Source organism: Alphaproteobacteria bacterium (assembly GCA_035625915.1).
Lineage (GTDB): Bacteria > Pseudomonadota > Alphaproteobacteria > JACZXZ01 > JACZXZ01 > DATDHA01.
Genome location: DASPOR010000081.1, coordinates 1 through 48,628, shown reverse-complemented (window position 1 = coordinate 48,628; position 48,628 = coordinate 1). Strand labels below are relative to the sequence as shown.

Below are 48,628 nucleotides of genomic sequence, written 5' to 3'. Positions count from 1 at the left end.
CCACTCGGCGGCGTGCGGGATTCGACACCGATGCGCTGCGGACTTAGCCTGAGACCCAACTGGCCGACGCGGGCAATGGCAGAAAGGACAGAGGCTAGCCATGGGTTTCGTGCTGATGAAGGAGCACCGGCTCGATTGCGCCACCGAGTCATTGCCGTTGGCACTGGGAATACTCCACACCGAGTGGCAACAAAAGCGTCGCGGTCGCGCCATGCCACCCCCGAGCGACATCGACCCCTCTGAACTGCATTACAACCTCGTGGGACGTGTGCACCTTCTCGAAGTTGAGGGACCCTCGCGTTTCCGGTATCGCCTCTATGGCAGAAAGATGGCCAACCCCGGCGCTAGCGATATGACCGGGCTTACGACGCTCGATTACACGGATATGGTATTCGGCACGCTCGTCACGCGGCATTTGAGCGAGTGCGTTCGGGGTCGGAGCCCGATTTGCTACGAAATTCGCGGGGTACTCGATGGCGAGCCTTACGAATACACCCGGCTCGCGCTGCCGCTGTCGTCCGATGGGGATCGTGTCGATATGATTCTCGTAGCCAGCATGCGCGGCACCGTTCCCGAAAAGGCAAAGCGCTAATTTTGACGTCTAATGTATCGTCCGGTCGCGCGCACAAGGAAAAGCCCCGTCGGCAAGCGGGGGAATTGAGCGCGAGGGTAGGATTGATGAGACGCGTGCACCCGTTTCGGGTGCTGCGAACGTGCACCGACTCCGGCTCGCCGGCATAACAAGTACGCGGCCGGCTCCGGGCATGACGACAACAAAAATCGAGCTATAATAGCCGGACTGGATACCCTTCGCGCGTGGAATAATGACGGAGCGAGCACGTGAGGGGCGGCAGGCAAAAATATGAAGTCGATAAAGACCTGGTGCAGGCGTTCGCCGGGCACGGGCCGTGCACTTATCTCCTGCTGGCTCTGATCGGTACCATCCTGGTCTATCCTTACGCGCACGGTAACGCCATTGGCCGAGTCATATTGGCGGCCTTTTATTCCCTGGTACTTGTCGGCGGAGCATTCGCCGTGGGCCAGAATAGGCGCATGCTGATTGCGGAACTCGGGCTGGCCGTCCTTGCGATTGCCCTGCTGTGGGCGTCGATTTTGACTGCTAACGAGGTGCTGGATCGGCTTGCAGTCGTTATCTTCATCTTCTTTCTCTTGCTTACAATTGGCGAAGTTCTCCGGTACATCCTAAAGAGAGGCCCTGTCACAGCCGACAAACTGCACGGCGCGCTTGCCAGCTACATCATGATTATCTTCCTTTTTGCCTTCATCTATTCCGTGGTGGAGAGCTTCACGCCGGGTTCGTTTAACTTTCCGCAGGCGGATGCGACCGATCCGCATGCGGTCTTTCGCCTCCTCTATTTCAGTTTCACGACTCTCACGACCGTGGGCTATGGCGATATCGTGCCGGTCACGGATCAGGCCCGCTCGTTCGTAATCATCGAGGAATTCACGGGCGTGTTTTTCGTCGCAATCCTTATTGCGCGCCTTGCGGGACTTTATCCCCAGGCGAGCAAGTGACATGACGTGGCTCGGAATCCGGAGCGCTCGCATAGCTGAGGAGCTGAAGCCCATGTCTCGTTGGCACACGGAACGTTGCTCAGTGATTTTGGGGATTTGCGCGCTGATCTGCCTTGTCGCAGGACCGCCTCTGAGTGCCGAAAATGCGTTCGACGGCGACTACATCGGAACGAGGACGCTGGTAAAAAGCGGGAGCGAAAATGCAAATTGTCCAGCGACGGACGATGTAACGGTTACCATCAAGGGTGAAACGCTGACATTTACCAACAGCGCACTAAAGAAATATACGATGGCTTTTGATCCTAACAAGGATGGATCATTTCAGGACGTTTCAATCGATGTGGACGGCGGCACAGTCGATATTCATGGTCGTGTCGTTGGAGATGTTATCGACGCCGATGTCAATAATCCTCCTTGCAAGCACCACTGGCATCTAAAGAAAAAATAATTGCGAGTGTCCCTGTATCGCGAGCGGCTTCATCCTTTTGCCGCAGCGGGCCGTCGTCGCCCCGCTGCTGCATTCCATGACACCTGCAAGCATAGAATCGCCCCGTCTCGGGCGGAGGTGGGGCTTGAGGTGCAAACGGTCTCGCCCCCTAATTTGGCGAATTTCGGATTCGCCACACTAGCCGGGTGCACAGCCGTCAGCGAATTTTGGATTCCAAGCCGCACGAGCCGTGCCGGCCGGCCCCGCCCGCCCCGACAACGTGCTTATGACGGCGGCTGTCCCGCTGGCGCCGGCAACGTGGTGCGCCCGGCCGTCGTCGCACTGCGCGGGGTGCTCTTCCATTCGACGCAGGTCGGCGGATTGGCGACTTCGGGGTCATCGACGCGCACCTGCGAATAGGTGACACGGTAGGTGCCGTGATCGTCGTAGAGAAAGACGTGGAGCACGCATCCGCTTCCCGCATATTGCCAAAGCTGGGCATTGCCTTCCTGGCGCAGGAGCGTCGGTTCGCCAAGTGCCGCTTTGAGCTGGCCTTCACTCAGGCCCTTGAGGCGCGCGGGCGTGGGCAGCGAGTCGGTCTTCGAGGATTTAGCGTCGGGCTCGAGGGACGACAGGTGCTCCGGATTGGCACTGTCCCCTGCCGAGCCGTCTATCGTGCTGGATGCCGGTCCATTGCACGCGACAAGGGCCAACATGGCTGCGTAGACGGCTACGCGCAGCCCCGGCCTCCGACTTCGCGGCGAATTCGCCCTGCCGTTGACCCAATCGCCCCTGCTTTCAGCCGCATGGTGGTCTTGGAAAATGCCCATGTCTTAGAAAGTGCCAGTGGCGATGCGCGCCGGCTTCGCGACCGGCAATTTCAGGCACGGCATATCAGTCTTCGCCCCCATTTTTGAGCGCGCGCAAACCGACTGCCCCCTCGGCAAAGAGCTGTGTGCCTTTTTCGGGCACCGCCGGTCTATCGGCCGCAAGGGATTTCACGTCTCCGCCGATCGTGCCGCCGGCCTCGATCTCGAGCCGGCCATAGCGCACGGTACCCTCGACATGGCCGGTGCGTTGGATCGCGAGCGTTCCGGCGACGGTAAGCGCACCCTCGAAGCGTCCGGCGATCGTGGCGGTTTCCACCGTGGCCTTGCCCTCGAAGCGCCCGCCCTCGATCACTTCGATAGTGTGGCCATCGGCAAGATCGCCTTCGACGCTTCCTTCGACGATGAGCCGCTCGCAGGCGCCGATCTGGCCGTTGAGGGTGATATCCCGCCCGATCGTCAATCTTCCGCTCTCGGGCAGGGACGAGGTGCTTGCTTGTGCCCGCGGGGGCGACGTGCTGGCGGCACGGCTGAGGGGCTCGGCCCGTAGCGCCGGTGGTGCTGATTTCGCCCCGGCGTCAAGCCGCCCTTCAAGCCCCGCCGAGGCTGCCGTCGATTGGACAAGCGGGCGCACCGGTCGCACGCTCGGACCAAGGGGCCGATCGAGTGCGTCCGTTCGGCGCCCGTCAGTGGGAGGTGCTGGCGATTTCTTCCGTCGAAAGATCATCGGTTTCCTATCGTTGTCTTTTCCCGCTCAACCAGTGATCGGGCATTCACAAAAAATCGTCAACTGGAAGATGCATCTCGGGACGTAAAACCATGAAACACGTGAACCATGAGCATCGTTGCGAGGATGGGGGCCAGAAGGTTGACGACCGGCACGGTGAGCAGAAAGGCGATGAGCACTCCCGTCAGAAGCATCGCGACCGGATGAGCCAACCGAAGCCGCCGCGCCTCAAGCGGCTCGACCCGGCGAAACGCGACCAGCTCGAAATATTCGCGGCTCAGAAGGTAGCCGTTCACACAATAGAAAACCAAGAGATTAATTGCGGGCACGAACAAATAGATCGGGAGTGCGAGAAGATTGACGAGAATCGCAACGCCTGCAAATTGGAGACCTCCGACGAGAAGCTCACGGATCGTTTGCCGGCGCGCGAGCCCCAGTCCCGGATAGTGCTTTTCCTCGACCGAACCGGCGACCGTATCGAGAAAAAAGCTGACGATCACGCTCGCCACGACCGCGAAGAGGATCCACGCGAGCAATATTTCTGCAAGCACGCCCAAAAGATCGATCAGCCATTGCAACCAGTGCTGCGAAACGTGGATCTGTTCGATCCCATACCAGAACCCGATCAACAGGACGGCCAGGATCGCGACGGTCAGGCCGATGCTCTTGAAGAGGACCGCGAGAATGCGCGGGTCGCCCAGCTGAGCGATCGTGCGTGAAATGTTGTCGAGCATGCCGTGAAGCCTGTCATTCGGTGGCGCGCGGTCCTGATTACTCCCTGCGATGCCGAACGGCAAGTGCCGGACCGTCGGCACTCGCGTGGCGCATCCGAAATTCGCCGAATCTTGCGGCGAGGCCGTGAGCGAATTTCGGATTCAAAGCCACACGAGCACTCTATCGAATCGCGTGTGGCCTTCGGAATTGAAGTTCCTAAACGTGGACACCTCCAAGATCATAGGAACTTCAAATCCATCATAGGATGCTTGCCGCGGTGAAATGGGCCGGGCTAAAAATCGCGCCGGCTTGAGAATGGCACCGGGCCTCTAATCGCGCGGGCGTTCGGCAGTCGAATATTCTTGCGGGAGTCGTGCATGACGAGCGAGGTTCGATTCGATTTGGCGGGTATGCGTGCGGGTGCCGTTGCCAGCCTGCCGATCGCACTTTCGGTCTTCGCCTATGGCTGCGTCTTCGGCCTCCTCGCGCGCCAGGCGGGAATGCGAATGACCGACGCAACGCTGATGAGTTCCCTCGTCTATGCGGGGTCCGCGCAATTCGTCGCTCTCGGCCTTTGGATATCGCCGCTCCCGATCGGGGCCCTCGTGCTGACCACGCTCGTGATCAATCTGCGGCACCTGCTGATGGGTGCCGCGATGCGGCCCTGGTTCGGCGCACTTCCCCCGCTCGTCGCCTACGGCTCCATGTTTTTCCTTGTCGATGAAGGATGGGCGCTCTCGATGCGCGAATTCGCGCGCGGCGAACGGAATGCAGGTTTCTTCGTCGGTGCCGGCTTGCCGATCTTCCTTGCGTGGGTGAGTGCCACCATCGTCGGGTTCACCGCGGGAAGCGCCATTCGGGACCCCGCGGAATTCGGCCTCGATTTCGCCTTCACCGCGGTATTCATCGCACTCCTTGTCGGGCTCTGGCGCGGGCGGCGCGACATCGTCCCCTGGGTCACGGCTGCACTCGTTGCCGTCGCCGCCGAGCACTATGTCCCGGGCAAGTGGTACATCCTCATCGGCGCGCTTTCGGGCACCCTTGTCGGCGCACTGATCACACCCCGCACGCCGAAAGGGCCTGGCGATGCCGAGTGAGTCGGAAACACTCCTCGCCATTTTCGGCATGGCGGCCGTGACCTATTTCACGCGCGCCGGCGGCCTGTGGCTTGCGCGCCGCATCGCGCCGTCGGAGCGGCTGAGCGCGGTGCTCGGCTATATCCCGGGTGCGGTGATCATCTCGATCGTGGCCCCCAATGTCCTCGGTCGCAGCCCGAGCGAGGCGATTGCCGCCGGGGTCACCGTGCTCGCGAGCATTCTGAGCGGGAGCCTGCCGCTCGCGATGGTCGCGGGTGTGGCGACCGTTTGGCTCGGCCGTCATCTCGGTGCCTTTTGAGCACTCGCCATCCCGTCGCTTGCGAGCGCTTGCTTGCCCGCTATACTGCGGCCGCTCGAATTGACGAGCCCGGCTGTGACGAGTCGAGTGCAACGGGAACAACGAAAAGGATTGGCAAATGAGCGTGGCGACGCGAAGTGACGTTCGTTTCGACGTGGCCGGGATCGGCAATGCGATCGTCGACGTACTCGCCCACGCCGACGATGCAACGCTGTCGCGGCTCGGCCTCAAGAAGGGTGCGATGACCCTCATCGACGAAGGCGAGGCGGAAGCGCTTTACCGAAAGATGGGGCCAGGGATCGAGTGCTCGGGCGGATCTGCGGCCAACACGATCGCTGGCGTCGCCTCGCTCGGCGGCCGCGCTGCTTTCATCGGCAAGGTCAAGGACGACCTGTTCGGGCAAGTCTTCCAGCATGACATCCGCGCGCTCGGCGTGAACTACGAGACGCCGGCCGCGGCCGCCGGCCCGGCGACGGCCCATTGCCTCATCTTCGTCACACCGGATGCGCAACGCACCATGCAGACCTATCTCGGCGCGTGCGTCGAGCTCGGCCATGAAGACATCGATCCGGCGACGGTCGCGAGTGCCAAAGTCACCTACCTCGAAGGCTATCTCTGGGACCCGCCGCGCGCCAAGGAGGCGATCGTCAAGGCCTGTGAAATCGCCCACCGGAACGGCCGGAAGATAGCCCTTTCGCTTTCCGATCCCTTTTGCGTCAACCGCCACCGCAAGGAGTTCCAAAAGCTCATCGCGGATCACGTCGACGTTTTGTTCGCGAACGAACAGGAAATAATGGCGCTCTATGAGGTGCGAAGCTTCGATGCCGCCCTTCAGGCCGTGCGCGGCAACGTCGAAGTTGCGGCATTGACGCGCAGCGAGAAGGGCTCCGTTGTCCTGCGCGACACCGAGGTCCACGTGATCGATGTCGCACCGGTCGCGAAGGTCGTGGATTCGACGGGTGCCGGGGATCTCTATGCGGCGGGATTTCTCCATAATTTCACCCGGGGGCGCGACATGGCGACGTGCGGCCGGCTCGCGAGCCTTTGTGCCGCGGAAGTGATCGGCCATGTGGGTGCGCGCCCGGAAACCTCGCTTGCCGAGCTTGCCAAGGCCGCGAACCTCGTTTGATCGCTTCCTTGTCATGGGCGGCGCAGATCCCCACCTCGTGAAGGCTCGCCGCAATATGCGGGGTTGTTAATAGGGTTCCGAATCACTATGTTACGGCCGTCCCCGGCGGCGGGGATTCGGCCGCGACCCCAATTCACAGTTCGGCTCCCATGGACCTTCGCAACCTTGCGATCATCGCGCACGTCGACCACGGCAAGACGACGCTCATCGACGTCCTGCTTCGCCAAAGCGGGGCGGTGCGCGCGAACCAGGCGATGGCCGAGCGCGCCATGGATTCGAACGATCTCGAACGCGAGCGCGGGATCACGATCCTCGCCAAGTGCACGTCGGTCGAGTGGAACGGTGTCCGGCTCAACATCGTCGACACGCCGGGACACGCGGATTTCGGCGGCGAGGTCGAGCGCATACTCGACATGGTGGATGGTGCGGTCGTGCTGGTCGATGCAGCCGAAGGACCATTGCCGCAAACGAAATTCGTCCTGACGAAGGCGCTTCGGCTCGGGCTTCGCCCGATCGTCCTCATCAACAAGTGCGACCGCCAGGACGCCCGTCCCCATCAGGTTCACGAGGAGATTTTCGATCTCTTCGCCGCCCTCGGGGCAAGCGACCAGCAGCTCGATTTCCCCGTCCTTTTCGCGGCCGCGCGCGAGGGCTGGGCGGCGGCGAGCCTCGATGCGCCGCGCGAGAACATGGCCCCGCTCTTCGATCTGATCGTCAAGCACGTTCCGACCCCCAAGGTGAGCCCGGACGGCCCCTTCGCCATGCTCGCGACGACGCTCGAATACGATTCCTATCTCGGGCGGGTGCTGACGGGGCGCATCGATTCGGGGGTCGCGCGCGTCAACATGCCGGTCAAGGCGCTTTCCCATGACGGCCAAGTCCTCGAAGAAGGCAGGCTCACCAAGCTGCTTGCCTTCCGCGGCCTCGATCGCGTGCCGATCGACCGCGCCGAGGCGGGCGACATCATCGCCATCGCCGGGATTACGGAGGCGACGGTCGCCGACACACTCTGCGCGCCCGAGGTGACCGAGCCTCTCCACGCCCAGCCGATCGATCCGCCCACGATCGCCATGACCTTCTCGGTCAACGACTCCCCGCTCGCCGGCAAAGCGGGCAACAAGCTGACCTCGCGCGAAATCGGCGCGCGCCTTCTGCGCGAGGCCGAGGGCAATGTCGCGATCAAGGTGCGGGAGAGCGACGGGAAAGACGCCTACGAGGTCGCAGGGAGGGGCGAGCTGCAGCTCGGCGTGCTCATCGAAACGATGCGCCGCGAGGGTTTCGAGCTTTCGATCAGCCGCCCCCGCGTCCTGTTCAAAAGCGACCCCGAGACCGGCCAACGCCTCGAGCCGATCGAGGAGGCGGTGATCGACGTCGACGACGGCTATACCGGCGTGGTGATCGACGGCATTTCCCAGCGCAAGGGCGAACTCATCGAGATGAAGCCCTCGGGCGGAGGAAAGACGCGGCTGAATTTCCTGGTGCCCTCACGGGGCCTCATCGGCTATCAGGGCCAGTTTCTCACGGATACGCGCGGCACCGGCGTCCTCTCGCGCCTCTTCCACGGGTACGCACCCTTCAAGGGGCCGATCCAGGGCCGGCGGAATGGCGTTCTCATCTCGACGGTCGACGGGCAGATGGTCGCTTACGCGCTCTGGAACCTCGAGGAGCGGGGCGTGATGTTCGTCAATCCCGGCGAGCGGACCTACCAGGGCATGATCATCGGGGAACATAGCCGCGGCAACGATCTCGAGGTCAATCCGCTCAAGGGCAAGCAGCTCACCAACATCCGCACCACGAGCAAGGACGAGGCGGTCCGGCTGACGCCGCCGCGACTCCTGAGCCTCGAACAGGCGATCGCCTATATCGACGATGACGAGCTTGTCGAAGTGACGCCTGATGCGATCCGCCTGCGCAAGGCTAGCCTCGATCCCCATCTGCGCAAGAAGGAGGCGCGCGCCAGGGAGGCGGGATAAGGGGAGCTGAAACTTCAAATCCACCACACCAGCTCATCGGCTGCCCATTCGTTGATCGCTGGTATGAGCCGTTTCGCCTCCCTATGATCGGCGGCGATGGAAATCGAGCGGGGATTGCCGTGATTCGCGGTTGGCTCGACGCGCTGCGCGTATATCGAGACAGGCGCATGCTCGCGATCCTCGCACTCGGCTTCTCGAGCGGTCTGCCGCTCCTGCTCACTTTTTCCACCCTCAGCACATGGCTCGCCCAGGAGGGCGTGAGCAAGACGTCGATCGGCCTCTTCGCCGCGGTCGGCCTGCCTTACTCCTTCAAATTTTTGTGGTCGCCCCTCGTCGACGGACTGCGTCTGCCGCTCTTCAGCCGCCTCGGCCAGCGGCGCGGCTGGATGATTGCGACCCAGCTCTTGCTGATGATCGCCGTCGTGATGCTGGGCAGCCTGACGCCCAAGGACCAGCCCGCACTCACAGCACTTTGCGCGGTCGTCGTCGCCTTTCTCTCCGCCAGCCAGGACATCGTGATCGATGCCTATCGCGTCGAGATCTTGAAGACGGACGAGCAGGGTGCGGGTGCGACCATGGTCCAGATCGGCTACCGCCTCGGGATGCTTACGGCGGGTGCTGGTGCCCTCTACGTCGCCGACGCATTCGGCTGGCAGGTCGCCTACCTCGTCATGGCGCTCCTGCTCAGCGTCGGCGTGGCGACCGTGCTTGCCAATCCGGAGCCAGGCACACTGCCGAGTGAGGCCGCTGCGGGGGACGAGGGCCGGCTCGCGGCCTGGTTCCGAGAGCACGTGATCGCACCCTTCGAGGATTTCATGCGACGGCCGGCCTGGATCGTCATCATCCTCTTTATTCTCCTCTACAAGCTCGCGGATGTGGTCGCCGGCGTGATGGCAAGTCCGCTCTATATCGATCTCGGTTTCTCGCTCTCCGAGATCGCAAGCGTTTCGAAGATCTTCGGATTTTTCGCAACCTTGCTCGGCGCCTTTATCGGCGGGCTCATGGTGACCCGACTCGGCATATTTCCAAGCCTGCTCATCTGCGGGATCGCACAATCGGCTGCGAACCTGATGTATGCGCTGCAGGCCATCGCGGGTCACGACATGGCGATGCTGGCAGTGACGATCGCGACGGAGAACGTGACGGCCGGCATGGGCTCTGCGGCACTCGTCGCCTATCTCTCCGGCCTCTGCTCGCTCGGCTATACGGCCACGCAATACGCATTGCTCTCCTCGCTCACGGCCGTGGGCCGCACGCTTCTGTCGACGCCGAGCGGCTGGCTCAAGGATCAGATGGATTGGGTAAGCTTCTTCGCGACCGCCACGCTCCTCGGCGTTCCCGGCCTATTGCTGCTCCTCTGGCTCATGCGCCATTCACGGGTCACAACGGCCAGGGCAGTCGCGGGTTAAGGTGCCGCGCCGAGGGTAGATTGCTACGCTCGAGACGTGCCCCCATCCGGCCCCCTCATGGTTCGAAACGGCTGCTTCGCAGCCTCCTCACCACGAGGATCATTTTTTATGCCCTCATCCTGAGGAGCGAGCGACGGCGAGCGTCTCGCAGGACAAGGCTCGCGCCGTCATGGTTCGAAACGGCTGCTTCGCAGCCCCCTCACCATGACGATTATTTTTTATGTCCTCATCCTGAGGAGCGAGCGACGACGAGCGTCTCTAAGGATGAGGCTCGCGTCGTCATGGTGCGAGACGCGCCATGAGGATGTCTATTGCAGGAGCGAGGCGCGTCGGAGGGTTAGGACCGTGTGGCAGCACGGTGTGCTGCGGCGAAGGCTTCCATGGTGGGGAACTCCGCATCGGGCTTCACGGGCTTGGGCGGCGGCTTCGTAGCACCCCATCCCTCTTTGCCGGCCCGGCGGTTTATCCACACGGTGGTCATGCCGAGGGCCTTGGCCGGCACGTGGTCGTGGAAGAGGCTCTGCGCCACATGGAGGATTTCGCCTCTCGCGACGCCCAAGCCGGCGAGCTGTTTGAACGCCTCGTGGAAGTGGGCCGGGTTCGGTTTATAGCTTCCCACGTCCTGTGCCGTCACAATGGAATCGAATTCCACGCCGAGCCTTTTGTTGCTGTCTGCAAATGACGCACGGTCGACATTCGAGACGATCGCGAGCTTGTAATGCCCCTTGAGATAGGCAAGTGCTGATGGGCTGTCGGGGAAGGCCGGCCAATCGGGAACGGAACCGCCAACCGCATCTTCGTCGGCGCGATTGGGTGTAATGCCGAATCGTGCGGCGAGGGCGCGCTGTGTGGCGCGCAGCACGTCGGGGTAGAGAAGCTTCGGCTCCGTGGCTTCGATCGCGGACTCGGCCTCGGCGAAGGCGGCGAGGAGCGCTTCGTCGCCGAGGGCGCTCGCATGCCGTCTCGCCCAAGGCCGTAGGGCGGCCAGAATGCCGCTTTCCCAGTCGATCAGGGTGCCGTAACAGTCGAAGGTGAGCGCTTTGAAGGAACCATAGTTGACCGCCATACCATCCTCCCGAAAATCGTCCATCCGCGCTTTACCGCCGGGCCCCTTGGCGCGATACTCCGACACTCCCTAGCCTCGTGCTCCGTATAACATGAAGGGTGCATCATGCGCGTCGGCGTTCCAAAGGAAATCAAGACACACGAATATCGGGTCGGGCTGGTTCCGGCCAGCGTGCGCGAGCTTATTCATCATGGCCACGAGGTCGTCGTGGAAACGAATGCCGGTGCCGGCATCGGGTTCGACGACACCGCCTACCGCGCGGTGGGTGCGAAGGTGCTTGGCTCGGCGGAAGAGGTCTTTCGGACGGCCGAGCTTGTCGTCAAGGTGAAGGAGCCGCAGATCGCCGAGTGCAGGCAACTTCGCGAAGGCCAGGTGCTTTTCACTTACCTGCATCTGGCGGCGGATCCTAAGCAAGCCAAGGCTCTCATCGATTCGGGCTGCACGGCGATTGCCTATGAGACGGTGAGCGACGAAGCGGGCGGTTTGCCGCTTCTGGCGCCGATGAGCGAGGTCGCCGGCCGCATGTCGATCCAGGTCGGCGCCCATTGCCTTGAAAAGGAGCAAGGCGGGTCCGGCGTGCTTCTCGGCGGCGTTCCCGGCGTGCCGGCCGCGAAAGTCGTCATCATCGGGGGTGGGGTCTCGGGGACCAACGCGGCGCGCATGGCGATGGGGCTCGAGGCGCACGTCATCGTCATCGACAAGTCCTTGAGGCGTCTCTACGAGCTCGATCTCCAGTTCGGCGCAAAGCTCCACACGATGTTCGCGACCATGGACGCGATCGAACACCACGTTCTGTCGGCCGACCTCGTGATCGGTGCCGTGCTCGTGCCGGGTGCGGCGGCACCCAAGCTCGTCACGCGCGCCATGCTCCACAAGATGCGCCGCGGCTCCGTCGTCGTCGATATCTCGATCGACCAGGGCGGGTGCTTCGAGACCAGCCGGCCGACGACGCACGCAGAACCGACCTACGTCGAGGAGGGTGTGGTGCATTATTGCGTCACCAACATGCCGGGTGCGGTTGCACGAACGTCGACGTTCGCCCTCAACAACGCGACCCTGCCGTTCACGCTGGCACTAGCCGACAAGGGCTTTCGCAGAGCGAGCGAGGAAAACCGTCATCTTCGCAACGGCCTCAACGTCCATCACGGCAAGATCACCTACAAGGCGGTCGCAAGCGACCTCAAGCTCGACTATCTGCCGGCCGAGGAAGCGATCAAACATTGATCGTACCGATTGGGGTGCCGGCAACGAGGCAGCCGGCGTCTTGAATAACCAGGAGGAACGCCCGTGTCGGCTCCGCCCCTCAAGATTCGCAATCTCCGAAGCCGGGGGGTGCGTCTCCCCATGCGCCGACCCCTCGCAACCAGCAGTGGGACGATCGCTGCCGTGCCGCTCGTCCTCGTGGACCTCGAAACTGAGGAGGGCATCGCCGGTTGCAGCTATCTCTTTTGCTTCCAGGACGGCATCGTGCCCCTGGTCCGCTCCGCCTTGGCCGATCTCCTGACGCTCGTCAAAGGAGCCGAAGTCGCACCCGTGACACTTTTCCGGAATGCTGTGGCGCGGTATCGCCTCATCGATCCGAACAGCGTCATCGGCCTTGCGATCTCCGGGCTCGATACCGCGTGCTGGGACGCGCTTGCCAAGGCGGCGAACCTTCCACTTGCACGATATCTGGGCGCGACGACAAAGCCGGTCAGGGCATACAACAGCTGCGGCCTTGGGATGATCTCTCCGGCGGCCGCGGCGGACGAGGTGCTGGCCCTTCTCGGCGAGGGATTTTGCGCGGCCAAGGTCCGTTTAGGGCGTGCAGAGCGGAAGGATGACCTCGCGGTCGTGCGGTCGGTGCGCAAGGCGATGCCGACCGACACGATATTGATGTCCGATTACAACCAGGCGCTCACCGTGGCGGAAGCGATCGCCCGGGGCCACACACTCGATAGCGAGGGCCTCTATTGGATCGAGGAGCCGATTCGCCACGACGACTATTCGGGGAATGCGAGAGTCGCCGCGGCCCTCGAAACACCGGTTCAGATCGGCGAGAACTTCGTCTTTCCCCACGCCATGGCCGCAGCACTGAATGCGCATGCCTGCGACTACGTCATGCCCGACCTCCAGCGCATCGGCGGTGTTACCGGATGGCTGCGCGCGGCGGCCCTCGCCGATGCGGCGGGTGTCGAGATGTCGTCGCACCTCTTCCCCGAGGTGAGCGCGCACCTTCTCGCGGCGACCCCGACGGCCCATTGGCTCGAATACGTCGACTGGGCCAACCCGGTTCTCGCGGAACCCCTCGTCGTGAAGGACAGCATGGCAATCATTCCGGATCGGCCGGGGCATGGCATGGCGTGGGACGAAAGGTCGGTCGGGAAATACGCAATCGATTGACAGCACCGCGCGACGCAGTGCCGGGGCCGGCAAGGAGACGGCCATGAGCCGGATCGTGGAGGTTTTCGTCGGCGACATTACGACCCTGACAGTCGACGCGATCGTGAACGCGGCCAACACGAGTCTGCTCGGCGGCGGCGGTGTCGACGGCGCCATTCATCGCGCCGCCGGACCCGAACTTCTTGCCGAATGCCGAACCCTCGGCGGTTGTCCGACCGGAGACGCCAAAATCACCAAAGGTTATCGCCTTCCGGCCAAGTGGGTCATTCACACGGTCGGACCGGTCTGGGCGGGCGGTTCGCGCGATGAGGATCGATTGCTCGAATCCTGCTATCGCACGTCGATGGCCCGCGCACGCGAAATCGCGGCGGCGAGCATCGCTTTTCCCGCGATCTCGACGGGCATCTATCGCTTCCCCTTGGAGCGGGCCGCGGGCCTTGCACTCTCGACCGTGCGGCAGGAGCTTGAAATTTCACCGGGCTTGGCGCGCGTCGTCTTTTGCTGTTTCGGGGCGGATGCGGCTCACGTCTATAAAGCGCTCTTGGCTGCCGATTAGCCTTGGCGGCAGCGGGATAGCGGGTAGTCCAATTTCAGCCGCTTGCGCTAAATCTTTGCGGTTCAGGGATATTCAAGTCATGCTGCGCCGCAGCATCGAGTGTCGCCACAGGACAATCCGGTAGGGTCCCATGAGCGTGCGCAACCTCGCCAGCCTCTTCGCACCGCGATCGATCGCCCTGATCGGGGCGAGCGAGCGGCCGAACTCGGTCGGTGCCGTGGTCGCGCACAATTTGTTCCATGCCGGGTTCGCCGGTCCGGTGATGCCCGTCAATCCGAAGCACCGTTCGGTCGAGGGCGTTCTTGCCTATCCGGACGAGGCGAGCCTGCCCATGACGCCGGACCTTGCGGTAATTTGTACCCCGGCAAGGACGGTACCCGGCATCATTTCGGCACTCGGCCGGCGCGGCACCAAGTCGGCGGTGGTGATCACGGCCGGCTTCGGCGAGGGCGATGACCGGGTCGGGAACGACCTCAGGCAAGCCGCCCTCGATGCGGCGCGACCGCATCTTCTGCGCATCGTGGGGCCGAACTGCCTCGGCCTCCTCGTGCCCGGTATCAATCTCAATGCGAGCTTCTCCCATCTATCTCCGCTGCGGGGGAACCTCGCCTTCGTGGCCCAATCGGGCGCAATGGTGACGTCGGTCCTCGATTGGGCCGCATCGCGCGGCATCGGCTTCTCCCATGTCGTTTCCCTGGGCGACATGATCGACGTCGATATCGGGGACATGCTGGACTACCTGGCAAGCGATGGGGCGACGCGTGCGATCCTGCTCTACGTCGAAGGCGTTACCCACGCCCGAAAATTCATGTCGGCGGCCCGCGTCGCAGCTCGCGGCAAGCCCGTCATCGTGGTGAAGTCCGGCCGGCATGCGGAGAGCGCCAAGGCCGTGGCCTCCCACACTGGTGCGATAACCGGCTCGGACGAAGTCTGCGACGCCGCTTTCCGCCGTGCGGGTATGTTGCGCGTTCTTGAACTCGACGAGCTGTTCGACGCGGTGGAGACACTGGCGCTTTGCGGCCCCGCGCGCGGGGACCGGCTCGCCATCCTGACCAATGGCGGCGGCGTTGGGGTCATGGCGACAGACAGCCTCCTCGACCGGGGCGGCCACCTCGCAGCACTGTCGGCGTCGACGATCGAAAGGCTCGACAAGGTATTGCCGTCGACCTGGTCGCATGGAAATCCGGTCGATATCGGCGGCGAGGCGACGCCCGAGTGCTATAGAGCGGCTCTAACCGCCCTGTTCGAGGACAAGGACGTCGATGCGGTGCTGGCACTCAACTGCCCCACGGCAATCGCCTCTTCGACCGATGCCGCGAAAGCGGTGATCGAAGCGGCGGGACCGCGAAAATGCAATCTCTTCACGAGCTGGATCGGCGACGCAGCGATCGCCGAGGCAATGCATCTCTTTGCCCAAGCGCGCATCCCCGCCTACGCCACCCCCGATCATGCCGTGCGCGCCTTCATGTACATGGTGCGCCACTGGCGCAACCAGGACATGCTCGTCCAAGTGCCGCCCTCGACGCCCGAGGACTTTGCGCCCGACACCGAAAAGGCGCGCGCAACGATCGACGCAGCGCTCGAGGCGGGCCGCGAATGGCTGACGGAGCCCGAAGCCAAGGAGATCTTGCTTGCGTACCGGGTTCCCGCCCAGCCCACGCGTGTGGCGCGGACTGCGGAGGATGCCGCCCTCCTCGCGAAGGCGTTCGATGCACCTTGCGCGCTCAAGATCGTCTCCCCCGACATCACGCATAAGACCGATGCCGGTGGCGTGGCACTCGGCCTTCCAACACCGCAAGCGGTACGCGAGGCCGCCGAGGCAATGATGGCGCGGATCGGTGCTGCGTTCCCGCGGGCTCGCATCGACGGTTTTGCGATTGAGCCCATGTTCGACAATGCGGGCGGCCACGAACTCATCGTCGGGATGACGGAGGACGATCAATTCGGCCCCGTCATCCTCTTCGGCCAGGGCGGGGTGGCGGCAGAGGTCATCGCCGACAAGGCGTTGGCGCTTGCACCCCTCAACATGACATTGGCGCACTCACTGATCGCGCGCACGCGCGTCTATCGACTGCTCCAGGGCTACCGCAAACGGCCGCCGGCGGCACTCGACGCCATAGCGCTGACGCTCGTAAAAATTTCCCAGCTCGTGGTCGATTTCGCGGAAATCGCCGAGCTCGACATCAACCCGCTCGTGGCGGACGCACAGGGAGTGACCGCACTCGATGCCCGTATCCGAGTGAAGCGCTTCCACGGCGACCCTCAAGCACGGTTGGCAATTAGGCCCTATCCGACTGCACTCGAGGAGACCGTGGCACTGCGCGATGGGCGCAGTTTTTTGATGCGCCCCGTTCGGCCCGAGGACGCGCCCGCTCTTGTATCCGCGTTCGAAAAGCTTTCGCCGGAGGACGTGCGCTTTCGCTTTTTTGCGCCCAAGAAGGAACTTTCGGCGGATATGACCGCCCGCCTCACGCAGATCGACTACGACCGTGAAATGGCCCTTGTGCTAAGCGAACGATCAGTACCTCCGGGCCGTGCCGAGATTTACGGCGTCGTCCGAATCGTGGCCGATCCCAACAACGAGGAGGCGGAATACGCGATCGTCGTGCGCACGGATATGAAAGGCCAGGGCCTCGGCTATTTTCTCATGCACAAGATTATCGCCTACGCCCGCGCGCGAGGTATTAAGCGCCTCATCGGCGACGTTCTGCGGGAGAATGAAGCGATGCTGAAAATGTGCCGCGAGTTCGGTTTCGCAATTCACGCGGTCCCCGAGGAGGGCGACATATTCCGCGTTGAGCTCGGCCTTTAAGCGAGCGCGTCGTCGAGTGCATAGCCCGCGGAGCGCACGGTGCGAATCGGGTCCGTTTGGGTGTCGGCGTTGAGGGCCCGACGCAGGCGGCGGATATGGACGTCGACGGTCCTCGGCTCGACATACACGTCGCTTCCCCAGACCGCGTCGAGAAGCTGCTCGCGCGAGAAGACACGGCCGGGATGCTCGAGGAGATAGCGCAGCAGGCGAAATTCGGTCGGTCCGAGATGAACATGCCGGCCGCCCCGGGTCACCCGATGCGCCGCGAGGTCCATGATGATGTCGCCATAGGCGAGCTTTTCCTCGGCAAGTGCCGGGCGCGCGCGCCTCAGGACCGCACGAACCCGCGCTATCAGCTCGCGGGGAGAGAACGGCTTCGTCATGTAGTCATCGGCGCCGCTGTTGAGGCCGCGAATCCGATCGCCCTCCTCGCCGCGCGCGGTCAGCATGATGATGGGAATATTGCGCGTCTCCGCGCGCCGGCGCAGTTGACGGCATACATCGAGCCCCGACATCAGCGGAAGCATCCAGTCGAGCACGATGAGATCGGGTAAATCTTCGGACACCATGACGAGGGCTTCCTCGCCGTCCGCCGCCGACGAGACGCGGAAGCCCTCCTGTTCGAAATTGTAGCGCAGCAACTCGACGAGAGCGGCTTCGTCTTCCACGATCAATACGTGCAATTTCATTTGCTCGCTAATGATGGCTCACCCTCCGTTTTTCCCAGGCTTCTTTTCGGCGCTCGGCGCCACGACGGCGAAGCTCGACGTATCGCCCTTCGGACGCCCGTCGAGAAAGGGTCCGCCCTCGACGACGAAATGGACGGTCTCGGCGATGTTGGTCGCGTGATCGCCGATGCGCTCGATATTCTTCGCAATGAACAAAAGATGGGTGCAGGGCGTGATGTTGCGCGGGTCCTCCATCATATAGGTGAGCAATTCGCGAAAAAGGCCGGCATACATCTCATCGAGTTCCTCGTCGCGTCGCCAGACCTGGAGTGCTTTGCCGCTGTCGCGCGAGGTGTAGGCGTCGAGGACATCCTTGATGAGCGACTGGGCAAGTGCCCCCATTCGCGGGATCGCGTAAATCGGATTTACGACCGGGCTCTGGACGAGAGCCTGGGTGCGCTTCGCGACATTCGCGGCGTAATCCGCGATTCGTTCGAGCTCGCTCGATATCTTCAGGGCCGCCACGATGCTGCGGAGGTCTCGCGCCATGGGCTGGCGAAGTGCCAGTAGTCTCACGACCTGGTTCTGAACCTCGTGCTCGAGTTCGTCGATTCGCGCGTCGGCATCGACTGTCCTGGCCGCAAGGGCCGAGTCGCGCTTGACGACCGCCTCGATCGCATTGGCGATTTGGATTTCAGCAAGACCGCCCATCTGGGCGATCGCATTATTGAGCTGGTCGAGCTCCTGATCGTAGACTCGGACGATATGATCGGAGGCCATCTCCAACTCCCGCGCAGTTCCGAACTGTGGCCGGTCCCGGCCGAGTCGCCGTCACTCAGGAAGCGCAACCCCCGCCTGCCGCGCGCGAAGGAGAACGCCTATTGCGCGAGGCAAAAAGGCGGTATCGCCGGAGCTTTGGGCAAGGTAACGAGGGCTTGACGATCCAACACCATCTCAGCACGTCATGGGGTCATTCGTTGACGCCGCCGCTTGAGCGACGGCAAGCCTAACCCCCCGCCGCGAAAGATTTAATACAATAATGTGACAGTTAGGTTACCGATGGGGCTCGATCTGGCGCAAGGCGATCCTTCCGAGATCATTGCTTTTCCAAGGACGATTCCTCGACGTGGGATGGGCTGCGGGCGGCCGGCAGGTAGACGGTGAACGTGCTGCCCTGGCCGATCTCGCTCTCGATTTGCAACGCTCCGCGATGGCGACTCACGATGTGCTTGACGATGGCGAGGCCGAGACCGGTCCCGCCGAGGGCGCGAGATCGCGCGGCATCGACGCGGTAAAACCGCTCCGTGAGGCGGGGAATCTGCTCGCTCGGAATGCCTTCGCCCCGGTCGTGGACGGCAATGCCTGCGAGGCCCGCCGCAGGGACTCGACTGATCGGCACCGGGCACTGGTCCGCCTTGAAGGCGTTGATGCGGATCGTGGTGCCGCGCCGGCCGTACTTGAGTGCATTGTCGATCAGATTTTGAAAGACCTGGGCGAGTTCGTCTGCGTCGCCCAGCACGGGCGGCAAGGCGCCGTTCGTTGGCTCGATGGCCACGGTCATCTGACGCGCCTTGCTCTGCGGCTGGAGCGCATCGGCCACCCCGCGCAGGACTTGGAGCAGGTCGACCCGTTCCGTCGGTGGGGTGTGTTCGCGAAGCTCGATCCGGGAGAGCGAGAGCAGATCGTCGACCAGGCGCGACATTCGGCCGGCCTGGTATTGCATGATCGCGAGGAAGCGCTCGCGCGCCCGGGCATCCTGGCTGGCGGGCCCTTGAAGTGTTTCGATGAAACCGAGGAGAGTTGCGAGCGGGGTGCGAAGTTCGTGGCTCGCGTTCGCGACAAAGTCGGCGCGCATTTGCTCGGTGCGCTTCTCCGCGGTCAGGTCGTGAAGAACGACAATGAGCGAGAATTCCGCGTTCGTCATTCCGGCCAAGCGCTCGACGCGACCGACGAATGAGCGCTTGACCGGGCTCGCGAGTTCGAACTCGACGCGCGAGCCGACGCCGCGAAGCAAAGCCGATTGGGCCGCTTCGAGAATCGCCGGCACCCGGAAACTGGCCGAAAGGTCGCGGCCAAGCGGATTGTCGGTCAAAAGCTCGCTCGCCGCACTGTTGGCGCGCACCACCCGCAGGCGGTTGTCGAGCATGATGAAGGGATCGGGCAAGCTGTCGAGCACGGCGTCGAGGGCCGCGATCCGTCGGGTAAGCTCGTCGCGGCGCTGCTGCCAGCGGCGCTTGGCGCGGGCGACGGCGGAGGCGAGTGCCGCCGCGAACGAGGGCCAGGCCGGGCTCGGCGTCGTCCGATCCTCGCCATCCGCGATCGCGTCAAGATGCACCGTGATGCGCACCACACCGCCAAGATGAAATGTGAGGAGTGCCCCGATCGCGGCTGCGTTGACGGCCAGTGCGAGGATTGCTGCCCAGCCGCCCAACTGCCCGAGTGCAACGAGGGCCGCCAATGTGAGGCCGAAGGGCAGCATGAGCCACGCTGCGGTCGCGAGGATTGGACGGAGTGGCATCGGCTCTTTCGGCATGGCGGACACTTTCCGCCAATCGTATGTCCCTTTCAAGACAAGCGCCGAACGAAATGCGCTACGCGAGCGGGCCTCGTGCTATGGTGACGTCGCCCCGATCCGCCGCGGAAATCGACTGTGCGAGCGCAAGGCCGACCTTGTCATCCCGAATAGAGCCACGCCAAGACAACGCCGGACCGGCCGCGCCGGCGAAGGAGGTGCCGCTCGAGAACGCATCGCCCATGATGGCCCAGTATCTCGAGGTCAAGCGCGCCCATCCCGATTGTCTCCTCTTCTATCGCATGGGCGATTTCTACGAACTCTTCTTCGACGACGCCGTCCGGGCTTCGAAAGCGCTCGACATCACGCTCACACGGCGTGGCAAGCACGACGGCGACGATATCCCGATGTGCGGCGTTCCCGTCCATGCCGCGGATGCCTATCTTTCGCGCCTCATTCGCGAGGGGTTCCGGGTTGCGGTATGCGAACAAGTGGAAGATCCGGCGGCGGCGAGAAAGCGTGGGAGCAAGGCGGTCGTTCGGCGAGAGGTGACCCGGATCGTGACGCCCGGCACGCTGACCGAGGACACGCTTCTCGATGCGCGCCGCCACAATTACCTCGCATCGCTCGCTGAGGCGGGCGGCGAGCTTGGGCTTGCCTGGCTCGACATGTCGACGGGCGATTTCCACGTCCAGAGTACCGTGCGCCAAACGGTCACGGCCGCGATCGCTCGGCTCGACCCCGGCGAGTTGATCGTTCCCGACAGGCTTTTGTCGCGGCCCGAGATCGCCGGGGCGCTCGGCGACTGGAATGCCGTGCTCACGCCGCAGCCCGCCGTGCGATTCGACAGCGAGAGCGGGCGCCGCCGGCTCGAATCCTACTTTCGCGTCGCCACTCTCGATGCGTTCGGCAATTTCTCGCGGGCGGAACTCGCGGCGGCGGGCGCCATGCTCGAATACGTCGAGCTTACGCAGAAAGGCAAGCGCCCGCGTCTTGGCGTATTGCAGCAGGTCCACGCAGGTTCGGTCCTCGAAATCGATCCGGCGACGCGGCGCAACCTCGAACTCATGCAGACCCTTTCGGGGGAGCGACGGGGCAGCCTCGTTGCCGCGATCGACCGGACCGTCACGGCGGCCGGCGCGCGGCTCTTGGCAGCACACTTGGCATCGCCGCTGACCGATCCGCAAACGATCGACCGGCGCCTGGACATGGTGCAGTTCTTCGTTACCGACGAGCGTCTGCAAGAGGACGTCCGGGCGATCCTCAAGCGCGCGCCCGACCTGGAGCGCGCCTTGTCGCGCTTGACGCTGGGCCGCGGGGGCCCGCGCGACCTCGCGGCAATTCGCGATGGCCTCAGGGAGGGGCGCGAGGTCGGCCGCGCGCTTCTGTCGCCTGGCCTCGCCGAGCCGCCATCGGGGATTCGCGCATGCTCGGCAGAACTCGGCCAGGACGAGACGATCGTGGCGCATCTTGGGCGCGCCCTCGCGGCCGACTTGCCGAATTTGGCACGCGATGGCGGGTTCATCGCACCTGGCTATCATCCCGCACTCGACGAGCAGCGCGCGCTTCGCGATGAGAGCAGGCGACTTGTCGCCGCACTCGAGACCCGATATCGCGGGGATACGACCGTCGCTTCGCTCAAGATTCGCCACAACAACGTGCTCGGCTATTACATCGAGGTGACCCCGACCCACGCGGAAAAAATGCAATCCGGTGCGAACGGTCCGTTCATTCACCGTCAGACGCTCGCAAGCGCGGTGCGCTACACCACCACGGAGCTTGCCGAACTCGAGGAAAATATCAGCCGCGCCGGCGACCGGACGCTCGCACTCGAACTCGAAATCTTCGAGACGCTTGCCGCCGAGGTTCTCGCGCGGGCGGAGACGATCGCGCGTGCGGCGCGCGCGATGGCGGCACTCGATCTTGCGGCCTCGCTCGCGGCCCTTGCGGTCGAGCAGCGTTACGCGCGGCCCGTGGTGGACGGGAGCCTCGCTTTCGAAATCGCGGGTGGGCGCCACCCGGTCGTGGAGCCGGCCCTCGCGGCCCAGGGCGCCAGCGCCTTCGTCGCAAACGATTGCGATCTGGCACCCGGACAGCGCCTTTGGCTCGTGACCGGCCCCAACATGGCGGGTAAGAGCACCTTTCTCCGCCAGAATGCGCTCATCGCCATTTTGGCGCAGATCGGCTCTTACGTGCCCGCCGGGTCCGCGCACATCGGCGTCGTCGACCGGCTTTTCAGCCGCGTCGGTGCGGCCGACGACCTCGCGCGCGGGCGTTCGACCTTCATGGTCGAGATGGTCGAGGCCGCGGCGATCCTCAATCAATCGAGCGAACGCGCCCTTGTCATTCTCGACGAAATCGGACGAGGGACCGCAACGTTCGATGGCCTTTCCATCGCATGGGCGACTCTCGAGCACCTTCATGACGTCAATCGCTGCCGCGCCATGTTCGCAACGCACTATCACGAACTGACGGCACTCGCGGCGAAGCTTCCGGCCCTCGCGTGCTACACCATGCGCGTGAAGGAGTGGCACGGCGACGTGATATTCCTTCATGAGGTGGCGCCTGGCGCCGCCGACCGCTCCTACGGCATCCACGTCGCACAGTTGGCCGGACTGCCGGCAGTCGTCATCGCGCGTGCGGAACAGGTGCTGGCGACCCTTGAAAAGGGCGAGCAGGCGGGGGCCCTCGCCACACTGGCGGACGATCTCCCCCTTTTCAGCGTGGCCTCGGCGCGGCCCCCCTCACCGACACGAACGGGCCCGTCGCCGATGGAGGAATTGCTCGCGGCCGTACATCCCGATGAATTGACGCCCAAGGAGGCGCTCGAACTTCTTTATCGGCTCAAAGGCATGCTCGAGAGCGGATGATGCGTCGCTCAGGGTGCTGGGGCCGAAAACTCGAAATGCGATGTCTCGCCGTTCGAGTCGAGAAGCTCGACCCAAATCTTCCAGTCCTTCACGTCTTTGCGATAGGCCGCAGGATCCGCAAGCGTAATGCGCGCCCGCGTCGTCGTCTTCGACGGCACGCCGGTGTCGCGAATGCCGAGCGGCCTGTTGTCGAGCCCGCGCCCAACCGGGTCGTTGTCGAAGCCGTGCCCGATGCCGCCGCGCACGCCGCCATCGAGGCCGGCCGAACCGCCGAAGAGGCCGACCACGAAAGTCCCGGGCGGAACGTCGGTGCTGTAGCCGAAATTGCGCTCAACCGTGCGGGCGAGGGGGGCCGAGGCGATGCGCGCACCGTTCGGCCCGAGCAGTTCGACCTTCTCGACGCGGTATCGGCTCGAGGAATCGTCGAACTCGACAGCGACCACGTCCTCTTGAAGCGTCGCGTGCCATTCGAGGCTGGGTTCCACGCTTGTCGATGCCTGCGACCCCTCGGCAAGGCCCCCCGGCACATCCCCTTCGGGCGCTGTAGCCAGGAAGGCGGGATTGGGTGGGGGAAGTGCTACCGCCGGCGCTGCATTCGAGCGCGGCTCCGCCTGGGGCGACTCCGCCTCGGGCGACCCCTCCTGGGGTGAGCCGTCTTGGGGTGGCGGCAGCACCTCGGCACGCGGCAAGGCCGGTCGTTCGTACACATTCTCTTCCCACGCGCAGGCTGTGAGCAGGCTGAGAACCAGGAGAGCACTCGGGCGAATCATGGCGGCAAAGCTAGCACCGGTGTCGCGCGTCGACCAACGCAACTCTGCGAGAGCGGGCGCATATCACGTTCGTCGGGACCGCACGGCTCGGTCCCAAAGCCTGGTTCACGGCGGGGCAAGTGCCCGATTCCCGGACGTAGAAACGCCTGTTGCCGCTGCCATTCGCGATGGATGCATATATTTTCCCGGCGCAAGCTGTGGCAAAGTGCGGTCGCTCCGCGACGAGTGCCTGTGCCCCAGATGCAAGGCCGAAGCCTCGATGTCCGTCATCGCCAGTCCACGCTCGATCGTCAATCGCCGGGACCTCACGGTCGAGCTGGACCACGTCGTCGGTCGCGGGGGCGATCTGGCCCAACTGCGCCCCGAGATTCTGAACATCTTCCGCCGGACGCTCGAAAATGGGCGCCGGGAAATCCGCGAGCGCTTTGCGCGCCATCTCTCGGGCACGGACGCCGTCCGGGGGCTTAGCTACCTCATGGATCAGCTCGTGCGCGCGATCCACGAGTTCGCGAGCACCAAGGTCTTTCCGCTTGCCAATCCGACCGCAGGCGAGCACATGGCGGTCGTCGCCGTGGGAGGTTACGGGCGCGGGGAGCTTGCGCCCTTCTCCGACGTCGACCTGCTTTTTCTTCTCGCCTACAAATCCACACCCAATACGGAGCAGGTCGTCGAGTGGATGCTTTACTTGCTGTGGGATCTCGGCCTCAAGGTGGGCCACGCGACCCGCTCGATCGACGAGACGATCCGCCAGGCAAAGGCCGACATCACGATCCGTACAGCCCTTCTCGAGGCCCGTTACGTCTCGGGCGACGAGAAGCTGTTCGCGGCCTTCAAGAAGCGCTACGTCGACGACGTGATCACCGGCAACGGCATGAATTTCGTCGAGGCGAAGCTTAGGGAGCGCGATCAGCGCCATCAACGCCTGGGCGACTCGCGCTACGTCGTCGAGCCGAACATCAAGGAAGGCAAGGGCGGGTTGCGCGATCTTCACACGCTCTTTTGGATCGCGAAGTTCCTCTACCGCGTCGACGACGTGCATCGGCTCGTCGAGAACGGCGTCCTTGAGGAAGAGGAATACGTCGCCTTCGCCAAGGCCCAGGATTTTCTCTGGACGCTTCGTTGCGTGCTCCACTGGACGACGGGCCGGGCGGAGGAGCGGCTCACATTCGATGTGCAGCCCGAGATCGCGCGCCAGATGGGCTATACCCAGCACGCCGGCACACAGCGCGTCGAGCGTTTGATGAAGCACTACTATCTGGTCGCCAAGGACGTGGGCGATCTGACGCGCATCTTTTGCGCCGCGATCGAGGCCGAGCAAAGGCGCATTCCGCGTTTCTCCCTCGCGGGCCTCCTGCGGCGCAAGCGCGATGTCGAGGGCTTCCGGCTCGAGGGCGATCGGCTGACGGTTACCGATGCGAATGTGTTCCAGGAGAATCCGATCAAGCTCCTGGGCCTCTTCCACGTGGCGCAGCAGCACGGGCTCGACATTCATCCGAATGCGTTACGCGCGGTGCGCCGCTCCCTTCGCCTCATCGACAACAAGCTGCGCGAAGACCCGGAGGCGAATCGCCTGTTCCTGGAAATGCTGACATCTCCCAACGATCCCGAGACGACGCTCAAGCGTCTCAACGAGGCAGGCGTCTTCGGCCGGTTCATCCAGGATTTCGGGCGCGTCGTGGCGCAGATGCAGTACGACATGTACCACGCTTATACGGTCGACGAACATACCATCCGCGCCATCGGCCTGCTCCACGGGATCGAGCGGGGCCGGCACAAGGAAGAGCATCCGCTTTCGAGCGAGATCGTGCACAACGTCATTTCTCGCCGCGTGCTCTATCTCGGCGTCCTTCTCCACGACATCGCCAAGGGCCGTGCGGGCGATCATTCCGAACTCGGCGCCGAAGTCGCGCACAAGCTTTGTCCGCGTCTCGGGCTTTCCCCCGCCGAGACCGAAACGGTCGCGTGGCTCGTGCGCTATCACCTCTCTATGAGCAATACCGCGCAAAGACGCGACATCGGGGACCCGAAGACGATCACGGACTTCGCCTCTCTTGTACAGTCGCCGGAGCGCTTGCGCCTTCTTCTGGTGCTCACGGTCGTCGACATGCGCGCAACCGGCCCGAAGGTCTTCAACGCCTGGAAGGCGGCACTCCTGCGCGACCTCTATTACAAGACCGAAGACGTATTGACCGGCGGGCTTGCCTCGCGCGGCGACGCCGCACGCATCCAGCACGTGATGGAAAATCTGCGAAAAGCGCTTGTCGGATGGAGCGAGGAAGATTTCGCCGCCCATCTTGCCCGGGGGCACGCGAGCTATTGGCTGTCGATGGACGTCGACACGCTGGCCCGCCACGCGGCCATCATTCGCGAGGCGGAGCGCGACAAAGCCCCGATCGCCCTCGATTGGCGCGTGGATACGTACCGGGGCGTTACCGAGCTTACGGTCTACACTGCGGATCATGCCGGGCTCTTCGCGAAGATCGCGGGCGCCATCGCCATCGCCGGCGGCAATATCGTCGACGCGCGCATCTTCACCCTTGCAAGCGGCATGGCGCTCGACAGCTTCTCGGTCCAGGACATGGCGGGCGGGGCGTTCGATCGTTCCGACAAGCTCGCAAGGCTTTCCGCCACGATCGAGCGAAGTCTCGCCGGCCGCCTGTGGCCCGATGAAGTCGCCGCCGTGCGGCGCAATCGGCCGGATCGCATGGACGTCTTCGATGTCCCGCCGCGCGTGCTGATCGACGACAAGGCCAGCGCCACGCACACGGTGATCGAGGTCAATGGCCGCGATCGGCCGGGCCTGCTTTACGCCCTGACACGCGCCTTGACCGAACTCAACTTGCAAATATCCTCGGCCAAGATCTCGACCTATGGCGAGCGCGTCGTCGACGTGTTTTACGTGAAGGATGTTTTCGGCCTGAAGGTCGAGCACGAATCGAAGCTGCGCAAGATCCGCGAGCTTCTCATGGAGGCCTTGAAGGAAAAGCCGGCCGCGGGCGAGCCGTCCAAATGGAGCCGGCCAACCAGGTGATCAGATACCTGTGGCAATCAAGGAACGGGGGCGATCACGCACCGCGGCGCCTGGGCTTTGCGCCGTGCTGTGCCCGGCTGCGCCGTGGTTGCGCGAACCGGACGCTGCGCGCCTCCCGCCCGGCCGTCTTCGCGAGGGTTTGACCCCAGCCGGAGATCGCGCGCTCGACCTGGCGGAAGCCACGCCCGGCGTCGGTCAGGGCATAGGCGACGCGGACGGGCGGGCCGGGCGAGACATGCCTTTCCAGAAGACCGCGGGCTTCGAGCTCCTTGAGCCGACTTGACAGCATGCGGTCGCCCATGGCGCTCAGGCGTTCGCGCAGCTCGCTGAAGCGCAAGAAAGCGCGCTCCTCCAGCGTTGCGATGATCAGCCCGTTCCAGGGGCGCGCGAGGATATCCATGGCCGCCTGGAAATAGGGACAGAGGTGTTCGTATCGATGTTGCCTGAACGCCATTTTCGACCTCGGCTACAGGATCAGTATGGGGATTGCGCGTTCGAAAGAAAAGCGCTTGACTTGCCAAACCCCAAGTCCATATCTAAAAGCATGCAGCTATAGAAAAGGAAGCCATAGCGGAAAAACGTGTGCGAATCGACCGACTCCATCGAGGACGACCGGTCGGACTTGTATTCCAGCCATACCCACCGATCCTATGAAGGGAGTTGTCCATGAAGCTCTATTACACCCCCGGCGCCTGCTCGCTCTCGCCCCATATCGCACTGCGCGAGGCAGGAATTGCCTTCGATTTGGAGCAGGTCGATCTCGGGACCAAGCGCACCAAGGGTGGTGCGGACTACAAGGCGATCAACGGAAAGGGTTCGGTTCCAGCCCTTCAGCTCGATGACGGCCAGGTCCTGACGGAGGGAAGTGCGATCGTTCAATACATTGCGGACCGCGCACCCGAGAAGAAGCTCGCACCCCCGGCGGGCGCGATCGATCGCTACCGCCTTCAGGAGTGGCTGAATTATGTCGCCTCCGAGATGCACAAAGGCTTCAGCCCTCTCTTCAATTCAAAGGCGAGCGAGGAGTGGAAGCAGGTCGTGAAGGACAACCTCGCCGCCAAATTCGATTTCCTGTCGAAGAAGCTCGACAAAGGCACCTACCTCATGGGCGATACCTATTCGGTCGCCGATGGCTATCTCTTCACAATCCTCACCTGGGCGAAGCCAATGGGCATCGACCTCGCGAAATGGCCGGCCCTCAAGGCCTATTCCGACCGGGTGGCGAAGCGTCCGGCCGTGCAAGCGGCACTCAAGGCCGAAGGCCTCGCGAACTAAGTCAGCATCCGATAACCGGCGCGCACCCCGGTGCCGAGACCACAGGGGTGCGCGGCCGGTCGGGTGTCGAGCCGCATTGGCGGATGCCGCGCGTCTCGCCGACCGATACTTCCTAAAGCGCGGGCTTTCCTCTAAACAAGCGCCATGGCGCTTTTGAAGTCGAGCATCACGGTCGGCGGCTTCACGATGGCGAGCCGCGTGCTCGGCTTCGTGCGCGACATGATGATCGCCGCGGTGCTCGGCGCGGGGCCGGTTGCCGACGCCTTCGTTGTCGCGTTTCGGTTTCCAAACCTGTTCCGCAACCTCGTGGCCGAAGGTGCGTTCAGCGCCGCGTTCGTCCCGCTCTACAGCCGCACGATCGAAGGACGCGGCGAGAAGGCGGGAGTCGAATTCGCGGGTGAGGTCCTCGCCGTGATGCTCGCCGCCCTCAGCCTCTTCACCCTTGCGGCGATGGCGGCCATGCCGTGGCTCATGGCGATTATCGCGCCCGGTTTCGTGGGCGAACCGGAGAAGTACGATCTCGCGGTGCAGTTCACGCGGATCACGTTTCCTTATCTTTTGTGCATGGCGCTCGTGGCCCTTCTGGGCGGCATGCTCAATGCGCATTTTCGCTTCAGCGCCGCCGCGGCCTCGCCCATCCTTCTCAACATCACGCTCATTGCGGCGCTCTTGCTTCCGATCGGTTCCGATACGGCCCAAGGGTTCGCCCAAGCATGGGCGGTCGCGGTTGCCGGGATCGGGCAATTTCTGTGGCTCAGCTGGTCGGCCAGGCGGCATGGCGTCTTGCCGCGGCTCCCTCGCCCCCGCCTCACACCCGAGGTGCGAAAGCTCTTGCGCCTGATGCTGCCGGGCGCCTTCGGCGCCGGCGTCGTTCAAATCAATATCGTCGTCGCCACCATGATCGCCTCGCTTCTTCCAACGGGCACCGTCGCAAGCCTTTACTACGCAAATCAGCTTTATCAGCTTCCAATCGGCGTGATTGGCACGGCGATCGGCACCGTGCTTTTGCCGGAGCTTTCGCGCAAGCTCCGCTCGGGCGACAGCGCCGGTGCGGCCGAGAGCCAGAACCGCGCGCTCGAATTCGCACTTCTCTTCACGCTTCCCGCCGCCTGTGCGTTGATCGCGATCCGCGCACCGCTCACGACCGTGCTTTTTCAACATGGCGCATTCGGGGCCGACGCAGCACGCGTGACTGCGGCGGCACTCGCGGCCTTTGCCCTCGGCCTGCCGGCCTACGTGATCGTGAAGTCGTTGGCGCCGGCCTTCTTCGCCCGAGAGGACACGGCAACGCCGGTGCGCGCCGCGATCGTCGCCGTGATCACCAATATCGTTTTGAGCCTTTTACTGATCGGCCCCCTCGGCGCCTCGGGCATCGCACTTGCGACCTCGCTTGCGGCATGGACGAACGTCGCGGTGCTCGTCTATTGGCTCCGCAAACATGCGCATTTTTCGCTCGACGCCGGATTTCGCCATCGCGTGCCGCGCCTTGCACTTGCGAGCGTGTTGATGGCGGGAGCGCTCGTCCTGGCGGCCGATGCTTTGGCGCGGCCGCTACAAGCTGGCTTGGCGGCCAAGATCATGGCGCTCGCTATCCTCGTGCTCGGCGGGCTCGCGATTTACGGCGCCTTGGCGCTCGTCCTCGGCGCGGTCGAAGCAAGGCTGCTCAAGCGAGCGCTCGGCCGCCGCAAGGCCGCTTGACCGTATAGCATCGAGTCGCCATAACTCGGCCGCGCGACGAGACGTCGAAGGAGCCATTTTCATGGGCCGCATCTTCTCGGGCGTTCAGCCCACCGGCAATCTGCATCTTGGCAATTATCTGGGCGCGATCCGGAATTGGGTGCGGCTCCAAAAAGACTACGACTGCATCTTCTGCGTCGTCGATCTTCACGCGATCACCGTCTGGCAGGAGCCCGAGGTCCTGCGCGCGAGCACGCGCGAGGTCGCGGCCGGCATGGTCGCCGCCGGGATCGACCCCAAGGCCTGCATCCTCTTCAATCAAAGCCAAGTCCCGGCCCACGCGGAACTTGCCTGGATATTCAATTGCGTCGCACGGCTCGGTTGGCTCAATCGCATGACCCAGTTCAAGGAGAAGGCGGGCAAGCATCGGGAGAACGCATCGTCGGGCCTTTACGTCTATCCGAACCTGATGGCGGCCGACATTCTTGTCTACAAGGCGACCCATGTGCCCGTCGGCGACGACCAGAAACAGCATCTCGAGCTTTGCCGCGACATCGCGCAGAAATTCAACAGCGACTACAAGATCGACTTTTTCCCGCTCATCGAGCCGATCATCCTGGGTGCCGCGAGCCGGGTGATGAGCCTGCGGGACGGCACCAAAAAAATGAGCAAGTCCGATCCATCCGAATATTCCCGCATCAACATGACCGATGACGCCGATGCGATCGCCCAGAAGATTCGCAAGGCCAAGACCGACCCGGAGCCTCTGCCCGGCGAAGTCGCGGGTCTCGACGCACGGCCCGAAGCGGCAAACCTCGTCGGCATCTACGCGGCCCTCGCCGACATGAGTCTCGAGGACGTTTGCAAGCGCCATGCAGGCGCCATGTTCTCGAAGTTCAAGGACGAGCTCGCGGAGCTTGCGGTCGCCGTGCTCGGTCCGATCGGCGCCGAAATGCAGCGCCTCAAGGCCGACAATGCCTATGTCGATAGCATTCTCAGGAATGGGGCCGAGCGCGCGCGCACCCTCGCCGAACCGATCTTGCGCGAGGCGCAGGACATCGTCGGGTTCGTTCGGGTTTGACGGATTCGTCATGCCCCGAGCGCTGACAGACGTAGATGGCCGGGGCGCCAGGATCCAAGTCCGGGGGCGGGCATGACGCCAAGGAGAACGAACAATCGGAATCAGTGTTCTCAAAATATACTGTATCTAGTGTCATATTCGGATTTGAAGTTCCTGAACGCGGCTGCCGTCAAAATCACAGAAATGTCAAATCCGCCATACGAGGGAGTATTCGGCGATGATCCTTGAAATTGCGCAAATCGACGTGAAGCCCGGTCTCGAAGCGGAATTCGAGGCCGGCGTGGCGAAGGCGACGTCCATCTTCAAGCGCGCCAAGGGCTGCAACGGCCTGGAGCTGCAACGTTCGATCGAGAAGCCGCAGCGCTATCGCCTATTAATCCAGTGGGAGACGCTCGAAAATCACACGCACGATTTTCGCAACTCGGAGGATTTCAAGGCGTGGCGCGCGCTCGTCGGCCACTGCTTCGTTACGGGACCCGAGGTAGAACACATGAGGCAAGTGGCGAGAGGATTCTGATGGCGTTCGGCGAAAAGTGCGGCACTTATCCCGCGCACGTCCCATTCTTGCGCTTTCCACCTTATGATCGATCGATTAGGGTAGCTCGTCGCGGCCGAACGCCTCTCCGACGCCGCGGACCGTGCCAACGGGGTCCTACGCTGCAGTAGCGCCGCCACGCGCATGAGTGGGCGATGCGCCGAGACGGGTGCGACGAGCCATGCAGATCTATCTCCCGATCGCCGAGCTCTCCCTCAATGTGTTCGGTCTTCTTGGCCTCGGCGTGGTCGTCGGATTCCTTTCGGGCCTGTTCGGGATTGGCGGCGGCTTCCTCTTGACCCCGCTCCTCATCTTCATCGGCGTGCCGCATGCCGTCGCCGTGAGCACCCACGCGAACCAGTTGATCGCGGCTTCCGCGTCGGGTGCGCTTGCCCATTGGCGGCGCAACGCGGTCGATTTCCGCATGGGCCTGGTGATGCTGCTCGGCGGCTTCGTCGGCTCCACGCTCGGCGTTTGGCTGTTCAAGGCCCTCAGCCGGATCGGTCAAATCGAGCTCGTGATCTCGCTCAGTTATGTGGTTGTCCTGGGGCTCGTCGGGCTCCTCATGCTGTCGGAGAGCGGGATCTCCATGCTCCGCCAACGTCGCAAAGCGCCACCCAAGCCGCGCGCCGGCCGGCATCCCTATTGGGTGCGCGTGCTGCCGTTCAGGATGCGCTTCTACCGCTCGCGCATTTACATCTCGGCACTCGTTCCCTTCGTGGTCGGCATGTTCGTCGGCGTGCTCGTCGCCATCATGGGTGTCGGCGGCGGCTTCATCATGGTGCCGGCGATGATTTACCTCCTCGGCATGCCGACCGCGGTCGTGACCGGCACCTCGCTTTTCCAGATCGTCGTGATCACCGCAAACGTAACCTTCCTTCAGGCGCTGACGACGCAGACGGTCGACGTCGTCCTCGCGCTGATTTTGATGATCGGCGGGGTGCTCGGCGCGCAAGTGGGCGCTCGCACCGGCGGCTACCTCAAGGGCGAGCAGGTGCGGGGACTTCTCGCCCTGCTTCTGCTCGCGGTAGCCGGCAAGCTTCTTTATGACCTTGTGGTAACGCCCGCCGATCTCTATTCGATCTCGCGAGGCGGCTCATGAGGATCCAGCAGTCGCTGAGGCTAATGATCGCGCTCGCGTGCCTCTCATGCCCGCTCGCGGCGCACGGCCAGGCCCTCGTCGCCGATCTTTCGAGCCATCTTGTCGCGATCACGACGGGGTTCGCGGGGACCGACGTGCTGCTATTCGGCGCCGTCGAGGGTCCCGGCGATGTGGTGGTCGTCGTACGCGGTCCGGATCAGCGGGAAATCGTGCGCTATAAAGCGCGGGTCGCGGGAATCTTCGTCAATCGCAAGGAAATGGCGTTCTCGCGCGTGCCGTCGTTCTACGAGGTCGCTGCATCGGGCGAGCTCGACAAGATCGCCTCGGCTAGCGAGCGCGCGCGACTCGAGATCGGTTCCGAGAATTTGCGCTTGATCCCCGAAGTCGAGCGCGATCCGGCGACCGTCGCGGACTATCGTGCGGCACTCATCCGCAACAAGGAAGCCCAGGGGCTTTGGGCGCCAAACGTGGCGAAGGTCACCTCACTCGGCGCCCGACTCTTCCGGGCGAATCTATATTTCCCTTCGAATGTCCCGGTCGGAATCTATCAGGTCCAGGTTTTCCTGTTTCACGATGGCGAAGTGAGGGCGGCGCAAACCACGCCGCTTTCGATAAGCAAAATCGGCGCGAGCGCCGATATTTACGAGTTCGCCCATCGCGCGGATGCGGCGTATGGAGCCATCGCAATCGCGCTCGCGCTCGCGGCCGGGTGGGCTGCCAGCGCCATATTCCGGAGAGTCTGACCCAACGGAGCGATCCATGGCAAAGCGCGCGAAGGAACAGCCGACCAGGACATTTCTTGTCATGGTCGATCGCACCGAGGAACTCAAGGTGGCACTGCGCTACGCCTGCCGTCGCGCCTCCCATACGGGCGGGCGCGTATCGCTTCTTTGCGTGATCGAGCCGCCCGAGGGCATGGGCTGGATGGCGGTCGAGCAACTTGCGGAAAGCGAAGGCCGCCAGGAAGCGGAAGAGAAGCTTCAGGAACTCTCCGCCAAGGTCGTCGAATGGACCGGGCAGATGCCCGCAATCCATATTCGCGAAGGCCGTCCCCTCGATGAGCTTCTGAAGCTGGTCGAAGAAGAACCGACGATCTCGATCCTCGTCCTCGCTGCCGACGCCGGCCCCAAGGGTCCCGGACCGCTCGTAACGGCGCTGTCCGGCAAGCACGTGGCCAAATTGCGGGTTCCGCTGACGATCGTGCCCGGCAATTTGACCGACGCGCAGATCGACACGCTCACGTGAAGGGGCTGGCCCCTAATGTGGCGAATTCCGAATTCGCCGCACTAGTTGTCTCTGCGAATCGCCGCGCGCCGCACGATCGCCTCGCGGCCGGTCAGGGAAGGTGCAAAAATCTCTTCCGGTTCGGAAATGCCGCGCAAGGGGTGAAAGCCCAGGGAATCGACCGGGTAGACGCACGCCTTGGCGAAATCGCTCGACAATAAAAGCGATCGATCGAGCGCCTTCGAAAGCGCTTCGATGCGCACGACCTTGTTAACCGCAGGCCCGATCACCGTGAAATCGAGCCGTGCCGGCGTGCCGATATTGCCGTAGGCGACGTCGCCGACGTGAAGTGCTATTCCAAGCCGTATCACGCGCTTGCCCTCGGCCTTCCGCGCCTCGTTAAGCTTGGCGACGTTCTCGAGCGCTTCGAGCGCCGACTCCATGGCGAGGCCGACGCGCTCGCGGCCGCTCTCGGCATCGAGAGGAAAGATCGCCAGCATGGCGTCGCCGATGAATTTCAGGATTTCGCCGCCGCGCGTGAGCACGGGCTCCCCGACCGCTTCAAAGTAAGCATTCAACAGTTCGATCAACTCATCGGCGGGAATCGCGTCCGAGAGGGCCGTGAAACCGCGCAGATCGCAATACCAGAGGACGGCGTGAATTGCCTCGACCTCGCCCCGGCGAATGCTGCCGTGGAGCACGCGCTGGCCCGTCTGGGCGCCGAGATAAGTGTGGAGCACATTGTTGGCGATGTTGTCCGCTTTGTAACGCTCCACGAAAAGGCCGAAGAGGGGCAGAATGTCGTTGAGCAGCGTCAAGTCCGCGACCGAAAATCCGCCCGGGCGGTCGGACGCCCATGTCAATGCCGCCGACTGGCCCTGCCAGTCGGGTACGGCCATTGCCACATAGTCCGTAGCCCCCGCCGCGCGAAGCTCCCCGAGGATCGGGAAGTCGAGATGCGGATCGGGAACATCGAGCCGCCGGCGCAGGCCCGCAGCACCTTCGTAAATCACCCGAATGGGGCTGTTGAGGTACGCATCGGATTGCGACATGGCGTATTCGCGCAAGATCCGCTCGACCTCGGCGCCGCGCCGCCAGATCAGGTTGATCGCGGACAGTTGGGGATGCAGCACCCGCGCGCTCAAATTGGCGCGCCAGAGGGGCACGCCGCTTTCGACTAGTCGGTCGCAAAGATTGGAGAAAAATTCTTTGCCGTCCCGGATTCCGCGGCCGTCGGTCAGCATCCATTCGACTGGCTTCGGCAGCACGAGGCTTGGAGGGCGCGAGAAGGCAATGCCTGCTTCATCGTTCATCGGTCTTTCCCTTCGGTGCAATAGATAGGATGCGCTGCCGCCCGGGAATAGGGGAGAATGACAAAGGCCAAGACAACCCTTGATCTTGAATCGTTCTAGTCCCATCTAAGGGCACGCTGCGGGAATGACCGCGGCAGGCAATGGCGTCGACGGGGCTTTGATGTTCATACAAACGGAACCGACACCCAATCCCGCAACTCTCAAATTCCTGCCGGGCCGGGAAATCATGTCCTCGGGCACAGCCGATTTTCCTTCCGCGGAAGCCGCCGGGCGGTCGCCTTTGGCGGAACGCCTGTTCCAGATTGATGGCGTGACCGGTGTTTTTTTGGGCTCGGATTTTGTGACCGTGACCAAGGGCGAAGATCGGAACTGGCAGGTCCTCAAACCGGCCGTGCTCGGCGTCATCATGGAGCATTTCACGGCCGGGCGGCCCATCCTGATCGAGACTGCGGTCGCGGCCGACGCGGAAGAGGGCGAGGCGGAAAGCGAAATCGTCTCGCAAATCAAGGAACTTTTGGACACCCGCGTTCGTCCGGCCGTGGCGCAGGATGGCGGCGACATAATCTTTCACGGATTCCAGGACGGCGTCGTCTATCTTCACATGCAGGGATCGTGCTCGGGTTGCCCGAGTTCAACCGCCACCCTCAAGGCCGGCATCGAGAACATGCTTCGCCACTATCTTCCCGAAGTGGTTGAGGTCAGGGCTGTTTAAGCCTCTCCATCGGATGCATGCTTTGCTGCGCTACTCGCAAATACGCGAGAACGGTGACAGATATTCGCGATCTCTGATATAATTCTCGCCTAATTCGTGGTGTCGGCGGTCCGTTGCCTGGAACCGCGCCGCCCTTCACGCAACCTGTGAATGACGGAGAATGCCCATGTGGACGCAATTTTCTCCAACCAAGCGCAAGGCTTCCCTCGCCACAGGTGCCGCCGCCCTCGCGGCCCTTGTGGGGAGCGTCTTCGCGCAATCGCCATTTTATGGGCAACTCGCCAGCATCGTCTTCTCCAATCCGGGCGAACTTCCACCCTTATCGGGCCTTGGCGGGCATGCGCTGATTTGGCCCTGCAGTTCGGTTTCGCCTGTCGTCCTCCCGCATGCGGCGGATGCGACCGGTTCGAACTTGGCCAACGAACGTCCCAGCCACGGCTTTCCATGGCTCCATGTCGACGCCCTTCGGCTAACCCTTCCGGCTGAAACAACACCGGCAGAGTGGACCCTTGGAGCTGGCCGCGGCGAATATCGGGCTGAAGGTGTGCGCACGGTTGCCGTCAACGATACGGCGGAACTCAGCAGCGCCTTTCAAAGCATGGGCTACCAAATCGACGATGGCGAAGATGCAACCGGGGCACTCGAGGTTCCGCGGCTGATCGTGACCGAATTGCCGAAGGATATGGCAGACGTTGACGAGCCCGATTTCCGCAAGGCGCTCTTCTTCGAAGTCATGCTTCCTCTCGTTCTTCAGGCGAACGAGGGAATCCTCGCGGAGCGCGATCGCCTCATCGCGATTCGAGCTCGGATCGAAGCCGGGGAAACGATGTCGGATGAAGAACGCAACTGGCTCGATGGCATCGAGGCCGACTATGGCGTGGCCAACGACGACTTCGGGGAGCTTCTGGCGCGCGTCGACGTGATCCCACCATCGCTCGCCTTGGCGCAGGCGGCCGTCGAGAGCGGATGGGGCACTTCGCGCTATGCGCTCGAATCGAATGCGATCTTTGGCCAATACACGACGGACGCCGATCTGAGTCCCGAGCCGGCTCCGGGCTCAAGGAATTCCGATTACCGGATCCACGCTTTCGGCGGGCTCTTCGAGGCCGTCGTCTCCTATGCTCGCAATCTCAACACGCATCCGGCTTATCAGGGATTTCGTCACCTCCGCGCACAGGAGCGCAAGGCCGGCGGCACGCCGGATGGCCTGGCGCTCGCCCGCACCTTGCAGCGCTATTCATCGCGCGGCGACGACTATATCCATGACATTCGGGCGGTCATACGAGCAAACGAGCTCGACGCCCTCGATGACGCTGCACTCAAGGGCGGCGAGGTAACGCGCGTGGTGCCGGGCAACACGTAGTCGCATGCTCGTGCGGCGAATCCGAAATTCGCCACATTTGGGTGCGGGACCGTGAGAGAATTTCGGATTCAAGGCACAGTAGCGCCTTGTGTCCGACAAATAATTCCGGACTTCTCCAATCGTCATGCCCGCCCCGGACTTCGATCCGGGTCTCGGCCTTCGGCCGGCTCGGCCATGACGTTAAATAGAACGAACCACCGGACTCAGCGCACTCACACGAGGTTGTCCATCGTGTGATATTCGGATTTGAAGTTCCTGAACGCGGATGCCACCAAAATGACAGGAACTTCAAATCCACCACACGAGCGCTGGATTGCACCTGCCGCCGCAGGTTCGATCAGTGCTGTTTCTCGATATAGAGCTGCGTGCCGAACCAGCGCCAGCGATGACCCTCCGCCGGCATCGTGCAATTGATGCGCATGCGGCCCGATGCAATCGGATGATCGGCGCGGACTTCGATGCGACGGGCATCGAGCGCCTCGACCTTGAGGTTTCGAGCGGAACCGGAGTAGCAATCGAGTCCCTTCAAGCCACCGACCGACGGATCCACCGTAAAGCCAAACGCCGGTGGGTTCACTCGCGTCAGGGGATCCGCCGGTGTTATGTCGACGACGGGCAGCGGAAGGGCGTTCGCCGCGACGCGAAACCGCTCGAGGTCGCCGAAAGTTTCGTCGAAGGCGAAGCGCGGGACGAAGTAAAGATCCCCACCCCCATAGGCGACACCGGAATGTTGGCCGAACGCCGCGATGTATCCTGCCTTCATCACTTCGCTGCGCACCGCGAGGCTCATTTCACCGTAAGGATAGGCAAAAAGCGTTGGCAAAGCGCCGAGTTCCGTCATGAATCGTGCATTCGCTGCGCGAATCTCCGCGCCATTTTGCGATGACGGCGTTTCGGTCATATGCCGATGCGAAGCACCGTGGGAACCGATCGTCACACCCGCCTTGGCGAGAGTGCGAATCTCGTCCCACGTCATGAAATCGCCGTTGGCGCCGTCGATTTGGTCGCTCGCGACGAAAACCGTGAAGGGAAAGCCCGCCGACCTGAGGCGCGGCCACGCCTGCGTGAACACCGAGCGATAGCCGTCGTCGATCGTGATTGCGACGGTCCGGTCGGGCAATGGCTTATGCGCGCGGAACGCCGCGATGATATCGGGCAGCGACATGACGGTATAGCCGCCCATCGACAATTCCGCGAGATGGGCGTCGAATTGGGCGATCGAAATAGTGGCGACAGTATTGGCGGGATCGCCAATTCGCTGATATGCGACTATCGACGCAGACTCGGCGGCTTGCGCACCGCCAGAGGCAGTGCCGGTTGGCGCGATGAAACTCAGCGCGATAAAACAAAGCGCCCCGAAAGATGGTGTTCGAAATTGTCGGCTGTGCGCGATCACGCGCGCACCATAGCTTCGTTTCCATGACAAGCAAACGATCTTCGTTCACTGGCGCGGCTCGCTTACATCATCGATTGCTGTAATGCACGGTCGGAGATCAGCGGATATCGGCGGGCATCGAAGAGCTGATAATGCCACCACTCGTTTTTATAGAAGTCCCATCCGGCTGCGCTCATAATCCCGAGCAGCAAATGTCGATTGCGTTGTGCGTCGCGCGACACAAGCGTGTCGCCGTGATGGGAGCGCGGGGTGAAGGCATCGAATGATGTGCCCATTTCGAGCTCGTCGCCGCGTGCGTCGACGAGGGTCAGGTCGAGTGCCGCACCGCGGGAGTGCGGTGAACCGCGGCGCGGGTCGGCAAGGAATTGCGGGTCGGGCCGATGGGACCACATGCGCCATTGCGCCTCGGTCGGGCGGTAGGCATCGAAGATCTTGAAGCGATAGCTCAGTGCCGCTGCAAGCTCAGCGGCGCGACCCAGGCGTTGGGCTGCTTCGGGATTGAGATAGCACGCCGCTCGCCGATAAATCGGGGCGCCGGTGAAATTCTGGGCGGTGGCATAAACCAATTCGAGTGTCAGCGAATGACTCGCGGGTGTAATCTCGACCAGCACCATGGATTCCCTCTTCTACCGTTGTGGCAGGCGGCGCACATGCAGCATGCACGATTGTCTCGCCTGTGGTCTGCGGGGTCACCCTCGCGAACCGGTCGCTGCCAGGATGATGACGCCAGCCGGATACGACGATCCTCGCTGCGAACGGATTTGCAAGGTGCCGTTGCCCCGTACACATCTTAGAGCGTGAAGCGGCAGGCAATGAAGGTCCTGGCATTCGACTGTTCCGGCGCGGCTTGCTCGGCGGCCCTCTGGGAGGACGGCACGACCGGCGCCCATCGCTTCGAACGACGCGAACGCGGACATGCGGAGCGTCTGCTGCCGATGCTGAGGGAAATCCTGTCGGAACGTGGAGCGACTTTCTCCGACGTCGACATTTTTGCGGCATCGACCGGGCCGGGCGCATTCACGGGCGTGCGTGTGGGCCTCGCGACATTGCGCGGCTTGGCCCTCGCTGTTGGGCGGCCGATGCTCGGTGTGACGAGCTTCGAGGCAATTGCCCATAGCACCGATGAGGGCGAGCGTGCCGGCCGCGATCTCCTTGTCGTCATCGAAAGCAAGCGTGCGGATCTCTTCGCCCAAACCTTCTCGCCATCGCTGCTGCAGGAAGGAGCGCCGCAGGCGCTACCACCCGATCGATTGGTCGAGCAAATCCTGGCAACCAATTCGAGAAATGCTCTTCTCGTCGCCGGCGACGGTGCCGGGCGCATCACCCCCCTCCTCCGCAAGACGGGCCGCGATGCGGTCGAGGCACGCGCTGCGGCGTTCCCCGACGCAAGCGCCATCGCGCGACTTGCGGCGACGTGGCGCGCGCGGGCGTCGCACCGGCCTCCCGCACCTATTTACCTGCGCGCCCCGGCGGTCACCCTACAGCACCCAGCGCGCGGATGAGGGCGGCGGCGACACGATGGCGCATATTGCCCGCGTCCGATGCGCACGCGCATTTGCTTGCCGAACTCCACGCTCGCGCCTTCGAAGTTCCTTGGTCAGCCGCATCGTTGGCGGAACTCATGGCCATGCCCCGCACCTTCGCCCTTCTCGCACATGGTGCGACAAGCACCGATGAGCCCGTGCATCCTGCGGGCTTCATTCTTTGCCGCGTTGCGGCCGAGGAATGCGAAGTGCTGACGATCGCCGTCGACGTCGCCACAAGGGAGCGTGGCGTCGCCAAGGCGCTGCTTGATGCCGCGTCGACAGAAGCGGCCGATCGCGGCGCCAACGCGATCTATCTCGAAGTCGCTATAAACAACGCGCCCGCTCGGCGGCTTTACGCCGCTGCCGGATTTTTCCCCGTCGGCCGCCGCCAGTCTTACTACCAGAGCGCGAAAGATCGGCCGAGTACCGATGCACTTGTCCTGATGTGCCCATTAAATCGTTCAAGCAGTACAAAAGCCTAATTTTCAACTGATAAAGAAGAAGGTTGTCAAAGACGACGACAGTATTTATAACCAAGAAGAAGTTCACGTAGAGGACCGGGGATAATGGCCGACCAAACGAATCCAAGCGAAATCTTGTCATTGACCGCCAAAATCGTCGCGGCGCATGTCTCGAAAAATCCCATTGCGGTCGATGAATTACCTAGTTTAATCAAATCCGTACATGCCAGCCTCCTGGGCCTGGATAAACCACTCGAAATTGTGCCGGAGCGGCCGCAAGCGGCGGTCCCGGTCAAGAAATCGGTGACGCCGGACTACATTGTATGCCTCGAAGACGGCAAGAAATTGAAAATGCTCAAGCGGCACCTCAAGACGGCCTACAACTTGACGCCGGAGCAATATCGGGAGCGTTGGGGCCTGCCGAGCGATTATCCGATGGTGGCCCCCAATTACGCGCGGCAGCGCAGCCGTCTTGCTAAGGAGATCGGGCTCGGGACTCGCGCACGTAAAGGCGGGCGCGGGGGCTGAACAGCGCCCCGCTCGGATGAGCGAAGGCCGACCCGACCGGATGCTTTTCTTAACGCGATGCGGCGCGTACTGAAACGGGCTCTCTACTCGGCCGATTCCGCCCCGGATACGCGATAGGCGGGTGTGGTCTTTTTGGCTATAATTCGTTAACGGTCGGAATTGGGAGCGAGCGGACTGAATCATGCCGTCGCGCATCGAGCGGCTTTGCACCGACAAGGGATTGAAGATGACCGACCAGCGCAGGGTGATTGCGCGGGTTTTGTCGGACTCGGCCGACCATCCCGACGTCGAGCAGGTCTACCGGCGCGCCATCCAGATCGACCCGCACATCAGCATTTCAACCGTGTATCGAACGGTACGCCTTTTCGAGGAAGCAAATATACTGGAGCGACATGACTTTCGCGACGGGCGAGCGCGTTATGAGGAAATCCCCGAATCCCACCATGACCATTTGATCGATGTGCAGACTGGCAAGGTGATCGAATTCACCAATGAAAAGATCGAGCAGTTGCAGCGCGAGGTTGCGGGCCTGCTCGGCTACGACCTCGTGGATCATCGACTCGAACTCTACGGCGTGCCGCGCGGCTCGGAGGGAAAGTCGAAAAAATGAAACGTGCCTGCCTTACTTTCCTCTCCCGCAAGACGGCACTTGTAGCAGGGAGGAGATTGACTTGAGCAAAGTGACCAGCCTTAGAAACGCGCGCGCAGCACCGGATGAGGTCACGCGCGTCAGCAACCTCGAGGTTCGTCTGGCCGCGGATCGCGCTGAGATCGAGGCGGCGATGGCGCTGCGCTACCGCGTGTTTTACCAGGAGATGTCCGCAAGGCCGACTCCTGAGATAGAGGCCCGCAGGCTCGACTTCGACCGATATGACGAAGTGTGCGACCACTTGCTCGTGATCGACAACGACCGGATCGGCGTGGCCGAGCGCGTCGTCGGCACATATCGCCTGATCCGACGAGGTGCCGCATCCAAGGTCGGCCAATTTTACAGCGAGGACGAATACGATATCTCGCAGCTCAGGGAATACCCGGGCGAAATTCTCGAGCTCGGGCGCAGTTGCGTCGACGCCAACTACCGTACGCGCGGCACCATGCAGCTTCTCTGGAAAGGTATCGCGGACTATGTGTGGCGGCACGAAGTCGCCTTGATGTTCGGGTGTGGCAGTCTGCCCGGGACCGATGTGCAAGCACATGCGAGTGCGCTCACCTACCTCTACCATTTCCATCTCGCACCCCCCGGCTTGCGCGCGCGGGCGGTTCCCGAACGTTATGTCGAGATGCGCGTGCTCGATCCGGCGGGAATAAACCCAAAACGCGCCCTTGCGGAATTGCCGCCCTTGATCAAGGGCTATTTGCGGATCGGTGGCTTTGTCGGTGACGGTGCGGTGATCGATCACCAATTCAACACGACCGACGTACTGATCCTGGTAAAGACCGGTTGGGTCACCGAGAAATATCGCGAACATTTCTCGATCGACCGCGCCAAGGGCGGAGGGACACTGGATTAATACCATGGGTTCGCCGCTGCGTGGCTTCGTCCGACTGCTGCTCTATATCGGCTGGACGGTCGTGCTCATTCCCGTACAGGCGTTGGCAGTGACGTTCGGCTGGCGGCTGAGGGAGACCTTGCCGGTCTTCTATCATCGCTCGTGCTGCCGCATCTTCGGAATCGAGGTCGAGGTGCGCGGGGTGCGAGCGCCGGGTCGTCCCGCCCTCTTCGTGTGCAATCACACCTCGTACCTCGACATCATGGTGCTTGCGTCGCTCATTCCCTGTTCGTTTGTGGCGAAGAGCGAGGTGGCGAATTGGCCGCTATTCGGTCTTCTTGCGAAGCTGCAGCGCACTGTCTTCGTGGTGCGCGAACGGCGGCAGGCGGCTGTTCAGCGCGACGAGATCGGCGAGCGGCTTGCCGCACGCGAAGCCTTGGTCCTTTTCCCCGAGGGTACCAGCAACGACGGCAATCGCGTGCTGCCGTTCAAGAGTGCGCTCTTCGCCGTAGCGAACGAAACGATCGGCGGCGTCCCACTCACCGTGCAGCCGGTTTCGGTCAGTTACGTGGCCCTTGACGGCATGCCGCTCGGCCGGTTCCTGCGGCCTTTCTATGCATGGTACGGCGACATGGAAATGGCGACGCACATATGGCGTGTCGCGACCCTCGGTGTCTTGACGGTTGTCGTCGAATTTCATCCGCCCGCTCCGCACGAGGCCTTTCTTTCCCGCAAGACGCTTGCGGATTATTGCTTCAGGCGCGTTTCGACAGGTGTGGCACGAGCATTGTCAGGGCGCGCGCCCGTGTCCGAGCCACCGGAAGGCGCCGTCGTCGGGGCGGGATGAGTAAGCGGGACGAGGATTGGGGGGCGTGATACGCAAGCTTTTCATCAGAAGCTACGGTTGTCAGATGAACGTCTACGACGCCGAGCGCATGGCGGAACTTCTCGCTCCGCTCGGATTTGCGGCGACCGCTTCGCCCGACGACGCGGACATCGTGATCCTCAACACATGCCATATTCGAGAAAAGGCTGCGGAGAAGGTCTATTCCGAACTCGGCCGGTTGCGTGCCATCAAGGAGGCGCGGCAGGGAACGGGTGGGGAGCTGATCATCGCCGTGGCAGGATGCGTTGCACAGGCCGAAGGCGCGGAGATCATGCGCCGCCAGCCGGCCGTCGACATGGTTGTCGGGCCCCAGTCGTACCACCGGTTGCCCGAGATGGTGGCGCGCATCGTTGGCACTGGAAAGGGCGGCCGCACTCTCCTCGAGACGGACTTCGACGTCGAGCGCAAATTCGACGAGCTGCCGCGTGCGAGGGGGGTACGAGGGCCCTCCGCTTTTCTCACCATCCAGGAGGGATGCGATCGGTTTTGCACATTCTGCGTGGTTCCATACACGCGAGGGGCCGAGTATTCGCGCCCCGTCGGTGCTGTGACGGGGGAGGCGCGTCAACTCGTGGCAGGCGGTGCGCGCGAGTTGGTACTTCTCGGCCAGAATGTGAACGCCTATCACGGCGTCGCCGATGCCGGCGCCCCGAGCTGGGGCCTCGGCCGGCTCATCCGCCATCTTGCCGGGATCGAGGGGCTTGCGCGCATTCGCTACACGACGTCCCATCCCCGCGACATGGACGAGGAACTGATCTCGGCGCATCGCGATATCCCTCAACTCATGCCGTTCCTGCACCTGCCGGTGCAATCGGGCTCCGACCGCATTCTGGAGGCGATGAACCGGCGCCATCGGGTCGGGGATTATCTGCGCACGGTCGAACGTCTGCGCTCCGTGCGGCCGGATATGGCGCTCTCGTCCGATTTCATCGTCGGTTTCCCCGGCGAAAGCGACGCCGATTTCGAGGCAACGCTCGCCCTCGTGCGCAAGGTGACCTTCGCGCAGGCCTATTCCTTCAAATACAGTCCGCGCCCTGGAACACCCGCCGCGATCATGGAGCGCCAGTTGCCCGATCCGATAAAGGAAGAGCGCCTCGCGCGGCTTCAGGACCTTATCACCGCGCAACAGCGCGAATTCAACAGCAAGACCGTGGGTCGCCGACTTCCCGTGCTGCTCGAGCGCCGCGGCCGCCACAGCGGCCAGCTTGCCGGGCGCACGCCTTATATGCAGGCCATCCACGTCGAAGCATCCGAGGCGCTGGTTGGCTCGATCGTCGACGTCGAAATCTCGGCGGCCCACGCCGTCAGCGTGACGGGAACGCTTGCCGGGGCCGACCTCGGTTTCGTGCACGCTTGCGCAGGACGGCCGGCACCAGCACCGACACCCGCGGATCGAGGGGAGGACGTGAGGATCATCGCGTGAGGACGCGCCCGCCCGAGCGCGAAGGCGCTCCCGTTCGTTTGCAGTTCGAGGACAATCGATTGCTGCCGCGGCTCTTTGGCGAGCACGATCAGCACCTCGCGCGAATCGAACAACAGCTCGGCGTCGAGCTCAGCCAGCGCGGCAACCAGCTTTCGATCCAGGGGCCGGCAGACGGTATTGAAACGGCGCGGGAGGCCATCCGCAGCCTTTATCGCCGCCTCAAGAGCGGCAAGGATGTCGACCTCCACGAGGTCGATGCAGCACTGCGTCTCGCCTCACGCGGCGGTGCTGGGTCGGCGGAACCGGAAATCGAGCTCGCCACCCGCCGGCGGGTGATCGCACCCCGTTCGCCCACACAGGCCGAATATATGAAGTCGCTCCAATCCTACGAGCTCGTGTTCGGTCTCGGACCCGCAGGGACGGGCAAGACCTATCTTGCGGTCGCGATGGCCGTCACCTTGATGACGAGCGGCAAAGTGGACCGCATCATCCTTTCGCGGCCCGCGGTCGAGGCCGGCGAACGGCTTGGCTTTTTGCCGGGCGACGTGCGCGACAAGGTCGACCCCTACCTGCGCCCGCTCTATGACGCGCTTTACGATATGCTGCCGGCGGATCAGGTGATGAAGCGGCTCGCGAACGGCGAGATCGAAATCGCACCGCTTGCCTTCATGCGCGGACGCACGCTTTCGAATGCGTTCGTGATCCTCGACGAAGCGCAGAACACCACACCCGTGCAGATGAAGATGTTCCTCACGCGCCTTGGCGAGAACTCCCGCATGGCCGTGACCGGCGACTTGACTCAGATCGACTTGCCGCTCGGCGCGCGCTCGGGTCTCGCGGACGCGGTCGAAGTGCTCAAGGGTGTCGACGGCATCACATTCATTCGCTTCACCGACGCGGACGTGGTGCGCCATCCCATGGTGACGCGCGTGGTGCGCGCCTATGACGCAAAGGATCGTCGCCTCCTCGAGAATGCGCAAACGCGGCGCAGGAAGAGCGATATGGGCGAATCATGACGGCCGTCCGAGCGACAACCCGGATCGAAATCGCGATCCTGACTTCGGCATGGTCCGCCGCCGTGCCCGAGCACGAAGAATTGGTCCGGCGCGCGGCGAAGGCAGCCGTCGCGAGCGCGCGGGTCGACGGATGCAAGTTGCCGCCGCGCGTCGAGATTAGTTTGGCGCTTGCCGACGACCGGCTCGTGCGCACGCTGAACCGCACATACCGCAAGCGGGACAAAGCAACGAACGTTCTCTCGTTTCCCACGGCGGAACCGGGCGGCCCGACGTTGCGCAAGCGACGGGCGGCGACTGCCGCTCCCGACCGCCGTCCGTTACTGCTCGGGGACGTCGTCGTGGCGTTCGAGACGACCCGCGCCGAGGCGGCCGCCCAAGCCAAGCCGCTCGATCATCACCTTGTCCATCTCATTGTACATGGCACGCTCCATCTCCTTGGCTATGATCATGATAGGCTCGCTGAGGCGCGGCGGATGGAAGGTTTGGAGGTTTTGATATTGGCTCGTCTCGGCATCGCCGATCCTTACGGCGCCAATTCGCACGCCGCCCGGCGGCGGGCGACGTCGAGACCGGGCGTCGCCGATAGGTGCCGGGCACCCGGATCCGCGCGCACGACGCCAAGAATTGAAACGCGCGCAGCACCCGTGCGCGGAAGGGGCGGGAAATGACGGTCGCAGGGGTTCCGACCCATGGCTGATCGGCTGTTGGACGATGCGGCGCATGCTGGCGCCAAACCCGCGTCCGAAACGGCGGGCGACGAGGCTGAGCGCGACGTTTCGCCGTTTCGGATTCTGCGCCAATGGCTCACCGGGGTGCGTCGGACGCGCAACGGCGAATCGGGCTTGCGCGAAGCGCTCGGCGAGCTCATCGAGGAGACCGATGCGACGGGCGCTGAAATCGATCCGCAGGAGCGCGCCCTTCTTGCGAACATCTTGAAGCTGCACGACCTGACGGTCGCTGACGTCATGGTGCCGCGCGCCGACATCGTCGCGGTCGAACACACGCTTTCGCTCGACGAGCTGACGCGCGTGATGGGCACGGAGGCTCACTCGCGCATGCCCGTCTATCGCGAGACCCTCGACGACGTCGTCGGCATGGTTCACATCAAGGATGTCCTCGCCTGGTGGGGCCGCGAGAGCGAATTTCGAATCGCGAAGATCATGCGGCCCGTGCTCTTCATCGTGCCGTCGATGCGCGTGCTCGATCTCCTGCTCAAGATGAGGGCGACGCGTCATCATTTGGCGCTCGTCGTCGACGAGTTCGGCGGGATCGACGGCATCGTCACGATCGAGGACCTGGTCGAGGAAATCGTCGGCGAGATCGAGGATGAGCACGATGTCGATCCTAGGCCGATGATCCAGGAATTGCCGAATGGAACCTTCCTCGTGGATGGGCGCGTCGAAATCGAGACGTTCGAGGAGCGCGTGGGCAAAATCCCGCTCGACGACACCCATGAAGAGGTCGACACGCTCGGTGGCCTCGTTGCGGCCCTGGCCGGCCGCGTGCCGGCGCGCGGCGAGATCATCGGCCACCCCGCGGGCTACGAATTCGAAGTGATCGATGCCGACGCGCGGCGTATCAAGCGCCTGCGCGTGCGCAAGGCTCCTCAACTACCGCCGGCTGCCTCATGACCATGGCGCGCGTGGCGCTAGGTGCGGGGCTCGGCGCGCGCCTCGTCGACCTCTCAGCGCGTGTTGCGGCCCGCAGGGGGATTCGGCGATACGGTCTGGCGTTTCTCCTCGGCATTTGCGCCGCCCTTGCATTGCCGCCCTTTTATGCGACCCCCCTCATCGTCCCGGCGTTCACGGGACTCCTCTGGCTGTCCGACGGTATCGAGACGCTCAAGGCCGCATTCGCACTCGGCTGGTGGTTCGGCTTCGGCTTTTTCCTCGTCGGGCTCTATTGGGTCGGAATTGCGATGGCGGTCGATATCGCGCAATTCGGCTGGATGATCCCGTTTGCGACCGGGGGGCTTTCGGCTGGGATGGCGATCTATTCGGGCTTTGCACTTGTCGCATTGCGCATGTGCCGCGCCAAGGGACTAGGACGCGTCTTCGCACTCGCCCTTGCCTGGACGGTATTCGAATGGGTCAGGGGACACGCACTCTCGGGTTTTCCGTGGAACCTGATCGGCTACACCTGGACGATTGCCGACGCGCCGATCCAATTCGCGTCCGTCGTCGGAATCTATGGCCTCAGCCTCGTGACGGTCCTGATCGGCGCCTTGCCGGCGGCACTGGGCGGACCGGATGCCGTGCGCCGGCCCTGGCTCCCGATCCTTGGGGCGATCCTGGTCGCGGCGGCGCTCTGGTGCGGCGGTGCCGCCCGCCTCGCGAATGCCACAACGGCGATGGTGCCCGGCGTCGAGCTTCGTCTCGTGCAGCCTAACATCGAGCAAGCGGACAAGTGGCAAGCCGAACGTGTGCGCGACAATCTCCTGACCGCGATACGCCTGAGCAACGGCCCCGGCCGCGAACGGATCACCGACATCGTTTGGCCGGAGACGAGCATCGGACCGTTCTTCCTCGATGAGGATGTACAGCTTCGCGATGCACTTGTGAGTGTCGTGCCGAAGGGCGGCTTGCTTCTGACCGGAACGCTCCGCCGCACGCCGCGCGAAGACGGGCCGGGCCCGGATGGCAGCGCCTATCGCTACTACAATAGCCTCGAAGCGCTTGACCAGGAGGGGCGCGTCGTCGCGCGCTACGACAAATTCCACCTGGTGCCGTTCGGCGAATACGTCCCGCTGCGCAGTGTCTTGCCAGTCGAGACGATTGCGCCGGGGCGCGGTGATTTTTCAGCCGGGCCTGGACCGC

Annotated in this window: 46 protein-coding genes; 34 read left to right on the top strand and 12 right to left on the bottom strand. The window is 63.2% G+C overall.

The genetic code is table 11. The features are described 5' to 3' along the window. The first annotated feature begins 100 nt into the window (after window positions 1-100). The 3 genes from VEJ16_07025 to VEJ16_07015 all read left to right on the top strand — a co-directional run bounded on the left by VEJ16_07025 (window position 101) and on the right by VEJ16_07015 (window position 1,984). Window positions 101-592, top strand: a complete 492-nt coding sequence (locus VEJ16_07025; protein HYB09405.1) for a PAS domain-containing protein — start codon at window positions 101-103, stop codon at window positions 590-592. Window positions 593-840: 248 nt separating this feature from the next. Beyond that, window positions 841-1,536 (top strand): ion channel, encoded by a 696-nt coding sequence (locus tag VEJ16_07020; GenBank protein ID HYB09404.1) that lies wholly within the window; start codon window positions 841-843, stop codon window positions 1,534-1,536. A 52-nt stretch (window positions 1,537-1,588) separates the two neighbouring features. After that, window positions 1,589-1,984: a hypothetical protein gene (locus tag VEJ16_07015; protein ID HYB09403.1), complete on the top strand. Its 396-nt coding sequence runs from the start codon at window positions 1,589-1,591 to the stop codon at window positions 1,982-1,984. A 263-nt stretch (window positions 1,985-2,247) separates the two neighbouring features. Here VEJ16_07015 and VEJ16_07010 read toward each other — a convergent pair whose 3' ends face one another. The 3 genes from VEJ16_07010 to VEJ16_07000 form a co-directional block, all read right to left on the bottom strand. Next, window positions 2,248-2,793 carry a hypothetical protein gene (locus VEJ16_07010; GenBank protein ID HYB09402.1) on the bottom strand — a complete coding sequence of 182 codons (546 nt, stop codon included), beginning with the start codon at window positions 2,791-2,793 and terminating at the stop codon, window positions 2,248-2,250. Between the two features lie 64 nt (window positions 2,794-2,857). Continuing rightward, window positions 2,858-3,517, bottom strand: a complete 660-nt coding sequence (locus VEJ16_07005; protein HYB09401.1) for a polymer-forming cytoskeletal protein — start codon at window positions 3,515-3,517, stop codon at window positions 2,858-2,860. Between the two features lie 59 nt (window positions 3,518-3,576). Next, window positions 3,577-4,332: an EI24 domain-containing protein gene (locus VEJ16_07000; protein ID HYB09400.1), complete on the bottom strand. Its 756-nt coding sequence runs from the start codon at window positions 4,330-4,332 to the stop codon at window positions 3,577-3,579. Between the two features lie 276 nt (window positions 4,333-4,608). On the opposite strand from VEJ16_07000, the gene VEJ16_06995 reads away from it, so the two are divergent. The 5 genes from VEJ16_06995 (at window position 4,609) to VEJ16_06975 (ending at window position 10,137) form a co-directional block, all read left to right on the top strand. Further along, window positions 4,609-5,328, top strand: coding sequence for an AzlC family ABC transporter permease (locus VEJ16_06995; GenBank protein HYB09399.1), 720 nt, complete (start codon window positions 4,609-4,611; stop codon window positions 5,326-5,328). Then, complete coding sequence (locus VEJ16_06990) at window positions 5,318-5,626, top strand: AzlD domain-containing protein (protein HYB09398.1); 309 nt, start codon at window positions 5,318-5,320, stop codon at window positions 5,624-5,626. The genes VEJ16_06995 and VEJ16_06990 overlap by 11 nt, the downstream gene beginning before the upstream one ends. A gap of 118 nt (window positions 5,627-5,744) precedes the next feature. Further along, window positions 5,745-6,755 (top strand): adenosine kinase, encoded by a 1,011-nt coding sequence (locus VEJ16_06985; GenBank protein ID HYB09397.1) that lies wholly within the window; start codon window positions 5,745-5,747, stop codon window positions 6,753-6,755. Between the two features lie 149 nt (window positions 6,756-6,904). Beyond that, window positions 6,905-8,728 carry a translational GTPase TypA gene (typA, locus tag VEJ16_06980; GenBank protein HYB09396.1) on the top strand — a complete coding sequence of 608 codons (1,824 nt, stop codon included), beginning with the start codon at window positions 6,905-6,907 and terminating at the stop codon, window positions 8,726-8,728. A 167-nt stretch (window positions 8,729-8,895) separates the two neighbouring features. After that, window positions 8,896-10,137, top strand: a complete 1,242-nt coding sequence (locus VEJ16_06975) for an AmpG family muropeptide MFS transporter (protein ID HYB09395.1) — start codon at window positions 8,896-8,898, stop codon at window positions 10,135-10,137. A gap of 337 nt (window positions 10,138-10,474) precedes the next feature. On the opposite strand, the gene VEJ16_06970 is transcribed toward VEJ16_06975, so the two are convergent. Further along, the gene (locus VEJ16_06970; protein ID HYB09394.1) at window positions 10,475-11,203 is read right to left on the bottom strand and encodes a haloacid dehalogenase type II; all 729 of its coding nucleotides are present in this window, start codon (window positions 11,201-11,203) and stop codon (window positions 10,475-10,477) included. Window positions 11,204-11,308: 105 nt separating this feature from the next. Between VEJ16_06970 and ald the strand changes: the two genes are divergently transcribed. From ald to VEJ16_06950, 4 genes are all read left to right on the top strand, one after another. After that, the gene (gene ald / locus VEJ16_06965) at window positions 11,309-12,427 is read left to right on the top strand and encodes an alanine dehydrogenase (GenBank protein HYB09393.1); all 1,119 of its coding nucleotides are present in this window, start codon (window positions 11,309-11,311) and stop codon (window positions 12,425-12,427) included. Between the two features lie 63 nt (window positions 12,428-12,490). Then, window positions 12,491-13,585 (top strand): enolase C-terminal domain-like protein, encoded by a 1,095-nt coding sequence (locus VEJ16_06960; protein ID HYB09392.1) that lies wholly within the window; start codon window positions 12,491-12,493, stop codon window positions 13,583-13,585. 43 nt (window positions 13,586-13,628) lie between these two features. Continuing rightward, complete coding sequence (locus VEJ16_06955; protein ID HYB09391.1) at window positions 13,629-14,141, top strand: O-acetyl-ADP-ribose deacetylase; 513 nt, start codon at window positions 13,629-13,631, stop codon at window positions 14,139-14,141. 130 nt (window positions 14,142-14,271) lie between these two features. Beyond that, window positions 14,272-16,953, top strand: coding sequence for a GNAT family N-acetyltransferase (locus VEJ16_06950; protein HYB09390.1), 2,682 nt, complete (start codon window positions 14,272-14,274; stop codon window positions 16,951-16,953). On the opposite strand, the gene phoB is transcribed toward VEJ16_06950, so the two are convergent. The 3 genes from phoB to VEJ16_06935 form a co-directional block, all read right to left on the bottom strand. Beyond that, window positions 16,950-17,642 carry a phosphate regulon transcriptional regulator PhoB gene (gene phoB / locus VEJ16_06945; GenBank protein HYB09389.1) on the bottom strand — a complete coding sequence of 231 codons (693 nt, stop codon included), beginning with the start codon at window positions 17,640-17,642 and terminating at the stop codon, window positions 16,950-16,952. The genes VEJ16_06950 and phoB overlap by 4 nt on opposite strands. An 18-nt stretch (window positions 17,643-17,660) precedes the next feature. Then, complete coding sequence (gene phoU / locus VEJ16_06940; protein ID HYB09388.1) at window positions 17,661-18,401, bottom strand: phosphate signaling complex protein PhoU; 741 nt, start codon at window positions 18,399-18,401, stop codon at window positions 17,661-17,663. A 316-nt stretch (window positions 18,402-18,717) separates the two neighbouring features. After that, window positions 18,718-20,154, bottom strand: a complete 1,437-nt coding sequence (locus tag VEJ16_06935) for an ATP-binding protein (protein HYB09387.1) — start codon at window positions 20,152-20,154, stop codon at window positions 18,718-18,720. 221 nt (window positions 20,155-20,375) lie between these two features. Between VEJ16_06935 and mutS the strand changes: the two genes are divergently transcribed. After that, window positions 20,376-23,003 carry a DNA mismatch repair protein MutS gene (gene mutS / locus VEJ16_06930; protein ID HYB09386.1) on the top strand — a complete coding sequence of 876 codons (2,628 nt, stop codon included), beginning with the start codon at window positions 20,376-20,378 and terminating at the stop codon, window positions 23,001-23,003. 8 nt (window positions 23,004-23,011) lie between these two features. On the opposite strand, the gene VEJ16_06925 is transcribed toward mutS, so the two are convergent. Then, complete coding sequence (locus VEJ16_06925) at window positions 23,012-23,710, bottom strand: hypothetical protein (GenBank protein ID HYB09385.1); 699 nt, start codon at window positions 23,708-23,710, stop codon at window positions 23,012-23,014. A 322-nt stretch (window positions 23,711-24,032) separates the two neighbouring features. On the opposite strand from VEJ16_06925, the gene VEJ16_06920 reads away from it, so the two are divergent. Continuing rightward, window positions 24,033-26,804: a [protein-PII] uridylyltransferase gene (locus tag VEJ16_06920; GenBank protein HYB09384.1), complete on the top strand. Its 2,772-nt coding sequence runs from the start codon at window positions 24,033-24,035 to the stop codon at window positions 26,802-26,804. 34 nt (window positions 26,805-26,838) lie between these two features. Here VEJ16_06920 and VEJ16_06915 read toward each other — a convergent pair whose 3' ends face one another. Further along, complete coding sequence (locus VEJ16_06915; protein HYB09383.1) at window positions 26,839-27,258, bottom strand: helix-turn-helix domain-containing protein; 420 nt, start codon at window positions 27,256-27,258, stop codon at window positions 26,839-26,841. Between the two features lie 212 nt (window positions 27,259-27,470). Here VEJ16_06915 and gstA point away from each other — a divergent pair, with 212 nt between their 5' ends. From gstA to VEJ16_06880, 7 genes are all read left to right on the top strand, one after another. Continuing rightward, on the top strand, window positions 27,471-28,079 hold the full coding sequence (gene gstA, locus VEJ16_06910; protein HYB09382.1) for a glutathione transferase GstA: 609 nt from the start codon (window positions 27,471-27,473) through the stop codon (window positions 28,077-28,079). Between the two features lie 144 nt (window positions 28,080-28,223). Further along, window positions 28,224-29,777, top strand: a complete 1,554-nt coding sequence (gene murJ / locus VEJ16_06905; protein ID HYB09381.1) for a murein biosynthesis integral membrane protein MurJ — start codon at window positions 28,224-28,226, stop codon at window positions 29,775-29,777. Between the two features lie 61 nt (window positions 29,778-29,838). Beyond that, window positions 29,839-30,837: a tryptophan--tRNA ligase gene (gene trpS / locus VEJ16_06900; GenBank protein ID HYB09380.1), complete on the top strand. Its 999-nt coding sequence runs from the start codon at window positions 29,839-29,841 to the stop codon at window positions 30,835-30,837. 217 nt (window positions 30,838-31,054) lie between these two features. Then, a complete protein-coding gene (locus tag VEJ16_06895) occupies window positions 31,055-31,354 on the top strand; it encodes an antibiotic biosynthesis monooxygenase family protein (protein HYB09379.1) in 300 nt (99 codons plus the stop codon). Window positions 31,355-31,553: 199 nt separating this feature from the next. After that, window positions 31,554-32,474: a sulfite exporter TauE/SafE family protein gene (locus VEJ16_06890; protein HYB09378.1), complete on the top strand. Its 921-nt coding sequence runs from the start codon at window positions 31,554-31,556 to the stop codon at window positions 32,472-32,474. Further along, window positions 32,471-33,217 (top strand): TIGR02186 family protein, encoded by a 747-nt coding sequence (locus VEJ16_06885; GenBank protein HYB09377.1) that lies wholly within the window; start codon window positions 32,471-32,473, stop codon window positions 33,215-33,217. Before VEJ16_06890 ends, VEJ16_06885 begins: the two co-directional genes overlap by 4 nt. A gap of 16 nt (window positions 33,218-33,233) precedes the next feature. Further along, window positions 33,234-33,719: a universal stress protein gene (locus VEJ16_06880; GenBank protein HYB09376.1), complete on the top strand. Its 486-nt coding sequence runs from the start codon at window positions 33,234-33,236 to the stop codon at window positions 33,717-33,719. 41 nt (window positions 33,720-33,760) lie between these two features. On the opposite strand, the gene VEJ16_06875 is transcribed toward VEJ16_06880, so the two are convergent. Continuing rightward, the gene (locus VEJ16_06875) at window positions 33,761-35,011 is read right to left on the bottom strand and encodes an adenylate/guanylate cyclase domain-containing protein (protein ID HYB09375.1); all 1,251 of its coding nucleotides are present in this window, start codon (window positions 35,009-35,011) and stop codon (window positions 33,761-33,763) included. 160 nt (window positions 35,012-35,171) lie between these two features. Between VEJ16_06875 and VEJ16_06870 the strand changes: the two genes are divergently transcribed. Both VEJ16_06870 and VEJ16_06865 read left to right on the top strand, forming a co-directional pair. Next, complete coding sequence (locus tag VEJ16_06870; protein HYB09374.1) at window positions 35,172-35,723, top strand: NifU family protein; 552 nt, start codon at window positions 35,172-35,174, stop codon at window positions 35,721-35,723. Between the two features lie 166 nt (window positions 35,724-35,889). Continuing rightward, window positions 35,890-37,086: a glucosaminidase domain-containing protein gene (locus tag VEJ16_06865; protein HYB09373.1), complete on the top strand. Its 1,197-nt coding sequence runs from the start codon at window positions 35,890-35,892 to the stop codon at window positions 37,084-37,086. Window positions 37,087-37,423: 337 nt separating this feature from the next. On the opposite strand, the gene VEJ16_06860 is transcribed toward VEJ16_06865, so the two are convergent. Together VEJ16_06860 and ddpX are read right to left on the bottom strand one after the other, a co-directional pair. Then, window positions 37,424-38,269: a polysaccharide deacetylase family protein gene (locus tag VEJ16_06860; GenBank protein ID HYB09372.1), complete on the bottom strand. Its 846-nt coding sequence runs from the start codon at window positions 38,267-38,269 to the stop codon at window positions 37,424-37,426. A gap of 275 nt (window positions 38,270-38,544) precedes the next feature. Next, window positions 38,545-39,096, bottom strand: a complete 552-nt coding sequence (gene ddpX, locus VEJ16_06855) for a D-alanyl-D-alanine dipeptidase (GenBank protein ID HYB09371.1) — start codon at window positions 39,094-39,096, stop codon at window positions 38,545-38,547. Between the two features lie 198 nt (window positions 39,097-39,294). On the opposite strand from ddpX, the gene tsaB reads away from it, so the two are divergent. From tsaB to lnt, 11 genes are all read left to right on the top strand, one after another. Further along, complete coding sequence (tsaB, locus tag VEJ16_06850; protein HYB09370.1) at window positions 39,295-39,984, top strand: tRNA (adenosine(37)-N6)-threonylcarbamoyltransferase complex dimerization subunit type 1 TsaB; 690 nt, start codon at window positions 39,295-39,297, stop codon at window positions 39,982-39,984. Between the two features lie 26 nt (window positions 39,985-40,010). Further along, a complete protein-coding gene (locus VEJ16_06845) occupies window positions 40,011-40,490 on the top strand; it encodes a GNAT family N-acetyltransferase (GenBank protein ID HYB09369.1) in 480 nt (159 codons plus the stop codon). A gap of 84 nt (window positions 40,491-40,574) precedes the next feature. After that, window positions 40,575-40,997: a MucR family transcriptional regulator gene (locus VEJ16_06840; GenBank protein ID HYB09368.1), complete on the top strand. Its 423-nt coding sequence runs from the start codon at window positions 40,575-40,577 to the stop codon at window positions 40,995-40,997. 181 nt (window positions 40,998-41,178) lie between these two features. Further along, window positions 41,179-41,607: a Fur family transcriptional regulator gene (locus VEJ16_06835; protein HYB09367.1), complete on the top strand. Its 429-nt coding sequence runs from the start codon at window positions 41,179-41,181 to the stop codon at window positions 41,605-41,607. A 70-nt stretch (window positions 41,608-41,677) separates the two neighbouring features. Next, window positions 41,678-42,508, top strand: a complete 831-nt coding sequence (locus VEJ16_06830) for a GNAT family N-acyltransferase (GenBank protein HYB09366.1) — start codon at window positions 41,678-41,680, stop codon at window positions 42,506-42,508. 4 nt (window positions 42,509-42,512) lie between these two features. Further along, a complete protein-coding gene (locus VEJ16_06825) occupies window positions 42,513-43,334 on the top strand; it encodes a lysophospholipid acyltransferase family protein (GenBank protein HYB09365.1) in 822 nt (273 codons plus the stop codon). A 25-nt stretch (window positions 43,335-43,359) separates the two neighbouring features. Further along, window positions 43,360-44,796, top strand: coding sequence for a tRNA (N6-isopentenyl adenosine(37)-C2)-methylthiotransferase MiaB (gene miaB, locus VEJ16_06820; GenBank protein ID HYB09364.1), 1,437 nt, complete (start codon window positions 43,360-43,362; stop codon window positions 44,794-44,796). Continuing rightward, complete coding sequence (locus VEJ16_06815; protein HYB09363.1) at window positions 44,793-45,812, top strand: PhoH family protein; 1,020 nt, start codon at window positions 44,793-44,795, stop codon at window positions 45,810-45,812. The genes miaB and VEJ16_06815 overlap by 4 nt, the downstream gene beginning before the upstream one ends. Continuing rightward, complete coding sequence (gene ybeY / locus VEJ16_06810; protein HYB09362.1) at window positions 45,809-46,480, top strand: rRNA maturation RNase YbeY; 672 nt, start codon at window positions 45,809-45,811, stop codon at window positions 46,478-46,480. Before VEJ16_06815 ends, ybeY begins: the two co-directional genes overlap by 4 nt. A gap of 21 nt (window positions 46,481-46,501) precedes the next feature. After that, window positions 46,502-47,443 carry a hemolysin family protein gene (locus VEJ16_06805; protein ID HYB09361.1) on the top strand — a complete coding sequence of 314 codons (942 nt, stop codon included), beginning with the start codon at window positions 46,502-46,504 and terminating at the stop codon, window positions 47,441-47,443. Next, a partial coding sequence (lnt, locus tag VEJ16_06800) for an apolipoprotein N-acyltransferase (GenBank protein HYB09360.1) occupies window positions 47,440-48,628 on the top strand: 1,189 nt, incomplete at its 3' end. The genes VEJ16_06805 and lnt, both read left to right, overlap by 4 nt.

What these genes read in the sequence shown, in the direction of transcription:
- VEJ16_07025 (HYB09405.1), top strand. Translation starts at nt 101, where the DNA reads ATGGGTTTCGTGCTGATGAAGGAGCACCGGCTCGATTGCGCCACCGAG.
- VEJ16_07015 (HYB09403.1), top strand. Translation starts at nt 1,589, where the DNA reads ATGTCTCGTTGGCACACGGAACGTTGCTCAGTGATTTTGGGGATTTGC.
- VEJ16_07010 (HYB09402.1), bottom strand. Translation starts at nt 2,793, where the DNA reads ATGGGCATTTTCCAAGACCACCATGCGGCTGAAAGCAGGGGCGATTGG.
- VEJ16_07005 (HYB09401.1), bottom strand. Translation starts at nt 3,517, where the DNA reads ATGATCTTTCGACGGAAGAAATCGCCAGCACCTCCCACTGACGGGCGC.
- VEJ16_06995 (HYB09399.1), top strand. Translation starts at nt 4,609, where the DNA reads ATGACGAGCGAGGTTCGATTCGATTTGGCGGGTATGCGTGCGGGTGCC.
- VEJ16_06990 (HYB09398.1), top strand. Translation starts at nt 5,318, where the DNA reads ATGCCGAGTGAGTCGGAAACACTCCTCGCCATTTTCGGCATGGCGGCC.
- VEJ16_06985 (HYB09397.1), top strand. Translation starts at nt 5,745, where the DNA reads ATGAGCGTGGCGACGCGAAGTGACGTTCGTTTCGACGTGGCCGGGATC.
- typA (HYB09396.1), top strand. Translation starts at nt 6,905, where the DNA reads ATGGACCTTCGCAACCTTGCGATCATCGCGCACGTCGACCACGGCAAG.
- VEJ16_06975 (HYB09395.1), top strand. Translation starts at nt 8,896, where the DNA reads ATGCTCGCGATCCTCGCACTCGGCTTCTCGAGCGGTCTGCCGCTCCTG.
- VEJ16_06970 (HYB09394.1), bottom strand. Translation starts at nt 11,203, where the DNA reads ATGGCGGTCAACTATGGTTCCTTCAAAGCGCTCACCTTCGACTGTTAC.
- ald (HYB09393.1), top strand. Translation starts at nt 11,309, where the DNA reads ATGCGCGTCGGCGTTCCAAAGGAAATCAAGACACACGAATATCGGGTC.
- VEJ16_06955 (HYB09391.1), top strand. Translation starts at nt 13,629, where the DNA reads ATGAGCCGGATCGTGGAGGTTTTCGTCGGCGACATTACGACCCTGACA.
- VEJ16_06950 (HYB09390.1), top strand. Translation starts at nt 14,272, where the DNA reads ATGAGCGTGCGCAACCTCGCCAGCCTCTTCGCACCGCGATCGATCGCC.
- phoB (HYB09389.1), bottom strand. Translation starts at nt 17,642, where the DNA reads ATGAAATTGCACGTATTGATCGTGGAAGACGAAGCCGCTCTCGTCGAG.
- phoU (HYB09388.1), bottom strand. Translation starts at nt 18,401, where the DNA reads ATGGCCTCCGATCATATCGTCCGAGTCTACGATCAGGAGCTCGACCAG.
- VEJ16_06935 (HYB09387.1), bottom strand. Translation starts at nt 20,154, where the DNA reads ATGCCGAAAGAGCCGATGCCACTCCGTCCAATCCTCGCGACCGCAGCG.
- mutS (HYB09386.1), top strand. Translation starts at nt 20,376, where the DNA reads ATGATGGCCCAGTATCTCGAGGTCAAGCGCGCCCATCCCGATTGTCTC.
- VEJ16_06920 (HYB09384.1), top strand. Translation starts at nt 24,033, where the DNA reads ATGTCCGTCATCGCCAGTCCACGCTCGATCGTCAATCGCCGGGACCTC.
- VEJ16_06915 (HYB09383.1), bottom strand. Translation starts at nt 27,258, where the DNA reads ATGGCGTTCAGGCAACATCGATACGAACACCTCTGTCCCTATTTCCAG.
- gstA (HYB09382.1), top strand. Translation starts at nt 27,471, where the DNA reads ATGAAGCTCTATTACACCCCCGGCGCCTGCTCGCTCTCGCCCCATATC.
- murJ (HYB09381.1), top strand. Translation starts at nt 28,224, where the DNA reads ATGGCGCTTTTGAAGTCGAGCATCACGGTCGGCGGCTTCACGATGGCG.
- trpS (HYB09380.1), top strand. Translation starts at nt 29,839, where the DNA reads ATGGGCCGCATCTTCTCGGGCGTTCAGCCCACCGGCAATCTGCATCTT.
- VEJ16_06895 (HYB09379.1), top strand. Translation starts at nt 31,055, where the DNA reads ATGATCCTTGAAATTGCGCAAATCGACGTGAAGCCCGGTCTCGAAGCG.
- VEJ16_06890 (HYB09378.1), top strand. Translation starts at nt 31,554, where the DNA reads ATGCAGATCTATCTCCCGATCGCCGAGCTCTCCCTCAATGTGTTCGGT.
- VEJ16_06885 (HYB09377.1), top strand. Translation starts at nt 32,471, where the DNA reads ATGAGGATCCAGCAGTCGCTGAGGCTAATGATCGCGCTCGCGTGCCTC.
- VEJ16_06880 (HYB09376.1), top strand. Translation starts at nt 33,234, where the DNA reads ATGGCAAAGCGCGCGAAGGAACAGCCGACCAGGACATTTCTTGTCATG.
- VEJ16_06875 (HYB09375.1), bottom strand. Translation starts at nt 35,011, where the DNA reads ATGAACGATGAAGCAGGCATTGCCTTCTCGCGCCCTCCAAGCCTCGTG.
- VEJ16_06870 (HYB09374.1), top strand. Translation starts at nt 35,172, where the DNA reads ATGTTCATACAAACGGAACCGACACCCAATCCCGCAACTCTCAAATTC.
- VEJ16_06865 (HYB09373.1), top strand. Translation starts at nt 35,890, where the DNA reads ATGTGGACGCAATTTTCTCCAACCAAGCGCAAGGCTTCCCTCGCCACA.
- VEJ16_06860 (HYB09372.1), bottom strand. Translation starts at nt 38,269, where the DNA reads ATGGGCGGCTATACCGTCATGTCGCTGCCCGATATCATCGCGGCGTTC.
- ddpX (HYB09371.1), bottom strand. Translation starts at nt 39,096, where the DNA reads ATGGTGCTGGTCGAGATTACACCCGCGAGTCATTCGCTGACACTCGAA.
- tsaB (HYB09370.1), top strand. Translation starts at nt 39,295, where the DNA reads ATGAAGGTCCTGGCATTCGACTGTTCCGGCGCGGCTTGCTCGGCGGCC.
- VEJ16_06840 (HYB09368.1), top strand. Translation starts at nt 40,575, where the DNA reads ATGGCCGACCAAACGAATCCAAGCGAAATCTTGTCATTGACCGCCAAA.
- VEJ16_06835 (HYB09367.1), top strand. Translation starts at nt 41,179, where the DNA reads ATGCCGTCGCGCATCGAGCGGCTTTGCACCGACAAGGGATTGAAGATG.
- VEJ16_06825 (HYB09365.1), top strand. Translation starts at nt 42,513, where the DNA reads ATGGGTTCGCCGCTGCGTGGCTTCGTCCGACTGCTGCTCTATATCGGC.
- ybeY (HYB09362.1), top strand. Translation starts at nt 45,809, where the DNA reads ATGACGGCCGTCCGAGCGACAACCCGGATCGAAATCGCGATCCTGACT.
- VEJ16_06805 (HYB09361.1), top strand. Translation starts at nt 46,502, where the DNA reads ATGGCTGATCGGCTGTTGGACGATGCGGCGCATGCTGGCGCCAAACCC.